This is a genomic window from Microcoleus sp. B4-C1 (genome assembly GCF_036705285.1).
In the GTDB taxonomy this organism is placed as follows: Bacteria; Cyanobacteriota; Cyanobacteriia; order Cyanobacteriales; family Microcoleaceae; genus Microcoleus.
In genome coordinates, this window is record NZ_JAUBUC010000037.1 from 1 (window position 1) to 57,671 (window position 57,671).

Annotated in this window: 45 protein-coding genes and 1 rRNA gene (1 of these 46 running past the window's edge); 18 read left to right on the top strand and 28 right to left on the bottom strand. The window is 45.8% G+C overall.

The features are described from left to right. Positions 1–76, bottom strand: a 16S ribosomal RNA gene (locus QUB26_RS16295); the annotation flags it as partial. A 484-nt stretch (positions 77–560) separates the two neighbouring features. Between QUB26_RS16295 and QUB26_RS16300 the strand changes: the two genes are divergently transcribed. The 3 genes from QUB26_RS16300 (at position 561) to QUB26_RS16310 (ending at position 3,978) form a co-directional block, all read left to right on the top strand. Next, a complete protein-coding gene (locus QUB26_RS16300; RefSeq protein WP_333318820.1) occupies positions 561–1,817 on the top strand; it encodes an ABC transporter substrate-binding protein in 1,257 nt (418 codons plus the stop codon). Between the two features lie 163 nt (positions 1,818–1,980). After that, a complete protein-coding gene (locus QUB26_RS16305; protein ID WP_333297728.1) occupies positions 1,981–2,931 on the top strand; it encodes a branched-chain amino acid ABC transporter permease in 951 nt (316 codons plus the stop codon). 111 nt (positions 2,932–3,042) lie between these two features. Then, a complete protein-coding gene (locus tag QUB26_RS16310) occupies positions 3,043–3,978 on the top strand; it encodes a branched-chain amino acid ABC transporter permease (protein WP_333318823.1) in 936 nt (311 codons plus the stop codon). A gap of 29 nt (positions 3,979–4,007) precedes the next feature. Here QUB26_RS16310 and QUB26_RS16315 read toward each other — a convergent pair whose 3' ends face one another. After that, positions 4,008–5,126 carry a hypothetical protein gene (locus QUB26_RS16315; RefSeq protein WP_333318825.1) on the bottom strand — a complete coding sequence of 373 codons (1,119 nt, stop codon included), beginning with the start codon at positions 5,124–5,126 and terminating at the stop codon, positions 4,008–4,010. Positions 5,127–5,197: 71 nt separating this feature from the next. Next, positions 5,198–5,686 (bottom strand): hypothetical protein, encoded by a 489-nt coding sequence (locus tag QUB26_RS16320; RefSeq protein WP_333318828.1) that lies wholly within the window; start codon positions 5,684–5,686, stop codon positions 5,198–5,200. A gap of 315 nt (positions 5,687–6,001) precedes the next feature. Here QUB26_RS16320 and QUB26_RS16325 point away from each other — a divergent pair, with 315 nt between their 5' ends. Together QUB26_RS16325 and QUB26_RS16330 are read left to right on the top strand one after the other, a co-directional pair. After that, a complete protein-coding gene (locus QUB26_RS16325) occupies positions 6,002–6,508 on the top strand; it encodes a hypothetical protein (RefSeq protein WP_333318830.1) in 507 nt (168 codons plus the stop codon). 54 nt (positions 6,509–6,562) lie between these two features. Further along, complete coding sequence (locus QUB26_RS16330) at positions 6,563–7,204, top strand: Uma2 family endonuclease (RefSeq protein ID WP_333318832.1); 642 nt, start codon at positions 6,563–6,565, stop codon at positions 7,202–7,204. A 131-nt stretch (positions 7,205–7,335) separates the two neighbouring features. Here the strand turns inward: QUB26_RS16330 and QUB26_RS16335 are convergent, their stop codons facing one another. The 5 genes from QUB26_RS16335 to rppA form a co-directional block, all read right to left on the bottom strand. Further along, positions 7,336–9,207, bottom strand: a complete 1,872-nt coding sequence (locus QUB26_RS16335; protein WP_333318833.1) for a serine/threonine-protein kinase — start codon at positions 9,205–9,207, stop codon at positions 7,336–7,338. A gap of 225 nt (positions 9,208–9,432) precedes the next feature. After that, complete coding sequence (locus QUB26_RS16340) at positions 9,433–10,392, bottom strand: aldo/keto reductase (protein WP_333318836.1); 960 nt, start codon at positions 10,390–10,392, stop codon at positions 9,433–9,435. Between the two features lie 418 nt (positions 10,393–10,810). Next, positions 10,811–11,362 (bottom strand): DUF3124 domain-containing protein, encoded by a 552-nt coding sequence (locus tag QUB26_RS16345; RefSeq protein ID WP_333318838.1) that lies wholly within the window; start codon positions 11,360–11,362, stop codon positions 10,811–10,813. 85 nt (positions 11,363–11,447) lie between these two features. After that, complete coding sequence (locus QUB26_RS16350; protein ID WP_333318840.1) at positions 11,448–12,728, bottom strand: HAMP domain-containing sensor histidine kinase; 1,281 nt, start codon at positions 12,726–12,728, stop codon at positions 11,448–11,450. An 18-nt stretch (positions 12,729–12,746) separates the two neighbouring features. After that, complete coding sequence (gene rppA, locus QUB26_RS16355; protein WP_333243404.1) at positions 12,747–13,424, bottom strand: two-component system response regulator RppA; 678 nt, start codon at positions 13,422–13,424, stop codon at positions 12,747–12,749. A 171-nt stretch (positions 13,425–13,595) separates the two neighbouring features. Here rppA and QUB26_RS16360 point away from each other — a divergent pair, with 171 nt between their 5' ends. After that, entirely contained in the window at positions 13,596–13,982 is a 387-nt protein-coding gene (locus tag QUB26_RS16360) for a hypothetical protein (RefSeq protein ID WP_333243401.1), read from the top strand. Between the two features lie 132 nt (positions 13,983–14,114). On the opposite strand, the gene QUB26_RS16365 is transcribed toward QUB26_RS16360, so the two are convergent. Next, positions 14,115–14,519, bottom strand: a complete 405-nt coding sequence (locus QUB26_RS16365; protein ID WP_333318843.1) for a BON domain-containing protein — start codon at positions 14,517–14,519, stop codon at positions 14,115–14,117. A gap of 431 nt (positions 14,520–14,950) precedes the next feature. On the opposite strand from QUB26_RS16365, the gene QUB26_RS16370 reads away from it, so the two are divergent. From QUB26_RS16370 to QUB26_RS16380, 3 genes are all read left to right on the top strand, one after another. Further along, positions 14,951–17,665, top strand: coding sequence for a cation-transporting P-type ATPase (locus tag QUB26_RS16370; RefSeq protein ID WP_333318845.1), 2,715 nt, complete (start codon positions 14,951–14,953; stop codon positions 17,663–17,665). 68 nt (positions 17,666–17,733) lie between these two features. Continuing rightward, positions 17,734–18,378, top strand: a complete 645-nt coding sequence (locus tag QUB26_RS16375; protein ID WP_333302714.1) for a hypothetical protein — start codon at positions 17,734–17,736, stop codon at positions 18,376–18,378. Positions 18,379–18,495: 117 nt separating this feature from the next. After that, on the top strand, positions 18,496–20,127 hold the full coding sequence (locus QUB26_RS16380; RefSeq protein ID WP_333318847.1) for a sodium:proton antiporter: 1,632 nt from the start codon (positions 18,496–18,498) through the stop codon (positions 20,125–20,127). Here QUB26_RS16380 and QUB26_RS16385 read toward each other — a convergent pair. From QUB26_RS16385 to QUB26_RS16395, 3 genes are all read right to left on the bottom strand, one after another. Continuing rightward, the gene (locus tag QUB26_RS16385) at positions 20,084–20,800 is read right to left on the bottom strand and encodes a TrkA family potassium uptake protein (RefSeq protein WP_333259050.1); all 717 of its coding nucleotides are present in this window, start codon (positions 20,798–20,800) and stop codon (positions 20,084–20,086) included. The two genes, QUB26_RS16380 and QUB26_RS16385, sit on opposite strands and share 44 nt — an antisense overlap. A 208-nt stretch (positions 20,801–21,008) precedes the next feature. Further along, positions 21,009–21,290: an Asp-tRNA(Asn)/Glu-tRNA(Gln) amidotransferase subunit GatC gene (gatC, locus tag QUB26_RS16390; RefSeq protein ID WP_006635952.1), complete on the bottom strand. Its 282-nt coding sequence runs from the start codon at positions 21,288–21,290 to the stop codon at positions 21,009–21,011. Positions 21,291–21,528: 238 nt separating this feature from the next. Next, positions 21,529–22,050, bottom strand: a complete 522-nt coding sequence (locus QUB26_RS16395) for a photosystem I assembly protein Ycf3 (protein ID WP_333039118.1) — start codon at positions 22,048–22,050, stop codon at positions 21,529–21,531. 751 nt (positions 22,051–22,801) lie between these two features. Here QUB26_RS16395 and QUB26_RS16400 point away from each other — a divergent pair. Beyond that, positions 22,802–24,124 (top strand): hypothetical protein, encoded by a 1,323-nt coding sequence (locus QUB26_RS16400; protein ID WP_333318850.1) that lies wholly within the window; start codon positions 22,802–22,804, stop codon positions 24,122–24,124. Between the two features lie 191 nt (positions 24,125–24,315). Here QUB26_RS16400 and QUB26_RS16405 read toward each other — a convergent pair whose 3' ends face one another. Continuing rightward, entirely contained in the window at positions 24,316–24,540 is a 225-nt protein-coding gene (locus tag QUB26_RS16405) for a hypothetical protein (protein ID WP_015174403.1), read from the bottom strand. Between the two features lie 477 nt (positions 24,541–25,017). Beyond that, a complete protein-coding gene (locus tag QUB26_RS16410; RefSeq protein WP_333318852.1) occupies positions 25,018–26,193 on the bottom strand; it encodes a SpoIID/LytB domain-containing protein in 1,176 nt (391 codons plus the stop codon). Positions 26,194–26,457: 264 nt separating this feature from the next. Between QUB26_RS16410 and QUB26_RS16415 the strand changes: the two genes are divergently transcribed. Then, the gene (locus tag QUB26_RS16415; protein WP_333318855.1) at positions 26,458–27,390 is read left to right on the top strand and encodes a ribonuclease Z; all 933 of its coding nucleotides are present in this window, start codon (positions 26,458–26,460) and stop codon (positions 27,388–27,390) included. Positions 27,391–27,398: 8 nt separating this feature from the next. Here the strand turns inward: QUB26_RS16415 and QUB26_RS16420 are convergent, their stop codons facing one another. Then, on the bottom strand, positions 27,399–27,611 hold the full coding sequence (locus QUB26_RS16420; protein WP_333318857.1) for a hypothetical protein: 213 nt from the start codon (positions 27,609–27,611) through the stop codon (positions 27,399–27,401). Between the two features lie 243 nt (positions 27,612–27,854). Between QUB26_RS16420 and secA the strand changes: the two genes are divergently transcribed. Then, positions 27,855–30,671: a preprotein translocase subunit SecA gene (gene secA / locus QUB26_RS16425; RefSeq protein WP_333243369.1), complete on the top strand. Its 2,817-nt coding sequence runs from the start codon at positions 27,855–27,857 to the stop codon at positions 30,669–30,671. Between the two features lie 860 nt (positions 30,672–31,531). After that, entirely contained in the window at positions 31,532–32,473 is a 942-nt protein-coding gene (locus tag QUB26_RS16430; RefSeq protein WP_333243366.1) for a hypothetical protein, read from the top strand. Positions 32,474–32,827: 354 nt separating this feature from the next. Here the strand turns inward: QUB26_RS16430 and QUB26_RS16435 are convergent, their stop codons facing one another. The 4 genes from QUB26_RS16435 to QUB26_RS16450 all read right to left on the bottom strand — a co-directional run bounded on the left by QUB26_RS16435 (position 32,828) and on the right by QUB26_RS16450 (position 37,542). Next, a complete protein-coding gene (locus tag QUB26_RS16435) occupies positions 32,828–33,121 on the bottom strand; it encodes a DUF3288 family protein (RefSeq protein ID WP_333318859.1) in 294 nt (97 codons plus the stop codon). 157 nt (positions 33,122–33,278) lie between these two features. Further along, positions 33,279–34,241 (bottom strand): hypothetical protein, encoded by a 963-nt coding sequence (locus tag QUB26_RS16440; protein ID WP_333318861.1) that lies wholly within the window; start codon positions 34,239–34,241, stop codon positions 33,279–33,281. Positions 34,242–34,296: 55 nt separating this feature from the next. After that, complete coding sequence (locus QUB26_RS16445; RefSeq protein WP_333243357.1) at positions 34,297–34,866, bottom strand: tetratricopeptide repeat protein; 570 nt, start codon at positions 34,864–34,866, stop codon at positions 34,297–34,299. A 387-nt stretch (positions 34,867–35,253) separates the two neighbouring features. Continuing rightward, positions 35,254–37,542: a serine/threonine-protein kinase gene (locus tag QUB26_RS16450; RefSeq protein ID WP_333318865.1), complete on the bottom strand. Its 2,289-nt coding sequence runs from the start codon at positions 37,540–37,542 to the stop codon at positions 35,254–35,256. A 303-nt stretch (positions 37,543–37,845) separates the two neighbouring features. Between QUB26_RS16450 and msrP the strand changes: the two genes are divergently transcribed. Both msrP and QUB26_RS16460 read left to right on the top strand, forming a co-directional pair. After that, the gene (msrP, locus tag QUB26_RS16455; protein WP_333243351.1) at positions 37,846–38,829 is read left to right on the top strand and encodes a protein-methionine-sulfoxide reductase catalytic subunit MsrP; all 984 of its coding nucleotides are present in this window, start codon (positions 37,846–37,848) and stop codon (positions 38,827–38,829) included. A gap of 138 nt (positions 38,830–38,967) precedes the next feature. Continuing rightward, positions 38,968–39,105: a hypothetical protein gene (locus QUB26_RS16460; RefSeq protein ID WP_333053602.1), complete on the top strand. Its 138-nt coding sequence runs from the start codon at positions 38,968–38,970 to the stop codon at positions 39,103–39,105. A 68-nt stretch (positions 39,106–39,173) separates the two neighbouring features. Here QUB26_RS16460 and miaA read toward each other — a convergent pair whose 3' ends face one another. Further along, positions 39,174–40,079, bottom strand: coding sequence for a tRNA (adenosine(37)-N6)-dimethylallyltransferase MiaA (gene miaA, locus QUB26_RS16465; RefSeq protein WP_333243345.1), 906 nt, complete (start codon positions 40,077–40,079; stop codon positions 39,174–39,176). Positions 40,080–40,336: 257 nt separating this feature from the next. On the opposite strand from miaA, the gene gyrB reads away from it, so the two are divergent. Together gyrB and QUB26_RS16475 are read left to right on the top strand one after the other, a co-directional pair. Beyond that, the gene (gyrB, locus tag QUB26_RS16470) at positions 40,337–43,582 is read left to right on the top strand and encodes a DNA topoisomerase (ATP-hydrolyzing) subunit B (protein WP_333318867.1); all 3,246 of its coding nucleotides are present in this window, start codon (positions 40,337–40,339) and stop codon (positions 43,580–43,582) included. A gap of 709 nt (positions 43,583–44,291) precedes the next feature. Then, complete coding sequence (locus QUB26_RS16475; RefSeq protein WP_333154412.1) at positions 44,292–45,008, top strand: heme oxygenase (biliverdin-producing); 717 nt, start codon at positions 44,292–44,294, stop codon at positions 45,006–45,008. Between the two features lie 261 nt (positions 45,009–45,269). Here the strand turns inward: QUB26_RS16475 and QUB26_RS16480 are convergent, their stop codons facing one another. Both QUB26_RS16480 and mfd read right to left on the bottom strand, forming a co-directional pair. Then, complete coding sequence (locus QUB26_RS16480) at positions 45,270–45,935, bottom strand: S-layer homology domain-containing protein (RefSeq protein ID WP_333318869.1); 666 nt, start codon at positions 45,933–45,935, stop codon at positions 45,270–45,272. A gap of 120 nt (positions 45,936–46,055) precedes the next feature. Beyond that, complete coding sequence (gene mfd, locus QUB26_RS16485) at positions 46,056–49,613, bottom strand: transcription-repair coupling factor (protein ID WP_333318871.1); 3,558 nt, start codon at positions 49,611–49,613, stop codon at positions 46,056–46,058. A gap of 516 nt (positions 49,614–50,129) precedes the next feature. Between mfd and QUB26_RS16490 the strand changes: the two genes are divergently transcribed. Then, a complete protein-coding gene (locus QUB26_RS16490; protein WP_333243333.1) occupies positions 50,130–51,467 on the top strand; it encodes a hemolysin family protein in 1,338 nt (445 codons plus the stop codon). Positions 51,468–51,900: 433 nt separating this feature from the next. Here the strand turns inward: QUB26_RS16490 and QUB26_RS16495 are convergent, their stop codons facing one another. The 6 genes from QUB26_RS16495 to QUB26_RS16520 form a co-directional block, all read right to left on the bottom strand. Beyond that, positions 51,901–53,232, bottom strand: coding sequence for a hypothetical protein (locus tag QUB26_RS16495; RefSeq protein ID WP_333241675.1), 1,332 nt, complete (start codon positions 53,230–53,232; stop codon positions 51,901–51,903). 6 nt (positions 53,233–53,238) lie between these two features. Beyond that, positions 53,239–54,564: a hypothetical protein gene (locus tag QUB26_RS16500; RefSeq protein WP_333318874.1), complete on the bottom strand. Its 1,326-nt coding sequence runs from the start codon at positions 54,562–54,564 to the stop codon at positions 53,239–53,241. A 13-nt stretch (positions 54,565–54,577) separates the two neighbouring features. Continuing rightward, on the bottom strand, positions 54,578–55,810 hold the full coding sequence (locus QUB26_RS16505) for an SGNH/GDSL hydrolase family protein (protein ID WP_333318876.1): 1,233 nt from the start codon (positions 55,808–55,810) through the stop codon (positions 54,578–54,580). Between the two features lie 4 nt (positions 55,811–55,814). Then, entirely contained in the window at positions 55,815–55,979 is a 165-nt protein-coding gene (locus QUB26_RS16510) for a DUF5989 family protein (protein WP_190657062.1), read from the bottom strand. Continuing rightward, the gene (locus QUB26_RS16515) at positions 55,980–56,387 is read right to left on the bottom strand and encodes an SxtJ family membrane protein (protein ID WP_333154419.1); all 408 of its coding nucleotides are present in this window, start codon (positions 56,385–56,387) and stop codon (positions 55,980–55,982) included. It abuts the gene before it with no gap. Between the two features lie 142 nt (positions 56,388–56,529). Then, positions 56,530–57,671: the 3' portion of a carbamoyltransferase gene (locus tag QUB26_RS16520; protein WP_333241668.1), read on the bottom strand. Its footprint extends 835 nt past the window's final position; only the last 1,142 of its 1,977 coding nucleotides appear in the window; its start codon lies beyond the right edge, outside the window; it ends in the stop codon at positions 56,530–56,532.

Below are 57,671 nucleotides of genomic sequence, written 5' to 3' on the forward strand. Positions count from 1 at the left end.
TTCTACTCCGTTCGACTTGCATGTGTTAAGCAGACCGCCAGCGTTCATCCTGAGCCAGGATCAAACTCTCCGTGTTGGATTGTTTTTTTGGCTTACGTCAAGTTCTTTCTACTCAGCTATAAAAGCTGGTTTTTTTCCCTTGACTTTTTTCTCGTTGTTTGCGATATTGAGTTCAGCTCTCGCTTTTACTCTCTATCTTAATTTTTTGACGAGGTTAATAGTGCTTTAAGCTTTCAAACTATTCTTTTTTCTAGGTTCAGTTTTCTACCTTTAGTTCGCGGTTGTTTGAACCGCTTCCCTTCTGGCGCTTTATTAATATACTTATTCCGCAAGGTGTTGTCAAGCGTTTTGTGAAAATATTTTTGAGGTTTTTTGGAACCTATACACACCAAGGGTTTGAGCTACTGATTTCCGATCCTGCCTCCGCTGGCTGACTCCTTTTTCCGGGAAGGGGTCTTTTTTTTGGGCAAGATTGGACTTTTGAGGGGAGTATCTACCGCGCATGGGTAGAATATCTCTACGTGTAGCTGTTTTATATATAGATGTTCGATCGCCCGCTTATGAAAAAACCTGCCGCTCGCCCTAGTGGCTTATTCATTACCTGCGCTTCACTGCTGCTGGCTTGCAGTCAGACGAACACTCCCCAAACCTCTACTACAGCATCTCCGGCGACTTCGCCATCTCCCGGTGCTTCCCCAGAGGGTTCGCCTGGGGGGAGTTCCAACACTATATCTATAGGTATTGGGGTGGCGCAAACTAGCAATGTGGCTTTGCTGGGTCAGGAACAGGTGGCTGGCGCAAAAATTGCTGAGAAGTATTTCAACGATAAGGGCGGTGTGGATGGGACGCCGATTAGACTGGTGTTCCAAGATACCGGTGGAGATGAACAAGGGACGATCAATGCTTTCAATACTCTGATCAATCAGGATCAGGTGGTTGGTATTGTAGGGCCAACTCTGTCACAGCAAGCTTTTAGTGCAAATCCGATCGCCGATCGAGCAAAAGTTCCCGTACTCGGCCCCTCCAACACGGCTAAAGGCATTCCCCAGATTGGCGATTATGTGGCCAGAGTCTCCGCGCCTGTCGCCGTGGTAGCACCAAATGCAGTTAAAGCCGCCCTCAAGCAAAATCCCAATATTAAGAAAGTAGCCGTGTTTTTTGCTCAGAATGATGCTTTTAGCAAATCTGAGACTGAAACTTTTCAGACAACGGTTAAAGATATGGGACTGGAATTGGCAACAGTCCAAAAATTCTTGACTACTGATACAGATTTCCAATCTCAAGCCACTAATGGGATAAATGTCAAGCCGGATTTAATCATTATTTCTGGGTTGGCCGCGGATGGAGGCAATTTAATTAAGCAATTGCGGGAGTTGGGTTACAAAGGCGTTATCATTGGGGGCAACGGTCTGAATACTTCTAATGTATTTCCTGTTTGCAAGGCTCTTTGCGATGGGGTTTTGATTGCCCAAGCCTACAGCCCGGAATACGAAAATGAAGTTAATAAGGCTTTTCGCGATGCTTATCGCGCTCAATTCAAGAAAGAACCGCCTCAGTTTAGCGCTCAGGCTTTTACTGGCGTACAAGTTTTTGTGGAGTCATTAAAGGCAATTAATGCTAAGTCTAAGGTTAGCGAAAAGCCGTTGTCCGAGTTGCGGACAAATTTGAATCAGCAGTTGCTGGTGGGCAAGTACGATACGCCTTTGGGGCAAATTTCTTTTACGCCTGAAGGTGAGATTAATCAGAAAGAGTTTTATGTGGCACGCATTAAGATGGAGGCTGATGGTAATAATGGTAAGTTTGAGTTTTTGAAATGAGGGCACGACACAGATTTTGACACGGATACACGGATGAGTTATTGAGTGTGAGTCTGAGGTTAACCCCGCTGCCCCCCAAGGGGGGAAGTCAGAAGTCAGAGTAAAAATTGTATGCTGTTGGTTTTTGAATGATTTAATGTTGATGCCGAATCTCTAACTGGTGATGGACTTAACTCTGTTTTTGCAACAATTTTTGAATGGTTTGTCGATCGGCAGCGTGTATGCTATTTTTGCCCTGGGATACACGCTGGTGTTTTCTATTCTCGGAATTATTAATTTTGCTCACGGTGCAGTATTTACTTTGGGTGCTTATTTCACCTATGCGCTGATGGGAGGTACTTTCGGTTTTAATGGGTTGTGGGCTAATGCTCGAATTCCCGTGCAGTTGCCTTTTGCTGTGGCGTTAATTTTGGGAAGTGTCATGGCTGGTTTGGTAGGAGTAATTGTTGAACGAATTGCTTTTTTACCTTTGCGCCGCCGACTCTCTGATCCTCTGCTGACGGTGGTTTCTAGTTTGGGTGTGGCAGTTGCGATCGCCAATATCATTCAATATCTTGTCGGTGCGGAAATTTACACTTTTCCTGCTAACACTTACGGCTATTTACCTGCAGCAATTAACTTCGGGACAGCGGATAAACCTATTCCGATTCGGACTGTTCAAATAGTGATTTTTGTGGTATCAGTTGCGATTGTGGCTGTCTTAACTTACTTAATAAATTTTACTAAATTTGGCAAAGCAATGCAGGCTGTGGCTGAAGATGCTACTACTTCTAGTCTGTTGGGTATTGATACTGATAGATACATTGTTTTGACGTTTTTTGTGAGCAGTTTTCTGGCTGGTTTGGCGGGAAGTTTGGTGGGTTCTAGTGTGAGTATTGCTGGGCCGTATTTTGGTATTGCTTTTGGTTTGAAGGGTTTGGCGGTGATTGTGCTGGGTGGGTTGGGGAGTATTCCTGGGGCGGTTTTGGGTGGGTTTATCATTGGTTTGGTGGAGGCTTTTGTACCTGGAGATTTTTCGGCTTATAAGGATGCTGTTGCTTTTGCTATATTGTTTATTATGCTATTGGTTAGACCGCAGGGTTTGTTTGGACGGCGTTTGATTCAGAAGGTGTAAGATAATTCGGCGATTGAAATCGCTTTTATTATAAACGAAGATGATTCGGCGATTGAAATCGCTTCTACACAAACGAAGTCCGCCTTCGCGGACTAAGAAATAAAGAAAGTTATGGCTACATTTTTTACTACTTACGGGTTTTTAATCGTTTCGATGTTGCTGGGTGCAATGTTGGGAATGTCGCTGTATTTGCCTTTAATGACTGGACAATTGTCTCTGGCTAGCCCTGGTTTTTATGCGTTGGGTGGGTATATTGCGGCGATTTTGTCTACGACGGTGTTTAAGACGACAGGGGGTTTGTTTCCTCTACCATTGCTGTTGGTGGAGATGATAATTGCAGGGGTTGTTTCGGGGTTGCTGGGGATTTTGGTGGGCATTCCGGCGCTGCGTTTGAGTGGGATTTATTTGGCGATCGCAACTATTGCTTTTGTGGAAATTTTGCGGGTTTTATCGCTGAATTTAGATATCACTGGGGGGGCTGTGGGCATTTTTGGGATTCCGCAACCGTTTGCCACGCCGATCAAGTATTTGTGGATTGTACTACCTTTACTGTTGGTAAGTATGGCGATTGTCTATCGGCTGGAACGGATTCGCGTGGGGCGGGCTTTTGCGGCGATTCGGGCTGATGAGTTGGCCGCAGATGCGATCGGCATTAACCCAACTTTTTATAAGGTTTTGGCTTTCACGTTAGGTGCTGTTTTAGCTGGTGTTGTGGGTGCTGTTAGTGCCCATTTTCTGAATACTTGGAACGCCCGTCAAGGTACTTTTGATGCTAGTATTATTTACTTGACTTCTGTGTTGATTGGTGGTGGCAGAACGTTTCTGGGAGCAGTTTTGGGTGGGATGGTGTTTACTGCTTTGCCGGAGGTTTTGAGGGGGATGGCGACTATTCAGGGATTGCCGATTTGGTTGGCACAATTTCTGCGGGATGGGCGGTTAATTATTTTTGGGTTGCTGATTGTTTTGGGGACGATATTTTTTCCGCAAGGTTTGGTGACGCCGGAGTTGTTGAAGAGGTGGAAGAAGGGCGATCGCAATTCTGTTTAAGGGATTATATTATTCGCAGCTAAGTTTACTCACTGCGGCTGAGAAGAAAGTTTAATCGAGAAAGAGTAAGGTGTATCTCCTCCCCTTTTTGACAAGAGAACGATATAATTTCCACTGGCTAGATTCTTTTCAATCTTTCCTGGCTGGGAACGAGTAGCAGTTGCTTCAGTTATTTCATTACCTGGCAAGCCATTACCATTATCTGTATAGAGCGTTATCTGGGTTTCATTTTGTACCTGGTCGAGATACAGACTTACCCCACCAGGATTACCTATACTGAATCGATAATACTGTTTTCGCTTATCTTTATTTAGAGCAGATGGATCAGTTTTTTTCTCATTTCCTAATGAACCGAAATCATTAATTTTTTTGGTGTAGTTACTGCCAGTGATTCTGTATTTTGTGTCTTCTATTCTACGCTTAACTTCAACAATATATTTCCCGCTGCCTAGAATTTTTTCAATTTCTACTGGTTTATAAAGAGTAGCAGTTGCTTCAGTTATTTCATTACCTGGTAAGCCATTACCATTATCTGTATAGAGCGTTATCAGAGCTTCATTTTCGACCTCATCTAGGTACAAGCTAATATTGCTCGGATTACCTAAAGTAAAATAATATCGCTCTTTCTCGTTTTGGGAACTCAAATTACCTTTGACACTCGTGGTAAGTAGATCATTGTTGATGGTCGGTGCAGGTGGTGGTTTCGGTGTAGAAGAGTTAGATGATCCAGTGGAAGTAGGCTGGGGAAAAGATGGGACGCTTTGAACTTCAGGTTGACCTGATGGGTCAAAACGAATAATCCTGACTATACTTGGATCGGTTTCTAGATTGATATTAAAGTTTTGAGATGGATAGCCTGATTTACTTAAGTTGACACGAACCTCTCCTTTACTCGGAATTCGCACTTTGGCATAACCATTACTATCAGTATGTTCAACTACTGGCGGTCCTTGAGCAATGACCTGAATTTTTACTCCGGCCAAGGATTCTCCGATGCTCGTTTGTGTAATGAGTTCAACTTCTTTCTGTGTTACACCGCATACTTTTGAGTCCGAGATGATCTTACATCTAATCTCTGGAACAGTCGCACCAACACTAATAGCTGCGATGATAATACCTAAAATAGATAAAATATGATTATACTTCATTGGAGGTTTATTTTCATCTAATTTTTCATCCCAGTCAGGGATAACTAATTCTTCATCCCAGTCAGAGTCAACTACTTTTTTTTTAAGATGCGGCTAAAGGTCGGAAATACCTGTTGCAAGATACTTTCTGTACCTAGTTCAATTTCGTAGGAGATGAAGGGTGGCAGTAGAGGAAGTGTAGCTTTCAGCTTTCCCGCAGCCGATTTTTCTGGTTCATTTAGTTTGTTCCTAATTTCAGTTAATAGTTGGATCGCTTCCTGAGAGTAGCCAGCGATACTACTTTGCTGAATCTGCTCGACAATCTGTAAAACTTCTATAATGGCGCAATTTGCATCCGTTTCATTAATCTCGAATGAATTTGCATTTAGAGCTAAAAGTTGCCAGTATTCCTTCTCATGGTTACGAATTTCTGGTAAAACTTGTCTGGAAATTGTTTGTTTAATAGTATTTCTTTCTGCTGCACTGCTAGTATAAGCAAGTTGCTTTTGTAAATTACCCAGAGTTTCGTATGAGGAATCCAAGATTACCTCTAGATCATCTAACCTTCGACGTGGTATCATGACTTATATAACTCCTTTGGTTGATTGAGGCGCTCGCCCAAAATCTATAATATAATTTAGAAGTGCGATCGCCACTCGCAAAATAGTAAAGCTCTATCGCTCGCCGTTGATGAGCGGGATTGGATGTGCAGCCACTTCCTCCAGCAAACCTGCTTTTTATCCTTTTCCACATCATAGACCGATCGCTCAAAACTGAAAAGAGAAAAAAGACGGAAAAAGACGGGTATTTCTAAAATCGCTATGCAAGGCGGAAAAAGACTGATAAAGACGGATAAAGTCGGGTATACTAACTAGAGTTTTCTGACACCCCTACTGATGGACACTGCCCATACCTTGCAATTTGTAGATGAAGTGGTCTGCGCGAAGACTGGCAAACATCTCAATGACTTGCAGCGCGGAATTATCGAGGGAATACTGAAGCGACAAAAGTATTCTGATATTGCATATACTTATGGCTGTACGGCGGGTCATGCTAAGGATGTAGGTTACAAGCTTTTGCATATGTTATCTGATGTTTTCGGCGAATCAGTTGATAAACGTAATCTTAAATCTGTCCTAAAACGGCAATCAACTATAAAGATTGCTTTAAATAATAGTAATAATATTGAGGGTGATAGCAACACAATTAACTATATCAATGGTTGCTCAGAACTACCCACTCCTACCCCAGATAAAAGTCAGCCTCCGACTCCCGACTACCAGGATGGCACGAATCAAGTTAAAATTGAAATGGTTGGTAAATTACGACTGTTGGGATTGAAGGATGAGCAAATTGCAGGGGTGCTAGGGCTGACCTTGGAGGTGGTGAAGCAGATAGATTGATAATAGCTTTTAGTTGTTTAAAACACACATCCTCTGTCAGGAGGTATAAGTTTTATGTTTGCAGTTGTCACGCCAGAAAAAATTCATTTGCCGCCAGGAACAGTGATTAAATTGCCTGGTACTTGGCAGGATTACCAAGCACTTGTAGCACAATTGGGCGATCGTCAGATTCCGCGCATCAAATATCGACCAGGAGAGATTTTGTTAATGTCCCCTTTACCAGTACACGGAAAACAAGCTCATATTATTGCAATGGTGGCAATGGTTTTGCTAGATTACTTGGGGCGAGATTATGAAGCTTTTACACCAATTACGATGGATTTGCCGGAGGTAAGAGGAATTGAACCAGATTATTGTTTTTATATCGATAATTGTGCGACAATTATTGGTAAAGATCGGATTGCTTGGGGTGTTGAACCGCCGCCCGATCTAGTAATCGAAGTAGACGTAACTAGCTACACGGATTTAGATGATTACTTGCCTTATCAAGTGCCTGAAGTGTGGCTGTTTAAGAAAAATAAGCTCAGAATTTACGACTTGCAAAACGATCGATATGTCGAAAGTTCAGTTAGCCGTTATTTTCCCAATTTTAATGTATCAGAAATTGTGGAGGAATGCTGGCAAATGTCGCGCGATCGCCCTACAAGTGCTGTAATTCGGGAGTTGCGGCAAAAAATTGAAAGGGAAAACGGTTGAATCATATCGTGTTCGGTGAATTGACCATAATTCCTGTAGGGGCAGGTTCACCAACAATAATTGCCTAAAACCCACAATTCTGATAAACCTGCCCCCGCCCAAGGATTACAAACAACTTTGATTGTGGCTAATTAAACAAACATCATATTCTGCCAAATCTTAATACTTTTGTCACTGCTGCCGCTAGCCAAAAACTCTCCTTCCGGGCTAAAATTAACAGAATATACCGAGTTAGTGTGACCCGCAATATTGCAAATTTCTTGACCGTCTTTCACTCGCCAAATCTTGATAGTTTGATTGCTGCTGCTAGCCAGAATCTCGCCATCGGGACTAAAAGCAATAGAATCAACATACCAAGAATGTCCTGTGATAGTTAAAACTTCTTGCCAATCTTTGACCCACCAAATTTTAATAGTATTGTCATGGCTACCGCTAGCCAAAAACTCTCCATTTGGACTAAAAGCTATGCAGCGAACGGAGTCTGTATGACCTGTAAGTGTGCGAATTAGCTTCCCATCTGTGACGCGCCAAATCTTGATTGTTCTGTCCCAACTGCAACTAGCAAGAGTTTCGCCATCCGGGCTAAAAGCAACAAAATAAACTAAATTAGTGTGACCCGCAAGGGTGCGAATTTCTTGCCCGTCTTTGATGCGCCAAATCTTGATTGTTTGGTCCCAACTGCTGCTAGCAATAATTTCGCCATCGGGACTGAAAGCTGCGCTGTAAACTGAGTTAATGTGACCGATCAGAGTGCGAATTTCTTGTCCATCTTTCATCCGCCAAAGTTTGACAGTTTTGTCGTGGCTGCTGCTGGCTAGCATCTGTCCGTCCGGGCTGAAAGCTACTGTATAAACCGAATTGGCGTGTCCTGTGAGGGTGACAATTTCTTGCCCGTCTTCTACTCGCCACAGCTTGATTGTTTTGTCATCGCTGCCGCTGGCTACAACTTCTCCGTTGGGGCTGAAAGCCACAGAGTAAATTAAGTTTTTGTGACCTGTTAGGGTGTGAAGACATTGCCAGTTATAGGTTTGCTGTTGGGGCTGGGCGGGAGTTTTTCCGGGTTTAACTAACTTGGAACTTGTTTTAGGAATTGCTAGATCGATCGCAACTTGGGGATTGATTTCTTTTAATACTTCAACAGCCGTTTGATAGCGGCGGTTGGTAGCATTGGCAATCATTTTGTCTAAAACTTTCCCTAGTTCTTCACTGACTGGGTTGTTTGCCAAATACTGACGCCATATCCAGGCATCTTCACCAGGATCGAACAGGTCAAAAGGGGAAACTTGAGTTAGCAAATACAAACAAGTTACGCCTAAACTGTACAAATCGCTGGTAAAAAATGCTTTGCCTCTAGCTTGTTCGGGGGCGATGTATTCGGGGCTGCCGATGCTGGTTCCTGTTTTAAGTAATGCTGTACCTGTGGCAATTTTGGCGGCGCCAAAGTCTACTAAAACTAATTGTTTGTCTGCGCGGCGGATGATGTTTCCTGGTTTGATGTCTCGGTGAATAACGTTGTGGGAATGGATGAAGTGAAGGACGGGTAATAAGCTATTAAGTAAGTCTTGAATTTGATTTTCGCTAAATCTGCCTTCTGTTTCTACAAGTTGTGCTAAATTTTGCCCGTCGATAAATTCTTGGACTACATATTGTCGGCCGTCTTGGATGGAATAGGCTAAGAGTTCGGGAATTTGGGGGTGTTTTCCCAACTCGTCTAATCGCATTGCTTCTTGTTCAAAAAGTTCGGCTGCTTTTTTGCTGTTGCGATTGCTTGCTGAGGGGATGAGTTGGGTTTCTGCGGGTAAAAATTGTTTGATGACGCAGCGAGGTTTTGAGGGTTTGTCTTCGTCAACCGCGAGGAATGTTCTACCAAAACCGCCTTGTCCGATCGCCTTTATAGCCCGGTAGCGATCGCGCAGCAGCAGTTTTGAACGGCAATTTCGGCAAATTTTGGCTGCGGGAGGGTTTTGTGGCTTGGAACAGTTGGGGTTTAGGCAGTAACTCATTCGATTTTAGATTGCGGATTTTTGATTTTTGATTTTAACTTTTTGAATATTTCCACAGCGCAGTAGATATTATACCTCATTAGCTTTTTAAGAACGGGCTAGAAGCCCATTCCACAAGAAATTCACTCTTTGTGGAACGGGCTTCTAGCCCGTTAAGCGAGAATGGTGATCTGGGCGTGAGTTCCGGGATACCTTACTATATATGCCAGTTGCGTCAGTTCTGTTTTAGAAGTTCCACATAACGGGGTTATCGTCTAAATGGTCGGTGACTGTTCGCCCGATCGCGTCAATTTCTTTTAATTCCTCTTCACTCAATTTTACCTCAGCAGCTTTAGCATTTTCGGCTGCTTGTTCCCCGTCGCGCGCGCCGACAATCGCATTTGTTTGCGGCTGGGAAATCAACCAGGCTAAAGCTAAGTTGCCCAAGCTTATCTGGTGGCGATCGGCAATTGGCCTGAGTTGATTTAATGCTGTTTGCACTCGGTCGTAATTTTCTTTGATGAACAGCTTATTTTTGGCGCGGTGGTCGCCTTCTTCAAACTTGTGTTCTGGCCCGAATTTACCTGTCAATATTCCTTGAGCTAGAGATGAATAGGCAATGATGGAGATATGATTGTCCACACAATAGGACATCGCATCTTTTTCTACCCAGCGCCAAAACAGAGAATAGGGCGGTTGCAGGCTGTCAATGCGTCCGTATTGGGCGGCTTCTTCTATTTGGGCGCGGGAGAAGTTGGAAACGCCGATCGCCCGAATTTTTCCCTGTTCTTTTAACTTGTTCAGGGCGTTCATTGTGTCTGCAATTGGCACTAACTCGGAATTCCAAGTGCCGGCGGGCCAGTGGATTTGATAAAGGTCGATATAATCGGTGTTGAGGTTTTTTAGCGATCGATCGCATGCTTCGATTAACAAATCGGGTTTCAGGTGGTTGGCGAAAACTTTGCTAGCATAAACTACTTGCGATCGCACATCTGAAAGTGCTTGACCGATAATTTGTTCCGAATGCCCTTCTCCATAAACCTCAGCCGTATCAAAGGTGGTAATACCTGCCTCAAAAGCCGCGCGCATTGCTTTGACAGTTTCAGCATCCTCAATTCCCACCCACATCCGCTTCCCAGCTTGCCAAGTCCCCATAATTATCGGGGTAATCTGAATTTGTGATGTCCCCAATTGTCGCTTTTGCATACCCTAAGTCCTCATTTATATTTTTAGTATTCACCCTCAAGCTCTCTAATCTTAACAGAAAAAAGTTGGGTAGTCTCCACAGTAATGCTATCGTTTTATTTTGCAATAAATAGTGATATACACAGTTAAAAATTAAAAAGGGGAGAATCTCACTTTTGCAGCTAAGGAATGAGAATTAAATAACTTCCACTCTTGAAAGTGGGATGGGCGGGACGCCCATCCCACAATCACAATTAAAATTGTAAGTTATTTAATTCGCGATCCTAAGCTAGAAATTGGAGTTAGGAGTCAGGAGCCAGTAGTAAAAAAGTCAGAAGTCAGAAGTCAGAAGCCCGAAGAAGTGTTTTTACAAATATGAGATGCTCCCCTTATGGTAGTCTAAAACTACCTTGTAAAGCAATAATTTAATCCTCTAAAATCACTTCTGCATCTTGTGTTGCTTGAGAACTTTAGCGGGGCTGATAAATGAAATGCCCTGAGAAGAAGAGGTACTAATCATGACAGCTTCAATGACAGGCTCATAAACCGTTTTTTCTGCAACCCACTCCACAATAAAGTTTGCACCTGATCCTCCACTTGTATCATCGGCTGCAATAAAAAATTCTGTGGAAGCAAGCGGTTTGAGTTCTACTGGACTCTTAATGTCGTGCCTAATCAATTTCCCATCACTATCGTAGTAACGCACCGAAGTAATAATAATCGAATTTGTCAGATCCGTATTGCGGATACTGAGCGTGGCTGACAAATTCATGACTTGATCCTTGCTATTGTAGTGATAAATATGTGAGTAAATAGGGACATATACGGTTTGTCCCATCACAACTTTTGTTTTATCTAACGGGACTGCTTTCAGTGAAATTTCACGTTTTATATCGGGTTGTTGTCTTGGTGAGGTAGTTTGGTCCCAGCAAGAGCTCAGGACGATCGCCCCTAGCGCCCAACCAACCCAAAAATCATGTTTCAGCTTCATCGGCATTCATCCAAATACATCACATACATTGCAGTTACGTCTAAAGCAGAAAGCAGAGTGCACCTTCTCTCTCGTTTGAGGCGGTTTAGTGATAAGGTTTGAGGGGCAGTTCAACCTGGAACGTTGAGCCTTTGCCCACTGCACTCGTCACCTGTATTTGTCCGCTGTGTGCCTTGACAATTTGTTGGACGATCGCCAACCCCAGCCCAAAGCCTCCACTCTCCTGCGAGCGATCGGTGTCTACTCGATAGAAGCGATCGAAAATATAGGGTAAGTCCGCTTCTGGAATACCGATTCCCGTATCGATTATCTGAATGACTGCCAAATTGGAATGAAGAACTAGGCGTATCTTTACAGTTCCGCCAACGGGAGTATATTTACAGGCATTGTAAAGCAAGTTTTCGACTACTTGCCGTAGCAAATCAGGATCGGCCAACAATTCAATCCGTTGTTCCGGTGATTCGCAGGTTAGTTTGATATTTTGGACTTCTGCAAGTGCGAGAAACTGGGTTGCTAAATTGCTGAGGAACTCGTTGAGATTGATTAACCTGAGCGATTCGGGCGCAAGTCGCCCTTGATGACGAGCCAACAGCAGTAAATTATTCACCAAGGCTCCCATGGATTTTGCGCTATCTACAATGTTTTCTAAGGGAGGATGGTAACGTGTATCATCAGCCGCGATCAGCAACCCAAGCTGGGCATTAGTGAGAATGGCAGACAGGGGCGATCGCAACTCGTGAGAGGCATCGGCTGTAAAGCGCTGAAGCTGCTGATAGGCTTGCCGAATCGGTTGCATGGCCAGCCCACTGAGAAACCAACCTGTGATGGCAATTAAGCCCAGTGTCAGCGGGACAGCGAGAGTTAGCACAATCTGAAGCTCAGTGAGCCTGTTTTGAGTTTCTGTCAGGGGAGTTGCAACCTGAAGATAACCGAGTACCCCTGTTCTACCTTCAACGGGTAATGTCACCTGACGCAGCCAGATTCCTTTTCCCAAAAGTGGATCGGTCGATCGAACTGTGAGATAACCAAAAGGCGTATTTAACTGCTGGGGAGGAGAATTCCCAAAAAAACGAACTAACCGCCCTTGTGCGTTATACCAGCGCACGTAAATCAGATATTCAGCAAGGGGATGGGAACCACTGCCTAACAAGGAAACATGACTCAGATCGACCTGGTTCTGGTTTTGGCGAACTTCATAATGTACGCTGGCAGCCATGACTCTAGTTTTGTCATAGAGCAGTCGATCGAGCGCCTCTAGTTTATCTTTTACCTCAATCTGATAAATCGCCCCAGCAAACAGCACGAGAATGCTTCCCATGGAGAGGGTGAACCAACGAGCCAGATTGCGACGACTTTGATTAAACACGACTTGCCTTTACGATCTTTACTTGAGAGGGGAAGTGAGGCGATAACCCATACCGTAAATGCTCTCAATCCAGTCTGCCGATCCTACAGCCTGCAAGCGTTGGCGGAGTTTGCGAATTAGAACAGTGATCGCATTGCTCTCTGGTTCAGTCCCCCATTCCCACACACCTTGTTCAATCTGATTCCGAGTCAAAACTTGCCGGGGATGACGCATAAAATACTCCAACAACTGAAACTCGCGACTGGAGAGGGAAACGGTTGCACCTTGTCGCTCAACAGTAAGAGTATCGAGGTGGAGGTGCAGATCCTCAAGGCTGAGCGTATCTCCTTGCCAAAGGGGCGATCGCCGTCTTAATGCCCGCACTCGTGCCATGAATTCAACCAAGTCGATCGGTTTCACCAGGTAATCATCTGCACCTGCGTCTAACCCGGTCACTTTTTCCGGCGTGGTATCTCTTGCCGTAATCATCAAAATCGGCGCTGTTTTCCCTGCCGATCGATATTGACGACAGAGATTTACCCCACTGATATGTGGCAACATCCAGTCCAAAATCAACAAATCATATTCTTTTTCTGACAACAGCCACTGTGCCGTCTTTCCATCTTTTACCCCATCCACGCTATGTCCTGCTTGAGACAGCACTGTTTGAAGCGGCATCAGTTGCTTTGGGTCGTCCTCCACCAGCAAAACTCTCATATTTTTCTTTAATTGGGCATATCGAACTGAAACATTTGACGCATCGTCCTTGAGTAGGATTTCAGCAGACCGCTAACTCCACTAAAGTGCAAATATAGCAATCCTAAATCATTGGTGAATTTCTTACTCCCTCCCCTTGGCAAGGGGAGGGTTGGGGTGGGGTAAAAATTTATGTGGCAGGTTACTAAACGTTGGCTAAAAGCATCAGGCGCAGAGTTTTGGTTGCCATTGCCGTTTGTGGCGATCGCGTTTTGGATCGGTTCCAGTTTCCTAATGGCTCAAGAATTACAACAACCCCAGATAGTAAAGAATAAACTTCAGGCAGATACCCAGCTTAAAGCAACGGTGTCTGTCAATATATTGCTGATCAACGCGGTGATTAACCGAAAACAAGGAACCACCCAGGTTGCGGTAGAAACAGCAGAACCCATTTTGAAGCGATTGGAATTAGAATTGCCAATGACTGACGCAACCCAGATAGAGGCAGCGATCGCGCAAGAACTCCAGTTATCACGTCAAAATGTTCGCCAGTTAGTCCGTTACGAAATTGTTGAATAAGTTTAGTGTTTCAATATTGCGATCGCATCCAGTCAAATAAGGTTGTTAAATTTATAGGTTTCCTCGCTGCGATCGAGCAATTTTTTAAGTGGCAAGAAGCGCCAAATACTCTTGCCACTTCACTGTTAAGAACTACTGAGTGACGATTTCGTTATTGATGGAAACATTCGGTGCACTTTGCCGAGCAATTTGTTCTGCCAATGCTTTTTGTTCGGCCGTTTGAACGCGCCCTGTTAACACAATCGAATTATCCCGATCGTCTGCGTCCAAATCGAATTGCTTGAGGGTGGCATCGGAGTCTAAAGCATCTTCTACGCGATCGGCAATATCGTCAATGTCTTGATTTTGAGGCGTCTGTGCAGTCGTGGTTGCAGGCGCTGGAGTGGTTGGAACAGTCGTATTTCCAGTGGCAGTTGTGGGAGCAGAAGTAGATGGAACAGTTGTCTGTGGAGTATTGGGGGAGGTGCAAGCACCTAAACCCAAAATAGCAACAGTGCTGACGCTGATTCCTTGCACCAATAGCTTTAATAATTGCATATTCTTTGTTTGTTTTGTTTGTTGTGAAACGCAATTTTGCCGATAAACCTCAGCATGAAGTCTTTGAGGATTTGAACTCAATATAGCCTTTCGAGCTCTCCTATGAGGTACTCATGGGCATAGGCCTCCGTGGGCATAGGGCATACCTCACTTTTTTGAGAACTTGTATAAGTAAATGTACCATAGTTCATCCATCAAAAGTAATGCTTTTTACAACCCTTTTAATAAAAGGTAACAATAAATCAAATCGAGTGAACTAAGGTTGGCAAGTTTATAAGTTATCTTAATCGGTTCTCTGCCTAAGTATAGGGAGCAAATGTGATCCAAATGTGAGTAACAGAAATCAGTCGCTCACTTTTCCCTCACTTTCATCAATGACGCTAGAAACAAGACGAAATAACAAAGAAGCAGTTGGCTTGACAAGAAACGTTATGACTGCAACCAATGTAGAAAAATTAGTAGAACACTCTTGGCATCACATTTCTGTCGAGAAAGTAGCTCGGATTTTAGAGACTGACCTGGAAATAGGTCTATCTTCCGACGTGTCAGCCGAACGGCGCAAGATCCTCGGTCCCAATCAACTAACGGCTCAGAAGCAGCAAAGTGCCTGGTTGCGATTTTTTCAGCAACTGAATCAGCCACTAATCTACATTTTGTTAGCTGCTGGGATAGTAACAGCATTTCTGAAAGAGTGGATTGATTCAGGGGTAATTTTGGGGGTTGCTCTGACGAACGCCACCATTGGTTTCGTTCAAGAGTCAAAGGCAGAGAATGCGATCGCCGCTTTAGCAAAATCTGTTGCAACTGAGGCAACCATTCTCCGCAACGGTCAAAAGCAAGTGGTTTCATCCAGCGAACTGGTTCCTGGCGATCTCGTCTTGCTGTCTTCTGGGGATAAAGTGTCTGCGGATCTGCGGCTGATCGAAGTCCGTGACTTACAAGTCGATGAGTCAGCGTTAACGGGAGAATCTGTCCCGGTTCAGAAGCAATCCCAGGCGCTAGAGGCAGACGCTGCACTGGCCGATCGCACGAACATGGCGTATACAGGAAGCCTGGTAACGTTTGGACAAGGACGCGGACTCGTCGTCAGCATTGGTGAGATGACCGAGACGGGACACATTTCCCAACTCATGCAGCAAAGTACCACACTGGAAACCCCGCTGAGTCGCAAAATTGACAAATTTAGCAAAACCTTGCTCTATGTCATTTTAGGTTTGGCTGCCTTCACCTTTGCTGCAGGCATTGCCCAGAGATTTTCTTGGGTTGAGGTATTCAAGGCATCTGTGGCGCTTGCCGTCAGCGCAATTCCTGAAGGCTTACCGGCGATTTTAACGGTGACACTGGCGATCGGGGTTTCCCAAATGGCAAAGCAGCACGCCATTATTCGCAAACTTCCGGCAATTGAGACGCTGGGGAGCACCACCGTGATTTGTTCCGACAAAACTGGAACCTTGACTGAGAATCAAATGACAGTTCAAGAGATTGATGCCGGTGGAAAGCGATATCGGGTTAGCGGTGGAGGATATGCACCAGACGGGGAAATTTCTGTAAATGGACATTCCGTTGACTTGAGAAACGCACCTGCCTTATATGAATGCCTGCAAGCAGGACTTTTGTGCAACGATTCCCATCTAGAAGTGCAAGATGGAAACTGGACTGTAGTCGGTAGTCCAACGGAAGGGGCGCTGGTTGCGGTAGCCCACAAAGCGGGGTTAATTACTGAGAAACTGGAGGAAGCGTTTTCCCGGCTCGATACACTGCCGTTTGAATCTCAGTTTCAATACATGGCAACCTTGCATGACGATCGCCCACAACGGTTGATTTATGTCAAGGGTTCGATCGAGGCAATTCTCCAGCGGTGTCACCAGATGCTCGATGAAGAGGGAAAGCCGAGATCCCTCAACGCCGCGCCGATCGAGCAAACTGTGGACAGAATGGCGAAAAAAGGGCTACGAGTTCTGGCACTTGCCAAGAAAGTTGTACCCGCTTCTCAATCTTCAATTGAGCATTCTGATATTGAACAAGGATTAACTTTTCTGGGGCTGCAAGGCATGATCGACCCGCCTCGCCCCGAAGCGATTCAAGCGATTCAAGCCTGTCGATCTGCGGGAATTCAGGTCAAGATGATTACGGGCGATCATGCCAAAACAGCAGCAGCGATCGCGCACCAAATGGGACTAAATCAAACCCAAGAGGCTCCCGTTTTTACGGGTCAAGAACTCGCTCAAATGAATCAGCAGCAATTCGCCAATGCTGTTGAACAAAGCTGCGTGTTTGCTCGTGTCGCACCAGAACAAAAGCTCCGCATTGTCGAAGCACTTCAGTCTAAGGGCGAGATTGTGGCGATGACTGGAGATGGAGTTAACGATGCTCCCGCCCTGAAGCAAGCTGACATTGGGATAGCGATGGGCATCACGGGCACCGAAGTTACAAAAGAAGCAGCGGATATGCTGTTGACAAACGACAACTTTGCTTCGATCGAGAAAGCAGTTGAGGAAGGGCGCACGGTTTATAAGAATCTGCTGCGGGCGATCGCCTTCATCCTGCCCGTGAATGGTGGAGAGTCCATGACCATCTTGATTGCCGTACTTTTGGCAACTCCACTACCCATTTTGCCAGTACAAATTCTCTGGCTGAATATGGTCAGTTCAGTTGCGTTGAGCTTACCGTTGGCATTTGAGCCGCCCTCTCCCAATGTCATGCAACAGCCGCCTCGACCGGCCAATGAACCGCTGCTGTCTCGCAGGCTGACCGCTCGGATTCTGACAGTTTCGGTATTTAACTGGATTGTGATCTTTGGGATGTTTGAATGGATCGTCCAAACCACAGGCAATGAAGCTCTAGCCCGGACAATGGCAATTCAAGCATTGGTAGCGGCCGAAGCTTTTTACCTATTAAGCATCAGTCGCTTCGTTCCGGCGATCGTCGCCAAACTACGCGGTAAAGATGAATCAGTTGGCTATGCGGTAGCGATCGGCATTGGGGCTATTTTCATTCTCCAATTCCTGTTTAGCCAATGGGGCATTATGAATCAGTTATTCAACACTGAAGCTTTGAACCCAATCCAAGGCTTAATTTGTATCGGATTCGGACTGCCAATGATTGCTTTGTCAGCTTTGCTAAAGCGTTTTGCACCTCTGAACTAAGTAGTTTTTGTGATGAGGTCATTCAAAGCGGCTTTACACACTACAGCAGTTCTCAATCTTGGTGAGGTATGCCCACGGATGCCTATGCCCACGGAGGCCTATGCCCGCTTATCAAGCGTACACCTCATGTTACTGAGAAAGGCTATATTTACCAATTTTGTAGCGTTGAATATCGAATATTTATCATGACTTCCCAAAATCTCAAACGTGCTAGCGGCCTATTTACTAATCATCGAAACGTAAAACAGGCGCTAGTTGAGCTAAAAAGTAGCGATTTCCCCATGCACAAAATTTCAGTGATTGCTCAACCTTCTAACAATAATGATTTGGACTCTCTGGGTGTGCACCAAATTGTAATCACAAGAGCAGCAGGCGCACAAGTAGGCGCGATATACGGCAGCATAGGACTAGGTTCACTAGCCTTAATTGTTGGACTCAGCAGCCTGCTAATTCCCGGTATTGGTCAGGCATTAGCAGTGGAAAGCATTTTAGCAACTTTCTTTGGAAGTGGGATTGCAGCAACTGCTGGCGGTCTATATGGCGCACTTCAAGGATGGTTGGTGCCAGAAGAACAAGCAAGAATTTACAATGACAGATTTAACCAGGGAGATTATTTGATCGTGATGGAGGCAAGAGAAAATGAGATCGTGATTGCTGAACCTGTCCTTAAACGTTGGGAGATTCTGACGTGGCGTGTCTCTGATGCTACATAAATTCAAGGTAATATAAGAAAGACAATTACCTTGCGGTTCCGCCTACAGCATAGTGAACCGTTTCCTGTAGACTAAAACCGTAGTTAATCTGTCAATTTCTGTGAGGAAAACGAATTTATGACAGGAATATCGGCGATCGAGTCGATTGTAGCGCAAGCACCTCCGTTGGGCAGCGATCCTGCTACAAATAGCCAAACTGCAGGAGTTATTTCTGAATTAGTCATCATCTTGATCATTCTGCTGCTGATTGCAACTGTTGTGGCACTCGTAACCCAACGGTTACGAATTCCCTATGTGACGGGCTTAGTGTTAGCAGGCTTGCCCATTACGGAGGTATTGTCGCGTCGAATTGGTTTAGACCCCTCTTTAGTATTAAATCTTTTTCTACCAATTCTGATTTTTGAAGCAGCTATCAATACTGATATCAGCCGTCTCCGCAGCACCTTTAAGCCGATCGCCCTGCTGGCGGGCCCAGGCTCGATCTTTTCCTCAGCAATTATCGCTATTCTGATTAAATTTGGGCTAGGACTAGACTGGATTCCGGCGTTGCTGATCGGAGTCATTCTGGCAAACACTGATACAGTCTCGATGATTGCGGTTTTTAAAGAGATCCGTGTGCCTTCCCGGCTATCCACCATCGTGGAAGGAGAAACCCTGTTCAATGATGCGGCTGCCCTGGTTTCATTCAATTTAATTCTAGTCGTTTACGCTACAGGTTCTCTTACCGTCGTGGGAGGACTTAAGGAACTGCTCGTGGTTGCCTTGGGTGGGGGACTCGTGGGAGTCATCTTAGGTTACTTGAGTCTGCCGATATTTGTTCGATTAAATGACCCGTTGAGTAGTCTCTTGCTGACTGTTGCGCTGGCGTTAGGAACATTCCAAATCGGGCAATTTTTGGGGGTATCCGGTGCGGTGGCTGTGGTGATCGCCGGACTCATTTTTGGCAATCTGGGGCTTTCTCGCAGTACGTCAGCCTCGGATCGAATTACGCTACTCAGCTTCTGGGAGTACGCTGGTTTTGGGGTCAATACATTTATTTTTCTGCTGATCGGCATTGAGATTAACCCGCTGATACTGTGGAGAATTTTGCCATCCATTCTGTTCGTTATTTTGGCGTATCAACTGGCACGGATTCTCTCGGTATATCTGTTGTTAGCGGCGCTGCGGTGGTTCGATCGTCCGATTCCCCTGCGCTGGCAACACGTTCTGTTTCTGGGAAACATCAAAGGCTCACTCTCGATGGCACTGGCGCTTAGTATTCCTCTGGGATTGACAGGACGAGATAACATCATTGCCCTGGTTTTCGGTGCAGTTTTATTCTCCTTGGTCGGACAAGGATTAAGTTTACCCTGGCTAGTAAAACGGTTACAAATCAGCCGTGTTTCTGATGTAATGCAGGAAGCTGGGCAGTTACAAATTCAGTTGATTGCTTCCAAAGCGGCTCAAGATGAGCTAGATAGTTTGCTGAAATCTGGTGTGTTGCCGAAGGCAGTTTACGAGGAGTTATGGGCATCATATCAAGCACGAGTAGCGCACTCTGAGCGAGTGCTGCGCGATCTCTACAATCAACATCGGGCCGGGCAAGTACAGGGCGATCGCAGCGGGCTAGATACGATTCGACGGCGATTGCTTATAGCAGAAAAAGGAGCAGTTAGCGATGCCCTCCGCAAGCGAATTGTCCCAGAGGATCTGGTTCATCCTTACATCAAAGATTTGGATGAGAAACTTCTAACGTTGGCAGATGACTAGCGCGAATGCCGAGGTAATCAATCATCTGGTGAACTAACTCTGGACGGGTGACGACCAAGATGGTAGAACCTGCTTCAAGAACAGTATTGCCGTTTGGAATCTCCAGATTGGCGCAGGCATGGCATTGATAACCAATAATCAGCGAACCTTTTGGAAAACGAGGGTCTTGAGCAATTTGAGCAACGGTGCTACCTGCCACCTTGCAATCGCCTGGAACTGGCAGCTTTAGTACCTCGACTTGCCCGTGTTCAAAGTGCATCATCGACTCGATTTGGGGATATTCAATCGCATTCGCCATTGATGCAACTGCCAAATCAATAGTGCTGATGATATGACTTGCTCCGGCAAGTCGATAGGCTTCTAGGAATTCGCGATCGCGCATTCGCACCACAATATGGGAAATGCCATAGCTCCTTGATAGCGTGATCAGCGCTAAATTCAGTGCATCATCCCTGAGTGCTGCAACGACTGCGTTTGCTTGTTTAATTCCCGCTTCCAGAAGAACCGTTGTACTCACCGCACTGCCTTCAAATGCCATTACTCCGATTTTTTCACGAGCAAAGCGACAGGCCAGCGGGTCGGCATCGATGATGGCAACCGTATGACCGACTTTTAATAGCTGCTGGGCTAAACCCAGCCCCATCATTCCTGCTCCACCAATTAATACGTACATGACTCTTTTTCACCCCAAGAATGAACTTTACAGATTTATCCCTATGAGTGAGATTGTTTTTGGTTTCTATCAGTTTAATCTGCTTGTGGGGTGGCTTATACCGGGCTTACTTATTACCTGTTCCACACTTAGTTTAATCTGCTTGTGTGGTTGGCATGGGAGCCAGCCCCACAAGTGATTTTCCTCAGTTAGGTACGCAGCGGGAACCCTACATAATCTTAGGCACTTTAAAAAACTCCCCATCGCGATCGGGAGCTCCTTCCAAAATACTTTCTCCCTTAGCAAAAGGTTGCAAATCGTCCGATCGCATTACATTACTAACATCGATCGCCCGCGTTGTCGGCTGCACCTTACTCGTATCGAGTTCACTCAACTGCTCGAAATAATCCAAAATACCGTTAAGTTGACCAGTAAACTGCTCTTCTTCTTCCGGCGTTAATTCCAATCTCGCTAAATTCGCTACTTTCCGAACTTCTTCTCTGTCAATCATAAAAATCTGTAATGGGAAATTGGGAATGGGGAATGGGGAATGGGGAATGAGGAATGGGGAATTGGTTATTAAGAACAATAACAAACAACAAACATATGGCAATCCTCGCATCATTTGTGAATTTCTTACTCCCTCCCCTTGATAAGGGGAGGGTTGGGGTGGGGTAAAAAGTTTACGACTCCTGCATGGATTGCTATAGAACAAATAACGAATGCCCCATGCCCCATGCCCATCCTAGTTAAAAATACACATCAATTTGCGATCGGCCTGTCGTCTTCAGCCAATTTTGCACTTCAATGTAATTGTTTGGGGCCAAGCGAATAGCCTCCTTCCAATAATCCGCAGCTTTATCAAACAGCCCTTCCGCGCCTTCAATATTGCCAGCTTCCTTTTCCTTTTCCCCTTGATAGTGGTAAATTACAGCAATATTATTCAGTGCTTGTGGCATTCTCGGATTGAGATCCAAAGCCTCGCTGTAATATTCCAAAGCTTTATCGTGTTCGCCGTTGCTAGTATGGATCAGCCCCATATTGTACAAGACATAACTGCGATCGTAAGGATCTTCCTCCAGCTTCAGCGCTTCATGATAATTGTCCAGCGCTTCAGCATATTCGCCATCTGCTTGAGCTGACATACCATCCCGGTAATAAGCAAAAGCTTCCTTCGCCTGCTTTTTGGCCGGCATAATCTTTAGGATGATATCAGCCATTACCGTGAAACTTTTGTCAATAAAGTTATCGTTGCGTTGAGTTCTTGGCATATGCGATTCTTTGGTTAGTGGCTAATCAGAAAAATTAGCCTGTAAAGTTTTCCTATTAATAATTGCGCCACTGTTGTAGTGGGCCGTTGTGTTGAGGGCGCTAAAAAGTTTAGTCGATCGCACCTGCGAACCTTAAAACACGCCCTTGGGTTTAACACCCGCGCAAGCTCTATCTATTTTATAGAACTCTTGCAAGACTGGCAAAAAAACTAGATTTCTTTAACATATCTCTGGCACTCTACACAAAACTTACAAAAACCGTGCAGAAAGGAAATGTTCTGCCTGGGGTGCAGGGGCTATCCTCTTGTGGAAGCAACGCTTACGGGCGATCGCACATCGTACCCAATAAATGTAGCCATAATCTCCCCTCCTTGACCCTCAGAGCAAACAAGCAAATAACCTGCCGAGGAGAAATTCCATCACAAAGTTTTATTAAGCTATCCGAGTTCAGCCCATACTTAAAAGTTATTCGGCAAAACACTAGCAATATTTTGCCCCAAAGTCAATCGATTTTAGATTTTAGATTTTAGATTTTAGATTTTAGCATTGACTTGCGCGAGATAAATTCGGGGGCGCCTTTATCGGATACAGGTTTTTTATTTCTGGACGGATGAATCACGTGGCGGGTATCCTGGATGCTTGATTGTCAAGGGCAGCCTCAAAAAAAATCAGAAAGCCGATCGCCAAAACCAGCTCGAATTCCCGCAATATATAATAAAAATAACCGGGTAATTTTCACAGAGAGAAACCTATGGCTCCGAATCCCACCATTATGCAAGCCGTCGAACAACTTGGCTACCGCGTTACGGTTGGAGACGTGGCGGCAAAAGCTGGATTAGATGTCAATTTTGCCCAGCGAGAACTGTTAACCCTCGCCTCCGAAGCAGGCGGCAACCTGCAAGTAGCAGAATCCGGCGACATTGCCTACCTATTTCCCAAGAACTTTCGAGATATTTTGCGAAACAAATTCTTGCGCTTGCAGTTGCAGGAATGGTGGCAAAAAATCTGGCGAGTTTTATTTTACCTGATTCGGATATCTTTTGGCATAGTGCTGGTAGCTTCCATCCTCTTAATTTTTGTTGCTATCACTATTTTAATCTCCAGTTTACTCTCCAGCAGCGACAGCAATAACGGGGGAGGAGGAGACGGTGGCGGCGGGGGCGGCAGAGGCGGCGGCTTTTCCTTTTTTCCCTACTTCTGGAACGACTTAAGCTGGATATTTTACTGGAACCATGACCAACCATACTACCAGCAGCGATCGCGCTTAACTGACCAAAAACCCGAGATGAGTTTTCTGGAAGCAGTTTTCTCATTTCTATTTGGAGATGGCAATCCGAATAAAAATCTAGAAGAGCGTAAATGGAGCGATATTGCCACGGCAATTCGCAATAACCGAGGCGCAGTCGCGGCCGAACAAATTGCCCCATATCTAGACAATCTCGGACAAGGATACGCCCGAGAATACGAAGAATATATGTTACCGGCTCTCGCCCGTTTTGACGGCCGCCCCGAAGTCAGTCCCGAAGGGCAAATAGTCTACCATTTTCCGCAATTGCAAACCACAGCCACCGAGAGAAATTCTGAACCAGTAGCAGCTTATTTGCGAGAAATGCTGTGGCGTTTTAGCAACGCCAGTTCCGGCCAAATCATGCTGGCAGCAGGGTTAGGAGCCGTCAATCTTGTCGGTGCGTTAGTTTTGGGGAATCTATTAACTAATAATTTAATCGCAGGTGGATTTATCGGTTTCGTCAGCGCTGTTTATCCCATGATCCTGATTTACGGCGTCGGATTTCTCGCAATTCCTTTAATTCGCTACTTCTGGATTCAATGGAAAAATAGCCGGATAGAATCCCGCAATCAAGAGCGTCAGCAGCGAGCAATGTTATTAAACGAACCCGATGCCAACTTGCTCAAAAAACTAGCCTACGCCCAGGAATTTGCAGCAGAAAACGTTCTGACAGGAGAAGACTTAGCTTATACAACAGAAACAGAATTAACCCAACAAGAACTAGAACAGTCAGCCAAAATAGATGCCGAGTGGCAGCGCCGGATCGATCGATCCGAAAACTTGTAATACTAATGAAAAAAACCGTTGTTTGTTGTTAAGTTAGGTTGCTAAAATTTTGCACCATTTTCAAGAATAGACAGGATGCCTGTTCCACAATAAAATATCTTTGTTGGGGAACGGGCTTTGATCTCATTGCTAATAATTGTGGCAAATATCAAATTTTATTGATGTCATAATTTTTCCTACTCTGATTTTTATTAAATAAGCTTAGGGCGTTTAAAAATTAAACAATTTTGGTCATACTTCGAGTCATGATCCAGAGCCACAAGTTCCCATCCTTCCTCCCCCAAATGATTGACAAATAGATGCAGCGAGCCTTGTTTCCAATCTCGCTGTTCTTCACCGTTTACATATAAACTAATCAGCTTGTTTCCAAAAGGATACATATTCGCATCCACAAATAAATACTCCCACTTTTGCATAGCAATCCTTAATGTAGTTAGTCATTAGTCATTAGTCATTAGTCATTAGTCATTAAGCTGTTGTGCATTTAAATAGAATGTCAAAAAACAATCTAATTCTTGTGGGGTGGGCGTCTCGCCCGCCCTGAATATGCAATTTAAATGCGTGACAGCTTAGTCATTAGTCATTAGTCATTAGTCATTAGTCATTAGTCATTAGTCATTAGTCATTCCCAATTCCCAATTTCCAATACTTCGGCTACGCGGTTTCTGGCCTGCCACTACGCGGTTCCCGAGCGTAGTCGAAGGGCCGTACAAGTTCCCAATTCCTTGTATTCAGGACACGGAAGTCAGAGATACAGGAATAGTTGTTTTTCCGTTCTTCCTTCTTCCTTCTTCCTTCTTCCTTCTTCCTTCTTCCTTCTTCCTTCTTCCTGACATCCGTTACATCCGTTACATAATCCGTTGCCGAACTTCTTTTTTGCCCACTCCCAGCAGTTACTGGACTGCAATTCTAGCCAAAGTAGCACCTCGGTAATAGTGCAACAAAATCTGCTGGTAGCCGTATCCTTGCCTGGCCAAATTGTATGCCCCCCACTGACTCATTCCTACAGCGTGACCGAAACCTTTGCCCGCAACTTGAAAACCCGTAGGAGCTTGGCCACTGTTCCTTGGGTTCCCACCGCCCCCATATTGAGGAATCACGGTGAACCGCGTACTCCTCAAATTTAAAACCCGGCGTAAATCTGCGCCAGTCATGACCCTAGAACCGCCATCTCCGACTACTTTCATCCTCAAAACGCTGCCGTGAGCGGTAGTGCGTTCTGGCTTCATCGAGATCACATTGCCCACGCCAGAAATCTTACTGCTGATTTGAGCCCGAGAAAAATTTTCTTTCCATTGGTAAACCGGGGCCCCTTGGTCGAAGTCAGGAACAGCACGCAGGTAAGGCAGAGGTTCCGTCCAAACATCCTCGACATTTTCAGTATGGCCCCCAGAGGCAGAGTGGAAAGCTGCTAAAATAATCTGACCGTTGTAGGCCAGAACTTGACCGGCGGTTGCATCGACTGCCGAATAAGTGCCAGAAGATTCTGTTTGCAATCCTTTGTAAACCTGCGAATACTGAGTGCTGTCCACGTCGTAAAGGTCGGTTTCGCTTTTCATTCGCTGGTGGATAGCGTAGGAACGGGCGGCGACTGCTTGGGCTTTCAAAGCCTCTTGAGGCCAATTGCCACTCATCTCGGCGCCGAGAACGCTGTAGAGATATTGTTCGATATCGACGTAGTTGATGGCAGTCAAGCCTCCTTTTTGGGGAACTAGAAGGGTGCGTCCCCGATACCAACGATCGCCAATCCAAACATAACCGTTCCCCGTCGGCTCGATCCAAACTTGGTTGGCGGCCCAGCGACCAATTGCCACTGTTCCCGATCGAAATTGAGCCGACTGAGAACTGTTTGCCGGCAGTTCGCCCAAATTGCGCCCGCTACCGTCGCGGATTGCAGCCTTAGTAGAACTGCCGACTTTTACCTGACTTGCCCCGTCTTGTACCGCCACTCGCAAGATCAGCGCGGCCTGTGCTGGGGCTACCATTGCCAGCCAAAACAACAAGGAAATCCAAAAGTAGCGTTTTTTTAATGTCGAAAGAACGGAAACAAAGAATACTCCTGACTGCATTTGAAAATTTTCCTCCTGTGCTGTGTGAGTTTAAGAATTTTTAAGGGAAGGGAAGGGAAAAAGGAAGGGGAACGGAAGAAAGAAAACGTTAGAATTGGGTTTGGCACTCTGTGCGCTTGTCGAAAATGATTTTAGCAAGTAGATGTTCCCAGGAACAGCGATTTATCCCGGTTCCTGCCTGCGACTATTTCCTGTATGTCGGATCAGCCGCACTCTGGATATATGTAACATATTTTTTAAGACTTAATTGAGGTGATTTGACTCTTGCAGATTACATTTCTCGGAACTAGCTCCGGCGTACCCACGCGATCGCGCAACGTTTCCAGCATCGCCCTCCGCTTGCCCCAGCGAGCGGAACTCTGGCTGTTTGACTGCGGCGAAGGAACTCAGCACCAGTTTCTCCGCAGCGAGCTCAAAGTCAGCCAACTAAGCCGCATTTTCATCACTCACCTGCACGGCGACCACATTTTCGGCTTAATGGGTTTGCTGGCTAGCTGCGGTTTGGCGGGGAATGTCAAGCGCATCGATCTTTACGGGCCTCCGGGACTTGAAGAATATTTGCAAGCTGGCGTTCGTTATTCTCAAACTCATTTTTCTTACCCGGTTAAGGTACACAAAATTCACGAGGGAGTCATCTATGAAGATGACGAATATATTGTTAGCTGCGGCCCTTTGAAGCACCGAGTTACTGCTTTTGGTTATCGAGTAACTGAGAAAGATCGTCCGGGACATTTTGATGTAGAAAAAGCGAAGGCAGCGGGCATTCCTTCCGGGCCACTTTACGGTCAATTAAAACAAGGAAAGACGGTAAAGTTAGAGGATGGGCGACAGTTTAAAGGTACGGATTTTTGCGGCCCGGATCAAGTCGGGCGGAAGTTTGTTTACTGTACTGACACGGTTTTTTGTGACGGGGCCGTGGAATTAGCGAAGGATGCTGATTTGTTGGTGCATGAAGCTACTTTTGCTCATCAAGATGCTCAAATGGCTTTCGATCGCCTGCATTCAACTTCGACAATGGCGGCTCAAGTTGCTTTGATCGCTGGGGCGAAACAGCTAATTATGACGCATTTTAGCCCGCGTTATGCTCCTGGAAATGCGATCGTCCTGGATGATTTGCTCAAGGAAGCGCAGGCAATTTTTCCGAATACGAAAATGGCTTACGACTTTTTGACTTACGAAGTGCCACGCCCTGTTTAAAACTAGGATTAATCTGGGCTCAGATGTGAGAGCATTTTCAATAAGGGCGATCGGGGCGGGCAAGATGCCCACCCCACAAAAACATTAATCTCTTGTGGAACAGGCATCTTGCCTGTTGCGGAAATTAATCCTACAAAAACATTAATCTCTTGTGGAACAGGCATCTTGCCTGTTGCGGAAATTAATCCTACAAAAACATTAATCTCTTGTGGAACAGGCATCTTGCCTGTTACGCCCTGGAATTGTCAATAAGCATATATACCTCAGTGGCGATCGCTACCCACCTTCACCAACTTCAATCCAAAATCCAAAATCCAAAATCCAAAATCGGTCGATCGCCCCCAGCGACGGCCTAGGAGACCCAATGGTTGCTACAATCGGGGAGGGTATATGTTGTGGCTAACACTACAGCCCGTAACCCTGAAAGCTAATAGCTAAATTATTAAAAATCTGCCTCTCCTGCCATGTTTAAAAATCTGCTAGGCGATCCCAACGCGCGCAAACTGAGAAAATTTCAGCCTTGGGTAGCTGATATCAATATTTTGGAAGAAGACTTCCGCGCACTCTCAGACGACGGCCTCAGAGGAAAAACGGCCGAGTTTCAACAACGTCTGGCAAAAGCTAAATCTATCAACGAAGAAAAAGAGATCCTAGACGAAATCTTGCCGGAAGCTTTTGCAGTGGTGCGGGAAGCGGGACAGCGGGTTTTGGGACTGCGCCACTTTGATGTCCAACTCCTCGGGGGCATTATCCTGCACAAAGGCCAAATTGCGGAAATGAAAACCGGTGAGGGCAAAACTCTGGTGGCGACACTGCCGGCTTACCTCAACGCCCTCAACGGTAAAGGCGTACACATCATCACCGTCAACGATTATCTCGCAAGACGGGACGCAGAATGGATGGGACAGGTGCACCGCTTCCTGGGATTGACTGTGGGACTGATTCAGCAGGGCATGGATCAGGTGGAACGAAAGAAAAATTATAACTGCGATATTACCTACGCCACTAACAGCGAAGTCGGCTTTGATTATTTGCGCGACAACATGGCTACTGTCATGGAAGATGTAGTGCAGCGTCCTTTTAATTTTTGCGTGATTGACGAGGTTGACTCGGTGCTGATTGATGAAGCACGGACGCCTTTAATTATTTCCGGCCAGGTGGAACGCCCCAGTGAGAAGTATATCCGGGCGGCTGAGGTGGCTGCTGCTCTGAGAAAGGAAAATGAAGAACATTACGAGGTTGACGAAAAAGCTCGGAATGTGCTACTGACCGATGAAGGCTTTGGTGAAGCTGAGAATTTGTTGGGTGTTACGGATTTGTACGACCCGGCTGACCCTTGGGCGCATTACATTTTTAATGCGATTAAGGCGAAGGAATTGTTTATTAAGGATATTAACTACATCGTCAATGCCGATCGCGAAGTGGTGATTGTGGATGAGTTTACCGGTCGGGTGATGCCGGGACGGCGCTGGAGTGACGGTTTGCACCAGGCGATCGAAGCTAAGGAACGGGCGGAAATTCAGCCGGAAACTCAGACGCTGGCGACAATTACTTATCAGAATTTCTTTTTGCTTTATCCGAAGCTGTCGGGGATGACGGGGACGGCGAAGACTGAAGAGACTGAGTTTGAGAAGATTTACAATCTGGAAGTAACGCTGATTCCCACTAACCGGATTACCAGCCGTACTGACCTTTCGGATATGGTTTATAAGGGGGAGCCTGGGAAGTGGAATGCGATCGCCCAAGAATGCGCGGAAATGCACGAGATCGGTCGGCCGGTGCTGGTGGGTACTACGAGTGTGGAAAAGTCTGAGTTGCTGTCGCGGCTGCTGCTGGAGAGGAAAATTCCTCACAATTTGCTGAATGCTAAACCGGAAAATGTGGAGCGGGAATCAGAAATTATTGCTCAAGCCGGACGCAAAGGCGCTGTCACGATCGCGACCAACATGGCGGGACGCGGTACTGATATTATTTTGGGCGGTAATTCTGAGTACATGGCGCGCCTCAAGTTGCGGGAGTATTTTATGCCCCGGATTGTGCAACCCGAAGATGAGGACGGGTTTTCGCTGGTGCAAGTACCCGGTATTGGCGGCCGCCCCGCACCTCAAGGTTTTGGTCAAACTGCGAAAAAGGTAAAGTCTTGGAAAGCTTCGGCGCAGATTTTCCCGACGCAGCTATCGAAAGATGCTGAGCAAATGCTCAAAGCGGCGGTGGAATTGGCGGTGAAGGAGTACGGCGAGCGATCGCTCACGGAATTGCAAGCCGATGATATCGTGGCTATAGCTTCGGAAAAAGCGCCGACAAAAGACCCCGTAATTCAAAAATTGCGGGAAGCTTACAATTTAACTCGCAGGGAATACGATGCTTTTACCAGCACCGAACACGATGAAGTCGTGCGGTTGGGAGGCTTGCACGTCATCGGTACCGAACGCCACGAATCGCGCCGGATCGACAATCAGTTGCGCGGCCGGGCGGGACGCCAAGGAGACCCGGGTTCTACACGGTTTTTCTTGAGTTTGGATGACAATTTGCTCAGGATTTTCGGCGGCGAACGGGTGGCCGGTATGATGAAGGCTTTCGGTGTTGAGGAAGATATGCCGATCGAATCGGGAATGCTGACTCGTTCCCTCGAAGGCGCTCAGAAAAAAGTCGAAACCTACTATTACGACATCCGCAAGCAGGTATTTGAATACGACGAAGTGATGAACAATCAGCGTCGAGCAATCTATGCAGAACGTCGCCGAGTATTGGAAGGTTTGGACTCGAAAGAACAGGTAATTAGATATGCCGAACAGACGATGGACGACATCGTGGGAGCATACATCAATCCCGATTTACCTTCGGAAGAATGGGAACTCGACAAACTTGTCAGCAAGGTGAAGGAATTTGTTTATCTGCTGGCTGACATGACACCGGATCAGCTAGAAGATTTGTCTGTTGAGGAAATTAAAACATTCCTGCACGAACAAGTCCGCAATGCTTACGACATTAAAGAAGCGGAAGTTAATGCAATCCGAGCTGAATTGATGCGAGATGCGGAACGGTTCTTTATTTTGCAGCAAATTGATACTTTGTGGCGGGAACACTTGCAACAAATGGATGCTTTGCGGGAGTCTGTAGGGCTGCGCGGTTACGGCCAGAAAGACCCGCTGATCGAGTACAAAACTGAAGGTTACGAGCTGTTCTTGGACATGATGACGGATATCCGCCGCAATGTGGTTTATTCGCTGTTCCAGTTCCAGCCGCAGCCGGCAATGCAAGTTTCACCAGAGATGGTTTGACGCAGTTGAAAATTGAAGGAAAATGAGATCGCGCAGTCTCCACCCATAATCTTTGATTTGGGTGGGGTTAGCGATATGCAACCAATAAAAGCGAACCAACAATCGTCTGAGTCAAAACTCTCATCTGTTTCTGCCAAGAAGTCTGTTAAGAAAAAGGGCGATCGTGCCAGAAAGAAGTTATATCAAATCCGGTTAAATCGGAATCATGCAGTATAGAGTAGTGCGAGCGTCTCGCTCGCACTGACCATCCAAATATATAAATAATTCCGTTCCAACCGGAAACGATATTAGCCATTAAAGAAGCTAGAATACATCAGAAAATAGCTCCGTCTGGCTCATCCCATCACTATATCGGAAGCCCCAACCATAATTTTTATTGGGTGGGGATACATCACAAATAGTGGTGCAAAGTAAGGGTATTACAATTTAGTGAATTCTTGAACTTTGACTGTCGCTCTTTCATTTTAGCCTAATTTTTAACCGCCTTTGCTATCGCAATACTCCGGACAGTTTTTGGAACGAGACTACAAGCTTACGCGGCGCAAGGATCATAAATAAAGTCCAATTAAATGCAACGAGCGGGGTGGAGCTGACATTGATTTAATTATCCACAGTGGCTCAAAGTCCTACAGAATAAGCCATTGGGCCATATACAAACTGGTGTTGCTGATTCACGGTATGAATCAACTTTTCGCTTGATGTTACAAAACTCACCCTCCCGGGTCTTATAGCAATTGGGAAATGTGAATTCCTACCTAAATTCAGCAACGCCTAAAAACTGTCCGGATTATTGCTATCGGGGAGTGTAAAAAATATCCCCTGACGATTGACCAGAATCATCACAATTGAGAGGTTTAGTTATGAAAAATAATGTGTGGATTGCCAGCGGTTTAGCGCTTTCTCTTATCACTAGCGCTTTGACTGCTAGTGCTGCTTCTTTTCGCAATGACATTACTGGCGTAAAAAATGCTCCTAATGCCACACCTTGGGGAGGATGGTCTACCGCAATTTATTGCCCTGGTGGTAGCTACGTGGGTGGATATTCGATGAGGGTTGAACCGAATCAAGGTGGGGGCGACGATACTGCACTCAATGCTGTTGCCTTATATTGTTACGATCGTGCGGGAAACATGGTCGAGCGGATTGTACCACATCCGGGATTTTGGGGGAATTGGGGTGAAGGAGCTAATTGCCCGAAAGGAAGTTATGCAACAGCATTTAAACTGAAAGTAGAACCACCACAAGGCAATGGTGATGATACAGGAGCAAATTCTGTAACTTTTGGCTGTAGTAATAGTAATAGCACTGTAATTGAAGCATCTGGTGGAGCTCAATGGGGAGCTTGGACACCAAATTGGGTAACAGGTCCGCCGAATTCGGCAATTTGTGGTGTTCGCGCGAAAGTTGAAGGTCAGCAAGGAAGGGGAGATGATACTGCTTTGAATGATTTAGAGTTTAGCTGGTGCAAATTACCACAACCGCCTACCCCAGTTAAACCACAGCCTACACCACCAACTCCAACGCCAAATGGAGGTAACAGTGGCATCCGCCTTTTTGAAAATCCTGTCGGTGAAAATGGTATCCCAATTGATGTAGCGCTAAAAGGTGCTAATGGGCTAGATCCTAACGCACGCCAATTGGGGGCAGATACGTTTTGTCGGTTGAGGGGATATGGAAAGGCTGTGAACTTCCAATTGGCAAGTGGAAGCAACAGGGGTACATTGCAATTCGATCCAAGCACAGGAAGCTGGACACCCTGCCCGAGTTGTGGGATGTATTTTACGAGGGTAGCTTGTCAATAAATAGCAGTACGGGCGATTTAGTGGTTAGAAACTAATGAAGCTGTAAGTTTTAATCTGAATGGAGGAGTTGCTGTCAGTGCTACGGCAATTAACGTCGGCACTAACTATTTGGGTATGGTTGAAGCGGTTGCTCAAAGCGATATTACAACAAATGTTTTTGTTGTAAGGTAGTTTCTGTAGCGCGGGCTTTTCGGGCCTAGTTGAGTGGAATTAAGTGCGATCGCCTTTGAGTTTGACTTGAGGCGATCGCACTTTGCTTTAATACTCGTAGACGCACGACTGGTCACAAACCGGCTTTTTTTACGAGAAGACGCGTACAGCCCGCAGAAACTGCCAAAAACCAGGTTTCTAAAGTTAGACCCAATCTTCTTGATCGCTTTTTTGTCGCCTGTAAACCTCACCTGTAGCGTGAATTTTACGGGTTTGTTCGTAAAGAGTTTCTTCGGTATAATTCCATTGTTGCAGGACTTTTTTTAAGTCTGATTGAATATCTCTAGCGCCGGGAAAGCCTCGGTAGCGAATTATTAATCTTGCTAATTCCGATAAATTGTATTCGGTTGCTTCTCCTGCTAATAAAGTATCGACACTGGCTCGATCGCGCTTGTATTGCGGATGCTGCTGATCTTGAGTTTTTTCTAATGAATCCATATTAAGTAAGTGGGTAGAAATAAACATTACATGGGAGCGGGCGGGTTTATAAGATTATTAGTCTTAGGCTATTATGGTTGGTAAAACCCGCCCCTACAATTCAGGTTGTTCTAGGATTCTTTTTGGTGTTTAACTACATATTTATATTTCCCAATCATCAGAATACCAAAAACTTCGACTTCTTGAAAAAGTCAAGATTCTGATTATTTGCTTGTGTTGTCGCTTCAGTCATCCCCAGAAATTTTTGTGTTTGTTCAGTAATACCAAATAGTCGATCGCCCTGACAAAAGATTTCCCAGGCGCGAATTCCCATAAAACCAATACCTGCAACCGCCAAGGGCATCGCTGCGGCACCTAAAAGCGCGGCAATGGGGGGAAATATCATGCACAGTGTTAACAGAATGCCAGTAATAATACCGCCAGCAATGCCAGCTTTGGCGGTGGCGGTGGCGACTTGTTCGACTAACTCTGACTGGGTAATTTTGCCTTCAACGCACAATAGCGAGTTTTCTAAGATAGAAAATATTAACTCAATTACTGCGGCGGCGATCGCCCCTTTCATTGCAGCCCCAACGATTTCCGCAACTGCTGCTTTAAACGCTGCATCCGCTAAAACTTGCTTAGCGACTGCTAATTCTGCAGCAGTCATGTCTACACCACCGCGAGCACGATTCACCCAAAAATATTCAAAAATCCCGTTAGCAGCTTCGCTTCCGCCTCCATTGACGTGCGCTTGGATGTGACTCCAATCTTTATCTTGACAGAAGTTGCGAATTGCTTCTGGGCCTTGGGCACGAATTTGGGCGGGTATGGATTCAAATACTTTTGCTGCTTCTTTAACATTTCGCATTCCGTCACGCACGCCAGCCCTAGCAAATTTCAATTGCAGATTTCTTGGCAGGTTCTCAAAACGGATGTTATGTGCTATTTTAAAAGCTTCTTGAGTGGCGATCGCCCCAGCACTAACCATTGAACTTGGCGCTGATTGTACCCACCCTGTTAATACAGTTGCACTTTCCTCAACTTTAGCAGCGATTTCGTTGGCTAAGTTTTGGGTATCGGCAACAGTTTCTTGTACTTTAGCCGTTAGGAATTGGAGCGGATTCTGGCTAATTTCCATGTTGATCCAGCTTGCATCATTAATAATTGAATTATTCCGACTATAACATTCCTCTTCAGTAAGTGTGATTTTTTACTAAATTGCTTCTAGCTTCTAACTCCGGCTGTAAATTTAGAGCTTTTTTTTGATAAAATAAACCTTCATTAATTCGACCTTGCTCTTCCAAACTTTTGCCTAAATTCCAATAAGCGACGGCTAAATCTGGTTGAATAACGATAGATTTTTGATAGTAAGTTATGGCGTCATCGAGCTGGCCTTGTTTGTAAAACATACTGCCCAAGTTAACATAGGCTTCGACAAAATTAGGATCGAATTCGATCGCCTTGGAGTAGGCGCGAATCGCCGCCTCTATTTTGCCTTGGGCTTGCAGGATATTGCCTAGAGTTTTGTAGGCGGCGGCGAAATTGGGTTGCTGGCGAAGTGCTTGGTAACAGGAGGCGATCGCCTCTACATATTTCTGTTGCGTATAATAAATTTCTGCGATCTTGTTGAGTGCGATCGCATTATCTGCTGGAATGGCTAGTAATTTTTGATATTGAGCGATCGCCTCCTCAAGTTTTCCTGATTTCTGGAGGCTCTCGCCCGCTGACAAATACTGCTCTGCTAACTCGGAATTTGCGGTCATAGATTTTACTTTAACAGCCAAAACTACTTTACCACAACTGTTAGTTAGCAACCGCGATTTCTAGGGATATTATGACTATTTTCAATTTTAAATTTGTTTTTGTACCAACAGTTCGGACAGTTTTTGATTACCAACCGTAGCATAGAGGTTTTAGGGAACTCCGATTAAAGCGAGATAAAAGTCAGCAAAGTTCTGGACGCACTCTTGACGATCTGAAACCCGGTTGCTGACTATATTTCTCGCTCCTGTTAGCAAAACTCATAGAAACCAGGTTTCTAACACCCCATGCGTGGGCATTGAAACTGTCCGAAGTGTTGATATATCAATTAACTGAATGTTCGATCGCCCTAGCTGTTCAAAAATTGATCGAACGGGCGATCGAAAAAATTAAGGATACAGTCGCCACACCTTAATCGTGTCGTCAAAACTGCCACTGATCAGAGTTTTGTCTTGAGGATTAAAAGCCAAATCCACCCAAGTAGAATGACCCTTCAGCGTGACCACCGTGTCGGCGGGACTCATCTGCCACCGCTGGCCGGGACTCAGCCGCCACAGCTTGATAGTGCCGCTCAAATCGGCGCTGGCGAGTTTGTCTCCGTCGGGACTGAAAGCCAAGGACTTAACCTTGTCGGAATGGGCACTCAAAGTCCGCAGCAGAGAACCGTCGGGCTTCTGGGAGTGATGATTTGGGCTGATATCCCACAACTTCACCGTCTTGTCCCAACTGCCGCTGGCGAGAGTTTGACCGTCCGGGCTGATGGCAAGAGACCAAACCGCCTCGGAATGACCCCAAAAAGTGTCTTTGAATTCCCCAGTCTGCCAGTTCCACAGGTTGATCTTACCGTCGCTGCTGCCGATCGCCAAAGTTTCTCGATCAGGACTGAAAGCCACCGACTGCACCTCGTCCAAAACCCCCTTGAGAGTTTCCAACTCGGCCCCGCCTTCGACTTGCCACAACTTCAAAGTTTTGTCCTTACCGACACTGGCCACGGTCTGGCTATCGGGACTGAAAACCACCGAGAACACGCCGTCTTGGTGTCCGTCCAAAGTCCGAATTAACTTGCCAGAATAGAAACTCCACAATTTAATCGTACCGTCAACGCCGCCGCTGGCGATCGTCCTGCCGTCGGGACTGACAGCCACCGACCACACCGGCCCCAAATGTCCTGCTAAAACCTTGAGCAGCTTGCCGTGACGCTTGTGCCGCAAGTGAATTGTGCCGTCGTTATTTCCGCTGACGATCACGCGGCCCTGGGGAGCAACTGCTACCGCCCAAATTGGGTTTTTGTCTTGATCCGCCAGAGTGCGTACAGCAGGCCCTGACGGCGATGCCTTACTCCTGAAATTCTGCATCGGGGGCGGATTGAACCGAATTTCGGGAATGCTAGAAGCAGGCTCACCAGAAGTGAAAGCCTGCGGTGCAGGAGATGGCAAGCGAACACCCAGCACTACGGAAAGCAGGGCAACCGTAGTTGCTCCCCACATTGCCAAAGTCCACTTGGGTTTGCTGAGAATCACGTCTACCGGTGCCGGGCCGTATTTCATGTCTGTGAGAATTGCCTCGGTCGAGCGATAGCGTTTTGATGGTTCTCGCTGCACCATTTTATCCAGGATGCGGCCGAGTCGCGCCGAAACTGGTACTTTCAAATAATGCCTCCAAGCCCAACTTTCGGCTTTGATGTCAAACAAATCAAAGGGCGACATTCCCGTTAACAAGTGAATGCAAGTGACGCCCAAACTGTAGATGTCACTGCTCTTAATCGCTTGGCCTTTAATTTGTTCCGGCGCCGCGTATTCGGCAGAACCTGTCACCGTTTCTGTTTTGATCGGGCCACTATTAGCCCGAATTGCCGCGCCGAAATCGACTAAAACTAGCCCAGAGGAATTTTCCTGAGACACGGAATGTAAATCCTCTTTCCCTGCCCAAGCTGGGGATGCTTGGGGATTTTTGCGGTGAATAATATTCGACGGTTTGATATCTCCGTGAATCAGTTGATTTTCATGAACAAATTGCAGGACGGGCAACAATTCGCTCAGCAGATACCAAATTTGAATTTCTTTAACAACACCTTTTTCTGAAAGCCGATCGGCTAAATTGCGGCCTTCGATGTATTCTTGCACTAAATACTGGCAGCCTTCGAGTTCAAAAGATGCCAGCAGTTTAGGTATTTGCGGATGTTTCCCCAACTCGTCGAGAACTGAGGCTGAGCCGCGAAATGTCCGGTTTTGCTGTGTGCCACCGTCTGCGGCTGCTGAGCTGCAGAACTGTTGAATGATGCAGCGGGGTTGCGAAGGCTGGTCTTCATCGACTGCTAAGAAGGTACGGCAAGTGAGACTTTGACCGAGGGTGTGAAAGACTCGGTAGCGGCCTTTTAGCAGCAAGTTCGACTCGCAACTTTTGCAGACTGTCGCGCGATCGAGATTTTGGGGATTCTGGCAATGGGGATTGGTGCAGTAACTCATTTGTCTTTCCGCTGGAGACCCCCGTCCGACATTCTTGCTGGTGGGGGAGGAAAGCGGGGCGGTGCGTGCCGCTTCCTGTGGACAAATTAAATAATTAATTGGAATCTTTGCTTGATCATAATTGTTTCCCAGATTTTCGCCACAATTGCTGCCGTCGATCGCGCGTAAATAATTGCTGACTTTCCTGCGAGCAAGGTTTAATAGGTCGAGCATAGGGGCGGGCTCTCCTGCCCAACCCCTACTCCCCACAAGAAAATCATTCTTTGTGGAACAGGCCCGAAAGCTTGTTCTTTAGAATGGTGCAATATCTCAGTTGTTACCGAATTAAGCTATACTGTCATTGCGAATACTTGCATTGCGATCGCACCAAATCAATCGCGAGAGCTTGCCAAATATCCGCGATTCTTTGTTCTAGGGAGTGAATCTAAAAGTTCAAATTTCCCATGTCAAATCCACTAACAGATTAAAACTTAGGCACATTTTCCCAAACTAACTACTAACTTTTAACTATTACTTATGCCGTTAATTCGCGTTCCCAAACCTTGGGAAATTCTCGAACCCCAAATTACCCCAGAAACAGCCTTTCTCAACCGCCGTCGGTTCATGACAAATTTAATTGGCGCCGGCGTGACAGCTTCGCTGCTGCCGCTGACTGGCTGCCAAAGCAATGCTAGCTCAAAAGCTGCTCTGGAGCAAAGCTCAACCCAAGCATATTCGGAATTGAGCCGGAATCCCGCCTTTGCAAAAGTCGATCGAGCGATTACCGACGAAGCCTTAGCGACAAAATACAACAATTTTTACGAATACGGCGGCACAAAATCAATTTGGCAAGCCGCTCAAGCTTTGCCAACAGAAAACTGGAAAGTAGAAGTAGGAGGTTTAGTAAAAAATCCCCGCACTTATGATATTGACGACCTCTACAAAAAATTTCCTATCGAAGAACGAGTTTATCGATTTCGCTGCGTAGAAGCCTGGGCGATGGTAGTTCCTTGGGTCGGATTTCCCATGAAATTACTGATGGCCGATGTCGAACCGCAATCGAAGGCTAAATTCGTTCGCTTTACCTCATTTTACGACCCCAAAATTACTCCCGGCCCCGGTTTGATGTCGCAATTTTATCCTTGGCCTTATACCGAAGGCCTGCGAATTGAAGAAATGGCGAACGATTTAGCATTTTTCGCCACAGGCTTGTATGGCCGAAGGCTACCAAAACAAAATGGTGCGCCGCTGCGGCAAGTGATTCCTTGGAAATACGGTTTTAAGGGCGCAAAGTCGATCGTCAAAATTGAATTTGTCGAACAACAGCCCGCCACTTTTTGGAATACAATCGGCCCCAACGAATACGCCTTTGAAGCAAATGTCGAGCCCGACAAGCCGCACCCCAGATGGTCGCAGGCCAGCGAACGCATAGTCGGCCCCGGTAACAGTTGGTCGTGGGAAACTCGCCCAACTTTGCCCTACAACGGTTACGGCGAATATGTGGCGAGTTTGTACAGTTAATTGACGGATTTTCCCTCGTTTCTAGGCTCTGCCTAGGAACGCAGATCCGGAGGCTCTGCCTCCCTATTTGTGCGAGGCAGAGCCTCGGATTCAGGCATTCCCAGGCAGATCCTGGGAACGAGAAAAGGGAAATATGAAATGTGCGATCGCAGTTTAGCATTTCCCTTTTTACCAGTTGCTGAAATTCCCGGTTTCATCGAACAAAGCAGAACAGTCGGACAGCGTGCTGCTGTGCGTTTGTTTCGGCAAAGAATTAGAGAAATTTTGCCAAATTAAAAATAACACTTACATCTCTCCTTACTCTTTCTCTGTGCCCTCTGCGCCCTCTGCGGTAAAAAAACTCTTTATTGTTCACAAAACTCTGCAACCCTCCGCCAAACTCGATCGCACAAATCGGGTATGCTAACATCGAACCATTCAATTTCAGGATAGGCTCGAAACCATGTCCGCTGACGCTTCGCAAATTGCCGCGTGTGCAAAATTGTTAATTCTTTAGCTTCTTCCAGCTTAATGTCGCCAGCCAAATATTGTTTCATTTCCTGATAGCCCAGCGTGTTCAAAAGTGGCAAGTCGCAGCCGTATTTTTTACACAAATATTCTACTTCAGCAATCCAACCGCGTTCTAGCATTTGTTCGGTGCGCTGTTTGATACGATCGACCAAAACTTCGATCGCGCAATCCAACCCAATTTGTAAAATAGGATAATTGGGAGGAGTTTCGCCCTGCTGTTCGGAAATAGGGCGACCGGTGACATAAAATACTTCCAGTGCTCTTAAAGTTCTTACTGGGTCATTGAGGTGAATTTTCTCAGCCGCAGAGCGATCGACCTGCTGCAACATCGCGTAACATTGAGATTGTCCGAGTTCTGCAAGTTGCGATCGCAATTCGGGCATCGGTGCTACCCTCGGAATTTTTAAACCGCGCACGATCGATTTAATATATAAGCCCGTCCCTCCAACCAACAACAGGGGAGGAGAAACAGGAAAATCGACAGCAGCAATTAAATTTTGAGCTTGTTGCTGGTAATCTGCTAGTGTCAGAGTTTCTGTGGGATCGCAGATGTCAATTAAGTGATGCGGTACACAAGTGCGATCGACCGCCGTCGGTTTTGCGGTTCCGATGTCAAATTCGCGGTACACTTGACGAGAGTCCGCACTCAGAATCGAAGATTGCAGTCGCCCCGCCAAAGCCAAAGCCACTCCCGACTTCCCCGTCGCCGTCGCCCCACAAATCGTAATTAATTTAGACATAAGCTGTCGCACATTTCCCTATAAAAACTCTCAAATCCTCTCCTATCCATGCTTTCCCCTCTCTCCCTTCACTGATTCACCGCGCTACGCCTGGGAGTCGCGAAGCAATCTCCAAACTATTCCCCTCCGTCCCCCCGATAAATTTCCCTTCAGAAAGCCCTAGCATAGCCTTTAACGGTTTTGTGCTATAATTTTAGGAGTTTTCCCATTTTAGAAGCTTTCGGGGCTTTAGGCCTCATTATTGGAGCTATTTTTGTATGACCAGCAGCTACAGCGCCGACCAGATTCAAGTTCTCGAAGGTCTCGAAGCAGTCCGTAAACGACCGGGGATGTACATCGGTACCACCGGCCCGCGAGGACTCCACCATCTAGTTTACGAGGTTGTGGACAATTCCATAGATGAGGCGCTGGCTGGCCACTGCACTCACATCGAGATTGACATCAACGCCGACGGTTCCGTTACCGTGACAGACGACGGCCGGGGTATTCCGACCGGCATCGTTGCCAAGACTGGCAAATCGGGAATAGAAACAGTAATGACTGTACTCCACGCCGGCGGTAAATTTGGCGGTGGTGGCTACAAGGTTTCTGGAGGATTGCACGGTGTAGGTATTTCTGTTGTTAACGCGCTGTCCGAGTGGGTAGAAGTGACAGTTTGGCGCGACCAAAAAGAACATTTACAGCGCTACGAGAGAGGCAATCCAGTTACGGAACTTACTGCCAAGCCCAACAAAGGCACTCGCACCGGCACTTCAGTTTCTTTCTTGCCAGATACTCAAATATTTAGCACTGGCATTGAATTTGATTACACTACACTCGCGGGGCGCTTGCGAGAATTGGGTTACTTGAATGCGGGCGTGAGAATTACGTTTAGCGACCACCGTTTGGAACTGCTCAAAAGTAGCGAACCTCGCATCGAAACTTACTGTTACGAGGGCGGAATCAAGGAATATATCGCCTACATGAACCGCGAAAAGCAGCCTCTGCACGAAGAAGTGATCTACGTGCAAGGAGAACGCAACAACGTGCAAATAGAAGTGGCCTTGCAGTGGTGCGTTGATGCTTTTAGCGACAACGTTCTAGGTTTTGCTAACAACATTCGGACGATCGACGGTGGCACGCACTTAGAAGGTTTGAAGGCTGTTTTGACGCGGACGATGAATTCGATCGCCCGCAAGCGCAACAAAATCAAAGAAAACGAGCCCAACCTCGCCGGCGAAAACGTGCGCGAAGGTTTGACAGCAGTGATTTCTGTCAAAGTCCCAGACCCTGAATTTGAAGGTCAAACTAAAACTAAGCTAGGAAATACAGAAGTTCGGGGAATTGTCGATTCCTTGGTAGGCGAAGTATTGACAGAATATTTAGAGTTTCGCCCCCAAGTAGCCGACGCTATTTTGGAAAAAGCAATTCAGGCATTTAAGGCCGCTGAAGCTGCCCGTCGTGCCCGCGATTTAGTGCGCCGAAAATCTGTCTTAGAATCGTCTCCTTTGCCGGGAAAATTAGCGGACTGTAGCTCCAGAGACCCCGCCCTGTCTGAGATATACCTGGTCGAGGGGGATTCAGCGGGGGGCTGTTTTTTTTCATCTCAGGAAATAAAATTAGCTGACGGCACCACAAAAACTATCAAACAGATAGTTGACGAACAAGCAGAAGGTAAAGAACACTTTTGCTACACCATTCGCGAGAGTGGAAACATCGGGTTTGAGCGAATAACTAATGCTCGGATGACTAAAGCAAATGCTGAAGTTGTCAAACTGACATTAGACAATGGGGAGACAATAACTTGCACTCCCGACCATCCATTCATGTTGCGGGATGGCACTTACAAAGCAGCCGCCATGCTGACACCGGAAGATTCATTAATGCCGTTCCACAGCAAGTTGTCGGAAAAAAACAAACAGGGTCAGGGACTTAACGGTTACGAAATGGTTTGGAATCCCAACAGTGATAAGTGGATTTACACCCATCTTTTAGCGGATTTCTACAACCTGAAACATGGCGTTTATCTCGCATCTGACGGCAATCACCGCCATCACGTTGACTTTAACAAACTCAACAACAATCCGACAAATATTCAGCGATTGCCTGCTGAGGATCACTTGGCTCTTCACCGCGCGAACCTTGAGAAAACCTTGCACAGGCCCGATGTCATTGAAAAGAGCCGTCAAGCTCACATGACCGATGAATTTCGGGCGATGATGAAAGAGCGGATGCGGCAGCCTGAAACGCGACAAATTCTTTCGGAACAGGCGAAAGCTCAGTGGGAAGATGAAGAGTATAAAGCTTACATGATGAGCAAGTGGCGGGAGTTTTACGATAGTGATGAAACTTATCGCCAGCAAAATAATGAACTGCTGAACCAAGCCCAGCAAGAGTATTGGAGTTCCGAAGAAAACCGTTTGGCTCAGTCGGAACGGGTGAGTAATCATTTTGCTAACAATCCTGAAGCACGGGAGACTCATTCTCAACTTGCTAAAGAACAGTGGCAAGATGAGAATTTGTTGGAGTGGCGGCGCGAAAAAACTAAGGAACAGTGGACGCCGGAGTTTCGCCAGAAACGTAAAGCGACTTTGAAGGAAACTTATTACCGCCAGACGCTGGAAGCTTTGAAGACAGTCCACCTGAAAGAAGGTTGGATGAATGTAGATGCTTACAATCTTTATCGCCGCATGAAGGGTGATAAGACTTTGTTGAAGTTTGAGACGTTTTGCGATCGCTACTTTAATGGTGATGAAGTATATGCTCGCCAAGCGGTTCGGAATTACAACCACCGCGTTGTCAAGATCGAAGCTGTAGAGGAACGCTACGATGTCTACGACATCGAAGTGCCCAACAGTCACAACTTTGCATTAGGGGCGGGAATTTTTGTCCACAACAGTGCCAAACAAGGGCGCGATCGCCAATTCCAAGCAATCCTGCCTTTGCGCGGTAAAATTCTCAACATTGAGAAAACCGACGACGCCAAAATCTACAAAAATAACGAAATTCAATCGTTAATTACAGCCCTGGGTTTGGGCATCAAAGGCGAAGAATTCGATCCGGGTCAATTGCGGTATCACCACATCGTAATTATGACTGACGCTGACGTAGATGGTGCTCACATCCGCACGCTGTTGCTGACTTTCTTCTACCGCTATCAGCGGGCACTTGTAGAACAAGGTTACATCTACATTGCTTGTCCTCCTCTCTATAAAGTGGAACGGGGACGCAATCATTACTACTGTTACAGCGATCGCGAAATGAACAATCTCGTCCGCAATGAATTTCCGGCGAATGCTAACTACACCATTCAGCGGTTCAAAGGTTTGGGTGAAATGATGCCGACACAGTTGTGGGATACAACGATGAACCCAGAAACTCGGACGCTGAAACGGGTTGAGATTGAAGACGCTGCTGAGGCCGATCGCATCTTTACGATCTTAATGGGCGATCGTGTCGCCCCCCGCCGCGAATTCATTGAAACCTACGGCCCCAAACTCAACCTCCTCGACTTGGACATCTAAATTAATCCTGAGTCCTGAGTCGTTAGCTAGCAGCTAATGACTCAGGACTCATGACTAAACTTTTGCGGCCCTGATGCCTTCTGCCCTTTCGGGCGATCGGGCATCAGGGCCCTTTGATGTTTCTAGGTTTTGTTATAAAAATTAATACAATCTCTCATCAAATCGATCTAAGGTAAACACTTAGGTAAATTTTAGATTTTTGGCGCATCCATCAGCTACCACAAAAATAGAAGGTTGGACAAATATAGCGTCAACGACCCAGGTCTAAAGAGATTGGGCTTCTAGCCTAAGACTTAAACCGCAGTTGACCAGACTCAGTACCTTGGTACTACGTTAACGGTAAGAGTTAAAGACCTACCAGGGAATGCGAAGCTAGTTCCTTGCTCTAGAAATTTAGGATTAAACAGACTTATTGGGTTAAATCAGTGTCCTAGATATAGTACCGGCCGTTAACTTTGTCGAAGCTAACATCACCCCGAAAGGGAGGCTCGAAAGAGCAAACATTATGCGATCGCGGGTTGCCAAATTTGAGAGGGTAATTTCGATGCACGCTCCCCTAGCTGAAGTGTCCCATCGAAATTACATTACATTCATTACACTCCCATCTAGCAATCCTCGTGTAATGCAAAGATTGACGGCGGTTTCGACCGCCGAGCCGTTTCCCTCTCAGGTCTAAAGACGCTGAGTTTCCCACTTACCGAATTTTTTTATGAGCATCAATTTAGCGACCAAATTGCGTGAGGGAACCAAAAAGTCCCACACAATGGCAGAAAACGTCGGTTTTGTCAAGTGTTTTTTAAAAGGCGTTGTAGAAAAAACTTCTTACCGGAAGTTAGTAGGAAACCTCTACTTTGTCTACTCGGCAATGGAAGAGGAAATGGAACGCCAAAAACAGCATCCGGTTGTTTCAAAAATTTACTTTTCTGAGTTGAATCGCAAACACAGCTTAGAGCAAGATTTATTTTACTACTACGGTGCGAATTGGCGCGAACAAGTAGCCCCCTCAGCCGCAGCTAAAGCTTATGTGCAGCGCATTCGAGAGATTTCGGCGACCGCACCAGAACTGTTAGTAGCTCACTCTTACACTCGCTACCTTGGCGATTTATCCGGCGGACAAATCCTGAAGGGAATTGCCCAGCGCGGGATGAATCTTTCCGACGGAGAAGGCACTGCTTTCTATGAATTCCAGGATATTCCTGATGAAAAAGAATTCAAGGCTAACTACCGTCAGGCAATGAATGAACTGCCGATTGACGAAGCAACAGCAGAGCGAATTGTTGACGAAGCTAATGCAGCTTTTGGCATGAACATGAAGATGTTCATGGAGTTAGAGGGCAATTTGATTAAAGCAGTCGGTCAGATGCTTTTCAATACCCTGACACGGAAGCGCGGTGGTGCCAGTACCGAATTGGCTACTGCTGATTGAGTTAAAGCTCACTGGGGATAATTTGAGCCTCGTTTAAGAGGAAAAACTTAAATCCTGGGGGTTTGATGGCTGCTTTTACAGTCACCAAATCTCCGGGATTTTGCATGGTGTTTGAATTGCGGGCGATCGACTTTTTAACTCATATCGTTTCCGGTTGTATCGGGATTATTTAACCGCAGAGGGCGCAGAGAACGCAGAGGGAGAGAATACAGAGAGGAATAATTCGGATGCTACCGGATTTGATATCACAACTAAACACTATCACCTTCCCATGCCGCGATCGGGAGGCTCCTCGTCGGGGACAGGCAAAGAAGTGGGCCTTACTTGTCGCTCCAAATACTTGCTCAAAGCGTAAGCGATATCTCCACGAGTCATCGGTTTCAAAGGATTAATTTTATTAGTTGCGACATCAACATTAACGAACCCTTCATAAAGTGCAGTAGCTATAGATTTTCTAGCCCAATTAGGAATTTCGCCTGCATCAGGATACTTAGCTAAAATCTCGGAAATGCTGGGATCTGGAAACTGAAAAACCCCATAAGCTTGAGCAAAAATCGCCAAAGCTTCAGCGCGAGTCACCCTTTGATTTGGGAAAAACATTCCGTCGCGATATCCACTCATCGTTCCCGTTTTCAAAGCAGTTTGAATCGCACTGTAAGCCCAGTAACTCTTCGGTACGTCCGGCACTTCCCTATCCGGTTTCTGAGCTGTTTTCCGGCGTTCCAAACCAAAAGTTTTCACTAAAATCACCGCCAAATCGGCGCGACTGACAAGGCCATCAGCATTAAAATTGCCACTGGCATCTTTATTCATCAATCCAGCACTCACAACCCGATCGATCGGGTCAATTATTTCTTGAGATTGAACCGCCATAGGCACTCCTTGCAGTAGGGCGATCGCCAAAAAAATACTCACTAACTTTTTCACGATTTTAATCCTTTCTGTCGCTAAAACCATCATGAAAACAGCAGTAATATTTTTTATGGTTCCATCGGTATTATTCTGTGGTTTCGGCGGTGCGCGAGATTTGGGGACTATATATTAAAATCAAAGATTTGCTTCCGGCAAAGCGCCCTGCATTTTACCCAGCCAATCAATCAAATTATCCAATTGCTTTTGGGCCGTCAAAACCGCCATACCTCGAATAGTAACCTTCCCCTTGCTGTAGACAAAACGAGAGCGCAAATGTTCCGGCAAATTAGCCTTGAGCAAATTCCAAGCAGGCTCTTCCATCGCAGTTTCCAACACTATGTTCTGCTTATTCTCCGGTTTGATCCGAGAAAAACCGATTTTTTTAGCAATTTGTTTGAGTTCGACCACACGGATAAGTTGCTGGGCTGGAAGAGGAATTGGCCCATAACGATCGCACCAATCAACCTGAATCTGCTGTAATTCTTCAGGGGTATTAGCAGAAGCCACAGACCGGTAAGCGCTCATCTTTTGATCCAAATCTGCGATGTAATCGGCAGGAATAAACGCCGTCAAAGTGAGGTCAATTTGCGCGTCCTCAACTTTCGGAATTTCCTGACCCTTAATTTCGCGAATCGCCTCCTCTAACATTTCAGCATACAAATCAAAACCGATCGCCTCCATTTGACCAGATTGTTCAGTACCCAAAACATCACCCGAACCGCGAATTTCCATATCTCGGACAGCCAACTGATAGCCCGAACCCAACTGGGCAAACTCTTGAATTGCCCGCAGCCGCTGCCTTGCAGCATCAGAAAGTTGGTTCTGCTTGGGATAAAACAGCCAAGCATGAGCTTGAATCCCCGCGCGTCCCACCCGTCCCCGCAACTGGTAAAGCTGACCCAAACCAAACTTCTGCGCGTCTTCAATTAAAATAGTATTGACTCGCGGAATATCCAAACCCGACTCAATAATCGTCGTGCACACCAAAATATCAAACTCCGCCGCACTGAAAGTCAGCATGATTGATTCTAATTCCGACGCCTCCATTTGACCGTGGGCGATCGCAATTCTGGCAGACGGAACCATCTCCTGCAACTGAACGGCCAACTCATCAATCCCCTCAATCCGCGGCACCACGTAAAAAACCTGACCGCCTCTATCCAATTCTTGACGAATTGCCGATCGCACCACTTCCGGGTTATAGGGAGCCAAATGCGTCTGAATCGGGCGTCTGGAAGGAGGCGGAGTCGAAATCAAACTCATCTCGCGAATCCCCGACAGCGACATATACAAAGTCCGGGGAATCGGCGTTGCTGTCAGAGTCAGAACATCTACCTCTGTTTTGAGAGATTTAATCGCTTCCTTTTGCTTAACTCCAAACCGCTGTTCTTCATCCACCACCAACAGGCCCAAATCCCGAAATTTAATCGCCTTGCTCAAAACAGCTTGAGTACCGACAATCACATCTAATTCCCCAGTCGCCAAACGCTTGTGAATCTCTCGGCGCTCGGTTTCAGTGCGAAAGCGATTGAGCAAACCAACTTCGATCGGATAAGGGGAAAAACGCTCCGAGAGCGTGTGATAGTGCTGTTGGGTCAAAATCGTCGTCGGCGCGAGCAAAGCCACCTGCTTGCCCGCCGTAACCGCCTTAAAAATCGCTCTCAGAGCCACTTCTGTCTTACCAAAACCGACATCGCCGCAGACCAAGCGATCCATCGGTCGATCGCCCTCCATATCGCGTTTCACATCCTGAGTTGCCTTCAACTGATCCGGGGTTGGTTGGTAAGGAAAAGAATCCTCTAATTCTTGTTGCCAAGGCATATCAGGAGGAAAAGCGTAACCTGTTTGTTTAGCTCTTTTAGCATAAAGATTCAGCAAATCCACTGCCAATTTTTTAACAGCTTTGCGAACCTTAGTTTTAGTTTTTTCCCAAGTTTGACCTGTCAGCTTGTTTAGATCCGGTACTTTATCGGCTACAGTCCGAAACCGCGACAAAGCGCCCAATTGATCTGCCGCCACCCTCAGAGTACCGTCAGCGTATTGAATCAATAAATATTCGCGAGTTTCCCGATCGATCGTCAAACGTTCCAACTTGATAAATTTACCCACTCCGTGCTGGCGGTGAACCACATAATCACCAGGGCTTAATTTATTCGGATCTACTTGCTTAGAAGCAGCACGGCGGCGCTTGCGGACGTAGCTAAAAGTAGCGAGAGAATGCTGACCGTAAAATTCCCGATCGGTAATTAACACAATCCGAAAAGTCGGCAGAATAAAACCTTCCAATTCTGCCAGCCCGCTGTACTTCAAAGCAACCGGAATGTGCTGCAATTGCAACTTGTCGATCGCCAAATAATCGCGCGGATTCACCACAAACTGAGCCGGACAGTCGTGCTCCGAAAGCAAAGAAACAGAACGACTCGGTTGAGCAGAAACCAGAAAAATGGTAAAACCCCGATCGCGCTCTTCCCTGAGCATTTGAGACAGCTTCGCAAATTGGTGAGGCATCACCGGCACAGGCCGAGAAGCCAAATTAATCGCAGACGGTAGCTGGTCGCCCTCCGCAGAGCTTTGAATTTTTTTAGCTGTAGAATCTTCTGCCAATTCTGAAAGTTCTAGCCTCTCGAAAGCTGCGACATCTGCCATAGATTCAGCAAAAGTGCGGTGAATTTTCGGAACTTTTAAATTAGCAATTGGCAAGTTTTCTGTTTCCTCACCAGCAACTGTCGATTCGCGATTGCAATTATTCCACTGTTCCTGTGCATTCTCAAACCAGCGGTCGCTGTGACCTTCGCACCCTTGTGGTTCGTCAATAACAACTAAAGTATTTTCAGTCAAATAATCCAACAAAGATGCAGGTTGCTCGAAGGCTAAACCCAACAGCCTGCGGACAAATTTTTCGCCTTCATTTTCTGTGTCAACCGAGCCTATGTGGTTGATTTCGTCAACCTTTTTTTCAGATAAAACTGCTTTAATAATTGTGTTAAAATTAGTAGGGGTTAAAACTAATCGATCGACCTTATCGAGCGATCGCTGGGAAGACGGGTCAAACTCCCGAATTTGCTCCAAATCATCCCCAAACCATTCCAGCCGCACTGGCAACTCCGCCGCTACCGGAAACACATCGACAATATCGCCCCGGCGACTCCACTGGCCCTCCATTTCTACCAGAGTCACTCGATCGTACCCCATCGACACAAGTTGGCGGTCAAGTATCTTCGAGTCTTGAACCGCACCTCGCTTCAGCGTCAGACAGTAGGGTTCAAAAGCAGCAGGCGGGGGCAAGTGACACTGGAGAGCTCTTTCGGTGGCTACAATCGCGATCGGCTTAGAATTAGGGTTTGTTTCTCGTTTCTCGACCAAATCCGCCAGCACCTGCATTTGTCCCCAAGTCATTTCGTTCTCGTCGGAGTAAGATAGCTCGTAGGGCGAAGCCTCGGAAGTTGGGTAAAAATGCACAGTCTGCCAGCCCATAGCCTCCAGCCCTGCCACCCAACGGCCGGCTTCTTCTAGAGTTGCTGTCACTACCAGTAAACTCCGCCCTTCTTGCTGTGCGAGGGCGGAAGCTACTAAACCTTTGGGCAAACGGGCTACGCCGGACAGTTGCACGTAGCGATGGCGCTTGAGCTTGTTGAGGAGTTCTGTTGCTAGGGGCGATCGCCCCAGGGTACGAATTATTGAAGAGAAAGTCATGCGCTTTTAATTTTAATCCCTGATCGGCGAAGGCTCTTTCCCTTTGCCTGTTAAGGAGATTGTACGACAAACATCCATGATTGTGCCGCTCTGCTGTTGACCGAAAGCATCCAGGATACCCGCCACGTGATTCATCTCGCGCAAGTCAAGGCTTCAATCTAAAATCTAAAATCTAAAATCTAAAATCGATTGACGCCTGGGAACTTAACTGGAGATAGATTTGTGCTTTAATATGTCGATCCGGCGATCTTGAGCGAGCCAGTTCCGTTAATATAGGGCCAGGTTGACAACAATTTCGATTTTGCGATCGAGATTCGCAGCTTCCAGACCTCTCCTGTGACTGCACCCAAAGACGGATACCCTGCCACGTACTCAAGTTGTGAAGATCGAAGAATTTTAGATATGAGGGAAATCCCCCAGATACTGGTGGCGTCGTCAATCTAAAATCTAAAATCTCAAATCTCAAATCAACTAACCGGGCAGAGCGCTTCGCCGTTACTACCGAAAATTTTAGAAATGTCCTCAAATATAGACCTTCTGATTGTTCTCCTGCTGGTTTTCCTCAATGGCTTGTTTGTGATGTCAGAGATGGCCATCATCTCTGTACGGAAGGTGAGACTGCAACAGATGGCCAACCAAGGTTCGATCAATGCCCGTGTAGCCTTGGATCTGGCGAATGCCCCCAATCAGTTCTTGCCGACAGTTCAAATCGGGATTACGATGCTAGCCATTCTGTCGGGCGCTTTTGGGGAAACGACGGTTGCTAAAAGGGTGGAGCCTTTGTTACGGTTGATTCCTGCCCTGGGCCCCTATTCTCAGACGATCGCCTCAGTAGTAGCAGTTTTAACCATCACTTATCTGACCTTAATTATCGGGGAACTCGTGCCGAAGCGGCTGGCACTCAACAACCCAGAGCCGATCGCCTCAAGCGTAGCAATTCCCATGCGAATGCTCTCAAAAATTGGCGCTCCTGCGGTTTATCTGTTAAGTTATTCCACTGACTTAGTGATGCGGATCATGGGGATTGTGCCTTCTACAGAACCGCAAGTTACAGAGGAAGAAATTAAAGTTTTAATAGAGCAAGGAACAGAAGCCGGAACCTTTGAAGAAGCCGAACAAGATATGGTGGAAAGAGTGTTTCGTTTGGGCGATCGGCGAGTCAGCGCCTTAATGACCCCGCGTCCCGATCTTACCTGGCTCGATCTCGACGACTCAGTGGAAGAAAACCGCCAAAAAATGCTCGGCAGTGGTCATTCTCGGTTTCCTGTGTGTCAAGGAGGACTCGACAACGTTGTCGGTTTAGTACACGTTACTGATATGCTGTCTCGGACTTTAACTGGTCAACCCCTAGATTTAAGCGCTTCTTTACGACGACCGTTATTTGTACCGGAAAGCACGCGGGGTTTAAAAGTATTAGAACTTTTCAAACAATCTAGCAATCAAATTGCCTTGGTAGTAGATGAATACGGGGTGATTCAAGGATTGGTTACAGTCAACGACATTTTAGTCGAACTCGTTGGCGACTTTCCCTCGATTGAAGATGCTGACGAACCTCAAACCGTGCAGCGCGAAGACGGTTCTTGGCTGTTAGACGGAATGCTAGCAGTCGAAGATTTTTTTGAGCTATTTGGAATCGAAGAATTGTCAGCCGAACACAAAGGAAGTTACCACACAATGGGCGGTTTTGTGATTACAAATTTGGGGAAAATTCCCACAGCAGCCGAGCATTTTGAGTGGAACGGTTTGCGCGTGGAAGTAGTCGATATGGACGGGAACCGAGTTGATAAAATCTTGGTAATGCCGATCGACTCAACGGGCGATCGCTCCTCCAGCCAGCCAAAAACCCAAAACTAAAAACCATGTAATTTTAATCCATCGACATAATACCCGTAGGGGCGGGTTCACCAACCATCATCGCCGGAAACAAACAATCTCAAAAACCCGCCCCCACCCAACGATAAATCATCTCAACTCAACGGGCGATCGCTCCCCCAGCCAGCCAAAAACCTAAAACTAAAAACCATGTAATTTTAATCCATCGACATAATACCCGTAGGGGCGGGTTCACCAACCATCATCGCCGGAAACAAACAATCTCAAAAACCCGCCCCCACCCAACGATAAATCATCACCTACATTTAGGAATTAAATATAAATATCAGGTTGATGTGAATTATTAGTGAGTGGGGCAGGTTTTTATATATTGTTGGTTATCGTTATATATTGTTGGTGAACCCGCTCCTACGACTTCGCAAATTGTACAATAACGAATCAACCAGACATAATATCACTTCTTCTTATTTCTTTCATCCTTCCGCAAAGATTCCAGAATAGAACGGCCCACATAATTGCTGAAAACCACCTCTCCAGCTTGATTGTAGTGGCAGCAGCTATCTACATAAACAGCCTCTTTTGTCTTGTCAAAAACATTGACAGCATTCACTAGAGTGATATTATTTTTTTCCAAATTAGGAAACTTCTTGAAAAGAGCCGGGTATCCAATTTGCACAGCTTTAGCATAAGGAGTATCCTTGTTAAAAGCAATCTGCTTTTCGGCTTCACCAAACACCCTTTTCGTCTGATAGTATTGATTAGGCTGAAGAACATGAAAATAAGGCACATTACTAGCAGACAGAACTTTATGCATAAAAATTGAACTTTTCACCCAATTTTGTGCCATTTGTTCAAAAGCTAATGAATCTTGTAAAACTGACTTATTAGTATTGATATAAATAACGCTACCACTGTCATCTTTTTTTTGTTTAGTCCGTTCTTTTTCAAACTTAATAACATCGGTTTTATAGTTATTAACTAGATTGTGAACGTAAACAGAAGTCAAAGCATCGCACGCAGCTAAAGAGCAGTTTTGTAAGCGTTCCAAACCCTGACTAATCCTAGCTTTATTTTCTTGGATTCTGATAGTTGCTTTCATCGCTTTGGTAGAAAGGCTATTATTCGCCAAGCTAGTCAGCGGCAAAATGTGCTGAATACTTGGCATCGCCAAATCGACTTGATTTTTATTGTTTAAGTTAGAAAGTGCTACTTCATTAAAACCATCTATATTGACGACCATATCCAGTTCTTGCCCTAAAGCCAAAAAATAGTTTAGAATTAATAATTGCTGGGGTTGTTTGTAGCCTCCGGTAGCAAAAGACAAAATTACAAATTCTTTATCTTTCAAACCCGGCAACTGCTTGAGGTATTGAGGTAAAATTTTGTTTTGAACTTCAAATATTCCATAATTAGAAGCCACAGAACCGCCAAAAACTCCGATAATAAATTGATTGGGTTTAGTCTTTTTGAAAGGGTAATCGTAAGGTGAGAGAAACCCATAGTTGTTATTTTTAAAACCGGGGCGAAAGTCAGGGCCTGGTTTCTGAATGAACCCAAAAAAAGGATGAAATCTTTCGACTATAGACTCATTGAGTCGCACTCCTTCTAAATTAATTCCCAAGGCAGATTTATCTTGCGTCTTTTCTCTCGTATAGAAAAATTGCTTGTGCTTGACAAAATACCATGCCAGGGAGCCAAGTTCCAGGAAAACCAGTAAAAGCACTAAATTAATCAAAGTTATCTTGAGGAATTCTTGCCCTTTTTTGAGAAATTTTAAATCTTTCATAAACCTCTATTTCGATTCTCTTACTACTTTAATAATAGAACTAGAAACATAGTTTGCCAATAGTTCGTCTCCGACTGAATTATAGTGGCAGCAGGCATCTTTGTAAACCGTTTCTTTGGTATTGTCTAAAATATTCACTGCACTAAAAATATTAACCCCAGCTTTTTGCAAATCATCGACTTTGGACAACAACACCGGATAACCTTTTTTCACTCCTTCAATGTAGGGACTCTCTTTGTTAATCGCGATTTCGTTTTCCTTGGCGGTAAACGCTCGCTGAGTGGGATAATACTGGTTGGGCTGGATAAAGTGAAAATACTTAATTTTTCTACTTGATAAAATTTGATTCATCCCGATCGACGATTGATACCACATCGATGCCATTTTGTCAAAAGCAGCGGCGTCCTGCAAAACAAAGTCAGCTTTGGGAATGTAGACTATACCGCTATTTGCCGTGTCGGAGTTGGATTGTTTTACTTGTGAATCGTACTTGACAACTGCTTGCTGGTAATTGTTGACTAATTGTTTCACCTGTAGCGAGGTGACAGCGTGACACAAAGCAAGTTGACAAGTTTGCAATTTGTCAATACCTGCTTTTAATTGTTTTTTGTTTTCGTTAATTTGCACGATCGAGCTCATCGCTTCCGGCGACAAGTTGTTGTTGGCTAAACCAGCCAGAGGCTGTATGTGCTGAACGCTGGGCATTCCTATTTCTACTTGGGCTTTGTTGTTTAAATTTGACAGCGCTACTTCGTTAAAACCATCAATATTGATGACTAAATCTAACTCTTGACCCAAAGCCAGAAAGTAATTTAAAACTAATAATTGTTGGGGCTGTTTGTAGCCTCCGTTGCCAAAATTTAAAACAATAATTTCCTTGTTTGCAAATTCTGGATAAGTCTTCAATTTCTTAGACAATCTGCGAGTTACGTATTCATCGACTGCAAAATTATTCGCAACTGAACCGCCAAAAACTCCGATTATAACTTGATTTTTATTGGTTTTAATAAACGGATATTCGTAAAGTGAAAAAAAGCCGTGTTTGTTGACTTTTAACTTTAATTTTTCATTGGTGAAAGCACCTTGTTTGAGTACATAGCCAAAAAGTGGGTGCAGTCTTTCTACGATTGATTCCTCAAGTCTAATGCCGATCCTTTCAATATCTTCTACTACTTTTTCTTTGGCTTTAGTTCGGGTATAAAAAAACTGTTTTTGGTTGATAAAATAAAAAGCTAGCGACAAACCTTCCAGACAAATAAAGGCGATCGCCAAATTAACCGCGATTATAATTAATATGTTTTTGCCTTTTTTGATCGCCGTTGAATCTTTCATGAAATTTGACTGATTACGGTTGTTTGTTGGGGACTTGAGACTGCTTCAAATTTTCGCACAAATTGCGGTTAATCAGGATACTAGCCAGCCGGTGTCCGAGTTCATTCCAGTGACCCCCACAGGGTACAGAATTATCAAAACCGTGGGCGCAGACTTGATATTTTTCAGTATAACCTTGAAACTGTTCGGATAAATTCAGTACCCGAAAACCCTCGCGCGCGCCCAATTTTTCCAGCCGCCTATCGGGATAAAACAAATCCTGAATGTTGTTCTTTCTCATAAAATTTTTTCGCCTCTCGGCCTCCGGTCGAACTTGCATCGGATCGCCGATTGTCACAAGCAAGAAATCAGCATTTTTCTGCACAACTTCATTCCGCATCGTCACAATCAAACCCTCTGTCACCCTCCAAGCCTCTTCCCAAGCTGCATCTTGAGGTTCCTTGAGGTTGAGGGTACTTAAAGTGGTAAAGTGCCCCGATAACTCCCGCTTTTTCCGATCTAAGTCTATTTTTTTAATGACCTGCAAAATGCGCGAATTGTTGACGATCAAACTGGGCATTCGGTCTACGAAGGAAACTGCTCTTTCGTTGCGATCGATCGGCGCCAGATTGCGAAAAGACATATCCGGTACTAGCTTGCCACTAGCATCGTAAGCAAAAAATGGTCGGTAGCGATCGTATTCTAATTGTGGCGAATTGTTAATTATATCATTCCCAATAAAAAAGGCAAGAATTACAATATCAGGACTGTAATCCCACACTTTTTCTCGCAGCATTATCAATTCTTGAGCAGTACCGTAGCCCTGCACCCCGAAATTCATTACCTCAACATTTTTGCGTCCCTTAACAGCTTCGCAGTTGCCTAACTTTCGTTCCAATTTTGACCAGAAAGTTTGTTCGACAGGTACGTGAATTGCTTCGGTGAAAGAATCGCCCAAAACCGCAACGCGCAAAGTATTTGGAGGTTTTACTTTTGTATGTTCACGATCGCGCAAACCCTCGCTATTCACCTGCACAAAACTCGCACCTTCCCCATTCCACTCCCCCGACGCACCAGGTTTCAGCTTCCAGCCCAAATTCGGATCGGAAGTGTGAAAACGAGTTGGCGCCGAGTCTACGAAATCTCCTATTTTGGGATAGCCTTCAATCCTGGCTACCCGCAATCCAATTTCACCAATTACCACCCCCATCAATAAACCGCCGAGTGTCAAACCCAAATTGACACCCAAATTTTTCAACTTGCTCATTATTTCAAAACAGCGTGTAAATAAATGGAGCAATCACAGAACCCTGACTCAATACAATCAAAGCTCCCAAAAAAACTAAAGTCACAATGAGCGGCAACAGCCAATACTTTTGACGTTCTTTCATAAACGCCCACAAATCTTTGAGAAAATCTAAAGTTGCTTCAAACACTTAAAAAGGACGCTCCATACTAACTTTTGTTCTTGCTTTACTGGGGACGCGGTAAGTATCCATTTTCGGATTTAGTTTGCGCCGCATGGCATCTTCGCCGAAAATGTTTTTGATCACTCCCATCGGCCAAACTATCAGGTAAAAAACTATCCCTAGGACGATCGGCGTTTCGATTTTGTTAAGAATAATTCCAAAGCGCATCCACGCGTGATAAACGGGATTAAGCGATTTCGGCGCCACCAATGCTAGCAGCACCATCACTCCGCAGATTGCCCAAGGCCACCAAGGTAGAGAATGCCGCCGCAGTAAAGGTACTGCTAAACCGAACAGCACTGCAATCAAACCGCCAATTAGCAGCCCGAAATCGCGCAAGCCTTTTTTGTCGAGTTTTTTAATTTCGTCGCTCATTAGAAATGGGGAATGGGGAATGGGGAATAGGGAATGGGGAATGGGGAATGGGGAATGGGGAATGGGGAATGGGGAATTAGTTATTCGTTCCAACTAATAACTAATGACTAATGACTAATGACTAATGACTAATGACTAATGACTAATCTAGTTCAAATTCATTTTTCCAAGCATCATCTTGTTTCCAAGGAATTTGTTCTGACTTGGGAAGCAAGTAATTTTCCAAAACCAGATAGTCCATTTCGGTTCGCATGAAACAGCGGTAAGCATCCTCTGGAGTGCAAACAATGGGTTCGCCTCGGACGTTGAAAGAAGTATTTACCACAATAGAACAGCCCGATCGCTTTTCAAAATGGCTGATTAAGTCATAGTAGCGAGGATTGGTTTCTTTGTGCACAGTTTGAATGCGAGCCGAGTAATCGACGTGGGTGACAGCCGGAATTTCCGATCGCGGAATGTTGAGCTTTTCAATGCCAAACAACTGCTCTTGTTCGGGAGTCATCGGAATGCGGAGACTGGATTTGACAGGTGCTACCAATAGCATATAAGGGCTAGAATGGTCAATCTCGAAATAATCCGCAACTCGCTCGGCTAAGATTGACGGAGCAAAAGGTCGAAAAGATTCCCGATATTTAATTTTCAGGTTCATCACGGACTGCATTTTAGCACTGCGGGGATCGCCCACGATCGATCGACCACCCAGAGCCCGCGGCCCAAATTCCATCCGCCCTTGGAACCATCCCACCACATTTCCCTGTTCCAAAATTTCCGCCAACTGCGGCATTAATTCGGCATCGTCCAATCGGTGATAACTGGCTTTGACAGCATCCAAATATTCGATAATTTCTGCGTCAGTAAACCTCGGGCCCAAATATGAGCCGCGCATTTGATCGTGACAAGTTAAATGAGCAACAGACTTCGCTACAGTTGCCACCGCTTGGTTTGCAGTGAGAACTTCAGTCCTCTCCTCAACCGCTGAGTTTGTAGTGATAAGTTCAGTTTTGAGGGATTCTATACTATTTGCTGTCGAGTTGGCGCTCACTGTGCGAGTTTGTTCGCAATACTGATACCAAATCGCCAAAGCCGCGCCCAAAGCACCGCCCGCATCTCCCGCCGCCGGCTGAATCCAAATATCTTTGAAAATACCTTCCCGCAAGAGTCTGCCGTTAGCAACACAGTTGAGAGCAACGCCGCCGGCCATACAAAGATAATCAACATCCAATTCTTTTTTAACTGTTCTGCAAAGTCGCAAAACAACTTCTTCGGTAACAACTTGAATGGAAG

Excerpts from the sequence above, each read along its gene's own strand:
- QUB26_RS16345 (WP_333318838.1), bottom strand. The coding sequence starts at position 11,362 with ATGAAGCTGAAACATGATTTTTGGGTTGGTTGGGCGCTAGGGGCGATC.
- QUB26_RS16460 (WP_333053602.1), top strand. The coding sequence starts at position 38,968 with ATGTGCGATCGCAGTTTAGCATTTCCCTTTTTACCAGTTGCTGAAATT.
- QUB26_RS16340 (WP_333318836.1), bottom strand. The coding sequence starts at position 10,392 with ATGCAAAAGCGACAATTGGGGACATCACAAATTCAGATTACCCCGATA.
- QUB26_RS16325 (WP_333318830.1), top strand. The coding sequence starts at position 6,002 with ATGGACACTGCCCATACCTTGCAATTTGTAGATGAAGTGGTCTGCGCG.
- QUB26_RS16335 (WP_333318833.1), bottom strand. The coding sequence starts at position 9,207 with ATGAGTTACTGCCTAAACCCCAACTGTTCCAAGCCACAAAACCCTCCC.
- QUB26_RS16440 (WP_333318861.1), bottom strand. The coding sequence starts at position 34,241 with ATGGAAATTAGCCAGAATCCGCTCCAATTCCTAACGGCTAAAGTACAA.
- QUB26_RS16395 (WP_333039118.1), bottom strand. The coding sequence starts at position 22,050 with ATGCCAAGAACTCAACGCAACGATAACTTTATTGACAAAAGTTTCACG.
- QUB26_RS16490 (WP_333243333.1), top strand. The coding sequence starts at position 50,130 with ATGTCCTCAAATATAGACCTTCTGATTGTTCTCCTGCTGGTTTTCCTC.
- QUB26_RS16305 (WP_333297728.1), top strand. The coding sequence starts at position 1,981 with ATGGACTTAACTCTGTTTTTGCAACAATTTTTGAATGGTTTGTCGATC.
- mfd (WP_333318871.1), bottom strand. The coding sequence starts at position 49,613 with ATGACTTTCTCTTCAATAATTCGTACCCTGGGGCGATCGCCCCTAGCA.
- QUB26_RS16475 (WP_333154412.1), top strand. The coding sequence starts at position 44,292 with ATGAGCATCAATTTAGCGACCAAATTGCGTGAGGGAACCAAAAAGTCC.
- QUB26_RS16405 (WP_015174403.1), bottom strand. The coding sequence starts at position 24,540 with ATGCAAAAGTGGGAGTATTTATTTGTGGATGCGAATATGTATCCTTTT.
- secA (WP_333243369.1), top strand. The coding sequence starts at position 27,855 with ATGTTTAAAAATCTGCTAGGCGATCCCAACGCGCGCAAACTGAGAAAA.
- rppA (WP_333243404.1), bottom strand. The coding sequence starts at position 13,424 with ATGAGAGTTTTGCTGGTGGAGGACGACCCAAAGCAACTGATGCCGCTT.
- gatC (WP_006635952.1), bottom strand. The coding sequence starts at position 21,290 with ATGATTGACAGAGAAGAAGTTCGGAAAGTAGCGAATTTAGCGAGATTG.
- QUB26_RS16385 (WP_333259050.1), bottom strand. The coding sequence starts at position 20,800 with ATGTACGTATTAATTGGTGGAGCAGGAATGATGGGGCTGGGTTTAGCC.
- QUB26_RS16515 (WP_333154419.1), bottom strand. The coding sequence starts at position 56,387 with ATGAGCGACGAAATTAAAAAACTCGACAAAAAAGGCTTGCGCGATTTC.
- QUB26_RS16380 (WP_333318847.1), top strand. The coding sequence starts at position 18,496 with ATGACAGGAATATCGGCGATCGAGTCGATTGTAGCGCAAGCACCTCCG.
- QUB26_RS16505 (WP_333318876.1), bottom strand. The coding sequence starts at position 55,810 with ATGAGCAAGTTGAAAAATTTGGGTGTCAATTTGGGTTTGACACTCGGC.
- QUB26_RS16315 (WP_333318825.1), bottom strand. The coding sequence starts at position 5,126 with ATGAAGTATAATCATATTTTATCTATTTTAGGTATTATCATCGCAGCT.
- QUB26_RS16410 (WP_333318852.1), bottom strand. The coding sequence starts at position 26,193 with ATGCAGTCAGGAGTATTCTTTGTTTCCGTTCTTTCGACATTAAAAAAA.
- QUB26_RS16375 (WP_333302714.1), top strand. The coding sequence starts at position 17,734 with ATGCCCACGGATGCCTATGCCCACGGAGGCCTATGCCCGCTTATCAAG.
- QUB26_RS16500 (WP_333318874.1), bottom strand. The coding sequence starts at position 54,564 with ATGAAAGATTCAACGGCGATCAAAAAAGGCAAAAACATATTAATTATA.
- QUB26_RS16360 (WP_333243401.1), top strand. The coding sequence starts at position 13,596 with ATGTGGCAGGTTACTAAACGTTGGCTAAAAGCATCAGGCGCAGAGTTT.
- QUB26_RS16365 (WP_333318843.1), bottom strand. The coding sequence starts at position 14,519 with ATGCAATTATTAAAGCTATTGGTGCAAGGAATCAGCGTCAGCACTGTT.
- QUB26_RS16420 (WP_333318857.1), bottom strand. The coding sequence starts at position 27,611 with ATGCCTGTTCCACAAGAGATTAATGTTTTTGTAGGATTAATTTCCGCA.
- QUB26_RS16450 (WP_333318865.1), bottom strand. The coding sequence starts at position 37,542 with ATGCTCGACCTATTAAACCTTGCTCGCAGGAAAGTCAGCAATTATTTA.
- QUB26_RS16330 (WP_333318832.1), top strand. The coding sequence starts at position 6,563 with ATGTTTGCAGTTGTCACGCCAGAAAAAATTCATTTGCCGCCAGGAACA.
- miaA (WP_333243345.1), bottom strand. The coding sequence starts at position 40,079 with ATGTCTAAATTAATTACGATTTGTGGGGCGACGGCGACGGGGAAGTCG.
- QUB26_RS16310 (WP_333318823.1), top strand. The coding sequence starts at position 3,043 with ATGGCTACATTTTTTACTACTTACGGGTTTTTAATCGTTTCGATGTTG.
- QUB26_RS16300 (WP_333318820.1), top strand. The coding sequence starts at position 561 with ATGAAAAAACCTGCCGCTCGCCCTAGTGGCTTATTCATTACCTGCGCT.
- QUB26_RS16430 (WP_333243366.1), top strand. The coding sequence starts at position 31,532 with ATGAAAAATAATGTGTGGATTGCCAGCGGTTTAGCGCTTTCTCTTATC.
- QUB26_RS16495 (WP_333241675.1), bottom strand. The coding sequence starts at position 53,232 with ATGAAAGATTTAAAATTTCTCAAAAAAGGGCAAGAATTCCTCAAGATA.
- QUB26_RS16400 (WP_333318850.1), top strand. The coding sequence starts at position 22,802 with ATGGCTCCGAATCCCACCATTATGCAAGCCGTCGAACAACTTGGCTAC.
- gyrB (WP_333318867.1), top strand. The coding sequence starts at position 40,337 with ATGACCAGCAGCTACAGCGCCGACCAGATTCAAGTTCTCGAAGGTCTC.
- QUB26_RS16445 (WP_333243357.1), bottom strand. The coding sequence starts at position 34,866 with ATGACCGCAAATTCCGAGTTAGCAGAGCAGTATTTGTCAGCGGGCGAG.
- msrP (WP_333243351.1), top strand. The coding sequence starts at position 37,846 with ATGCCGTTAATTCGCGTTCCCAAACCTTGGGAAATTCTCGAACCCCAA.
- QUB26_RS16435 (WP_333318859.1), bottom strand. The coding sequence starts at position 33,121 with ATGGATTCATTAGAAAAAACTCAAGATCAGCAGCATCCGCAATACAAG.
- QUB26_RS16370 (WP_333318845.1), top strand. The coding sequence starts at position 14,951 with ATGACTGCAACCAATGTAGAAAAATTAGTAGAACACTCTTGGCATCAC.
- QUB26_RS16320 (WP_333318828.1), bottom strand. The coding sequence starts at position 5,686 with ATGATACCACGTCGAAGGTTAGATGATCTAGAGGTAATCTTGGATTCC.